This window comes from Bradyrhizobium sp. UFLA05-89 (assembly GCF_059803475.1).
In genome coordinates this window covers 1-57,182 of the sequence record NZ_JBANBA010000058.1, presented here as the reverse complement: position 1 = coordinate 57,182, position 57,182 = coordinate 1, and the positions used below count along the sequence as shown (strand labels likewise).

Sequence of the window (57,182 nt, the reverse complement as noted above, 5' to 3'; positions counted from 1 at the left end):
CCTCATCCTTGGTCTTGGCAGCTCGGCGATCGGCACGCTGGTTGAGCGTACGACGCGCTTCACGATGTTGCTGCATCTTCCCCGGCTTGCGGGGCATGGCGAAGCTCCGCGCATGAAGAATGGGCCTGCTCTCGCAGGACACGGAGCTGAAGCGGTGCGCGACGCGATTACGCGCACCATCATCAGCTTGCCCGAAGAGCTGCGTCGTTCGCTGACCTGGGATCAGGGAGCTGAAATGGCTCAGCACGATCGTCTTAAGATCGACGCGGGTGTCCAAATCTACTTCTGCGATCCGCAAAGCCCATGGCAGCGTGGCACCAACGAGAACACAAATGGGCTGCTGCGTCAGTACTTCCCGAAAGGCACCGACCTGAGCGTCCACAGCGCCGACGAGATCGCCGCCGTGGCCGCGGCCCTCAATGCTCGACCGAGAAAAACCCTGGGTTGGAAAACGCCGGCAGAGGCGCTTGACGAGTTACTATCGTGAGTGAACACAATCGGTGTTGCGACGACCGCTTGAATCCGCCCTGTATCCTGGATCGGGCGCGCCGCCTACACGCGCGTACATCGCCCCCCAATGCGGGATGCAAGGGGCACCTCGACGTCACCACAACTTCCGTTCACCAGAGAGCCCGTCCAACGCCCTGGGCCTCAATGATTGAACGACAGATGGCCAGCCCCATACCAATATCCTGGGCTTTGGTGAAGGCCTGAAGCAGGTATTCGAATCCAATCCTGGACCAGAATGTCGCACTCTGACCAGTATGCCAGTCGAGCGAGATCTAGCCGTGCTAATCAAGAGCTCCCGCGCTCTCTCCTTTGCTCCGCTCATTGCCCCGGCCGCGTTGATGATCAAATTGATAGCCACTTGTTGGAGACGAGCTCGATCCGCCAGACTGAGCGGCAAGGTTTCCGCAAGTTGCGTTTGCACCGCACGTTTTTGGGAAACTGATGGGGAAGTCCTTCTGTGCCCACGAGCTGCAAGCTACGCGCAGCACATCGAACCACTGATAGTCATGGAGATGACACCCGCGGTACCCAGGTCACGATCGATGATCGTTGGCGTGATCGGCAAGCCAACAGCTACATCATGGTCGGCGGTGCAGCCATGGCCGAACCGATCACGTTGGGGCCAAACTAAAGCTGCCGCCGCAATTGCGGCCGAAAGCGATGTGGCGCCTGCGGATCGAGGCTCTACTCGGCTGCCATCAGCAACTCATTTTGATCGCGTTGTAAAAGTTTCCCCTTCGGAGATCTTAGTTGCGCATTGGGCCAGGTCCAACCCAAGCTGCGTGATGCCCTTCTCTAGTTCGGATCGGAGCGAAGTTCGGAAGTCATCGTTGTAGGTCGCGATGCTGGTGCGGATTTCGGCTTTCCATTGATCGCCGCGATCCCATGCTTCCGCAAACGCGGCGGCGACATCAGCGTGCTGCCGGTTCGCAATCATTGCCTCGATGATCGATCTGGATTGAAGCCGATCTTTCGAACTCTTTGCGGTCGCATCGCGATCCTCCTTGCGGCGAGATCCGATGATGAGCTTATGGATGGCGTATCTTTCTGGCGACGAAATGAGAACCGGCACGCCCACACCATGCAGCAGGACCGCGCGGATGGGCTGGTGGATCAGGTAGTCAAGGAAACGGAGCGGAAGTGCCGCCGCCCCGCCCAACGCTTGCATCGGGACAGGCTTGCCCGCCTGATCATCGGACCATTGGTTCGGCGTCAAGAACTCCACCTTGGAGTTATCCCTCGATACGAACTGGGTGGAGACCCTTCCGTCGGCCTGGCTAGGAACCTCCGGGAAGGTCGTGTCAACCTGTCGAAGCACCTCTAGAATGGGAGGCATGGAGTCCTTGATGGCGACCGAGGTTTCCTGAAACTGTGCAAAGTCGGCGTCGCCGGTCTGCATCGCGGTCGCAACGAGCCGCCTGCCGAGCACGGCGGAGTAGCATTGGTAGGCAACTGTGCCGACAAGCACTCCCCTCATGCGGAAGAAGCCAGCCTTTCGCCAGCGCCTCCACCACTTGGCCAGTCATTGGTAAGGCGTGCGGCAGATAGGCCTCTCGCGTCAATGTGGAGACGAGACGGCGACGTCCCTTCGGGTCGGCCTTCAAATCCTTGAACGCCTCGACCCTCTTGGTGATTTCGGAATCGTCCACCGGACCAACATAGCGGCGGTCCTGGCCGCCGCCTTCGGGCTTGGGCGTGTCGAAGTACCAATATTTCTTGCCCTTGACCTCGACTGCCACGAACCGACCGTTCGAAGAGAAGTCGGAGGTGGAGCTATCGTCGAGGCTGCGCTGGACCAATTCGGAATAGAGCGTCTGGTATGTAATATCGAGACGTTGGCTTTGCGCCATGGCAGGCCCCCGTTATACTGTTTTCGCGGAAATAGTATAACCAATGGAATAAAGTAAGCCCGTTACATTAAAATCGCGAAATAACGTAATACACAATATATTCAATGACTTAGTTATCAAAGAGAGCTCGTACCAAGTCCGTCCGCGGAGAAGTGAACCGGTCTGACAACCAGTACTTCCTTTTAACACGAGCCAAGAGGAAGATTGGCGCGGCCTCGCCGGGATGAGCCTACGCCTGGAATCTCCAGTTCTAGGCAGCAGTTCGTCCAGACGATAAACCGGATGGGAATGCCGGATCCGAACGGCAGGGCGAGCGATGCACTTAACATGGCTGATGGAGTGTCCAACCCAGATGCGGGTTGGCGCTGGTCGCGTATGCGACAGCCTCGAGCGCCGTCTGTAGCTGTGCAAGCACGAACGCAAGAGCCAGCACCACCTGATTCGCGCCAAAGCGCAAGGCATTTTGCTTCTCTTTGCGCGTTCGCGGCGATCGCGCGCAACGAAACCGCGACGGCTTCGCTAAATCCCTTGAGACTTGGTCCGCGACAACGCTAGGTGAAAATGTGGAACGCCCGCCAAACCTCGTTGCCGGAACGTAGCTCGATTCGCTCCAACTGGCCCCCTGCAATTTATCCCGGCGGCAAGGTCGACCGAGCAAGGGCAGGATTGTTTTGGAAGCCGCACGGACGCTTGCGATCGGACTTTGCCGAGACTCTTTTTTCGCCCCCATCGCATCTCATGCAGCTGGTATTCCATCGGCATGTCGAGCGGGATCGGTATCGCCCGGCTCTATAGGCAGCGTGAACTGAAAGACGGCGCCACGAGCCTCTTTCGCGCTCGCCCACATCCGGCCTCCGTGGGCCTCGATGATTGAACGGCAGATGGCTAGGCCCATGCCCATACCCTGCGCTTTGGTGGTGTAGAAGGCCTCAAAGAGGTGCTCCACACTATTCGAACCCAATCCTGGACCAGAATCTCGCACGCTGACTAGTACGCCAGTTGAGTCAGATCTAGCTGTGCTAATCAACAGCTCCCGCGCTCCCTCCTTTGCTCCGCTCATCGCCTCGGCTGCGTTGATGATCAAATTGATAATCACTTGTTGGAGTTGAACTCGATCCGCCAGAATGAGCGGCAAGGCTTCCCCGAGTTGCGTTTGCACTGAGACACTATTCTTCATCACCTCTGCGCGAGTCATGGCTATAACTTCAAGCACCACATCATTGATCGCCAAAGAGGCCTTCTCTGGAGGCGACTTCCTGATGAGCGCGCGAATCCGTTCGATGATTTCTCCAGCTCGCGTACCATCTCTGATAATCAAACCGAATGTCTGCCGCACCCGCTCTAAGTTAGGCGGCTGAGCATTGAGCCAGTTTAGCCCGGCCCCGGCGTTGCTGATGACGCCCGCGATCGGCTGGTTGACTTCATGCGCAATCGAGGCGGTCAGTTGTCCCATTGTGGTGAGGCGATTGGCGTGTGCGAGATCGATTAGGGTCTCGCGATACCGCCGCTCGCTTTCGCGGGCTTCGGCTTCCGCCCGCTTGCGTTCGGTCAAGTCGACGACAAAAGCGACACCTTGTTGCTCGTTGAACGCGGCCGCCCCGATCAGCACCGGGACGCGAGTACCGTCCTTGCGGACGTACTCCTTTTCGTAAGCTTGGACAGCTCCTGTAAAATGGATCTCTGTCTGAGCGCGCGCAGTGCGCTCTTTCCAGTCTGGCGGAGTTAGATCGCTCCAGCGTATCCGGCCCGCGACGAGATCCTCTCGGTCGTAACCCACTATCTCGAGAAAGGCATGATTAGCCTCGAGGATGTCCCCCTCATGGCTGAAGAAAAAGATTCCGATAATGTTGGCGTCGACCAGGCGCCGGATTTTCGTTTCACGTTCCTGAACATCACGGTACAAACGGCTGTTTTCGAGCGCTATCGCAGCTTGCGAGGCAAGCAGCTTTAGCACCGAACTCCGGGCCCGCGCGAAGATGCCAGCCGCCAAGTTATTTTCGAGGTAGAGCATGCCGATGAGCTTGGCTTGAGTGATTAGCGGAAGGCACAGAACGGAGCGCGACCCGCGTGCGCGGATATAGGGGTCGTTAGCAAATGAAGATTGGACGGCGGCATTATCGAGAATGACATTTTCACCGGTGCGCATGACGTAATGGAGCACCGACTCTGGGAGAGCTGCCGCGGTCACTGCTTGCTCATGCATATGCACAAGAAGCAATTGACTGGCCGTTGTCGCCTCTGCTTCGATCCGCGGTTCATTGCCACGGAGCAAAATCAAAAGACCTCGCTCGGCACCGGCCTGCTCAATTGCGGTGCGCATGAGCTTATCAATGAGCCTTTGCAGGACAATCTCACCAGAAACCGCCTGCGAGACTTTGATCACCGTAGCAAGGTCGAGATGCTCAATCGGCGCCCCTATGCTTGTGCCGGACAAGGCTCGAGTTGCATCCTCCTCATTCAGATAGGGATACAACTCGCCAAGTTGACGCACTTTGCCATCCGCTCCCCAACGCAAATAGTTGAAGCGTGCATCTCTCAGATATGTCTTTGCGATCCTCTCATACCCACGCGCAGCATAAAACCGCCCCGCAAGTTCGCAGGCGATCGCTTCATGGTGAACAAAACCATTAACCGCTGCGGATTGTATGGAGAGTTCGTAGAGGCGCATTGCTTCTGCGTCACGATTGTCAATCCGTGCGATTTCGGCTGAAACCAAAGCAGCTCGGTGTTCAAAATTTTCAGGGCAATTCATCGCCCACGCCTGAAGGTGTTTGTGATGGGCGCTTATGATATCTCGATGCAGTTGTACTTCACTCGCGGCTGAACCGTCGCAATGGCAAGAGTGAGACAGCGCACCGTAGAAGTGGAATTCCGCTGTTGAGCCTTCTGTCGGTATGGTCCACATTTGAGGCTCTGCCTTTGACCTCGCATTGATTGCAGCGACATAGTCACCGGCTAGGAAACGCGCCTGGAGCTTACGGATCCAATAAATGGCACCAAGGGCGGGTGCCTGCGGTCCTTGCTCGAGCGAGCGCTCGATAGCCAATTCGTCAATTTCTTCGTCATCAAAGCAGCCGAATGTGCGCGTGAGGCCACGCATGGTGCGAACGAGTCCAAGCTGCAGATGTATAATGTCGGCTGCGAAGCGGAACTTCATCTTACGAGCGGCGGCGAGGTTTCTCTCTATTTCGCGCTGTATACCTTCCAGAGGATCGCCCTCGGCTATCATGCTTGAAGTCAAATGGGCCAGACTGTAGGCCTCATAAATGAGATCGCCGACTTCAGTGGCCGCCTTCAACGATCGCGATATCAAATCGCGACTGCCCCGGTGTTTGGTCCAAGGGATCACAGTCGATCCGACGGCTAGATAGACCGGAGCCTGAAAGCGGCTCAACCCGTGACGATCGACGAGATCGCAGGCGAGCAGACCAAATCGATAAGCCGCCTGATAATCGCCGAAGCGGCCACCTAAGACCCTGTTAAGCCAAGCGTAGTGTGCGCACGAAGCATCAGAGTTGCCGTAGTCGAGGCTAAGATTCACCGCTCGGCATATGACTAACGTGGACAGGTTGGCATCAGTAAATACCGCGGGAGGAAGGATCCGCGTCAAGACCGTTAAAATAGCAAGGCACGTCTCGTCTTTCATTAAAGGCAGATCTGCTATCCTTTCAATCTGGCCATCAGTGATCTTGGACCACATCAGCTGATATTCGGATAGAGCCTCCTCCTTCGTTGGACGTGGCGACCATTCAAGCCCGACGCCGCGCAGATAATCGAGACCCACCGCCACCGCGCGCTCGAGGTCGCCGCGCGTTAGATACAGATCGATTCGCAAGCAGGCTACACTGGCTTGTTCGACCGCATCCATACCACGCCTGGAAAGCGCGGATAGGCGCTCCTCCGCGGCATCCAGCTCGCCGGTCAGGAATTCGCATTCGGACCGGTTCAGCTCCAGTGCGAAGGTTAAGTCGCGTTGATTTAGCCACGAGTCTTTCGCGAGCAGCGCAATACCGGCGATCAGGTATGTGAGCGCAGATGCGTAAGCTGCGGACGCTTTGGCACGCTGGCCGGCGATCAGGTTGAATTCTGCGAGCTGCTCCCGCTCCTTACTGGAGGTTATTAGGGACAGACCTCGATTGAGCTGATTAACAATATTAAAGATAGCCGCGCGACGGCTCTCCGGAGATGTATGTGCCGCGAGCATCCGGCCAATCCGCAGATGAGCTGGAGCGCGCGATTCCTCCGGGACCAACGAGTAGGCCGCCTCCTGAATTCGATCGTGAATGAAGCTGTACGTGTCTGCGTGCCGCTCGACTAGATCCTGATGGATCGCCGGCCATAGAAGCGCGTGCACCCGCGCCTTGGAAGTCCCGAAAACAATTGAAAGTTCCGATGTTTCGGCGATGTTACCGAAACAGGCGAGTTGCTGTATCGCGTTCTGCGTTGCGGCTGGTAGGCGGGTGAGTTTCCCGACCATCAGGTCCACTACGTTATCGGTGTACCCCTTTTCGTGGATGCGTTCGAGATCCCAAGACCAGCGCGCCGCGTTGTGATCGAAGGTCAACAGCTCTTCTTCGGCAAGTGCAGAAATGAACTGAATGACAAAGAACGGATTGCCCACAGTCTTCTGGTGAACCAGCTGCGCGAGTGGTGCTGCGCGCTTCGGCTCGCAGCGAAATGCATCCGCGACCAGCTGCTCGACATGCCGGGGGGTGAGTGGCAGAAGCGTGATCTCTTCCACGTTCCTGCCCGCGCTGCTAATGCTATCGAGTTTGCGTTTCAGAGGATGGCTGGAATCAACCTCGTTACTCCGATACGCACCGATGAGCAGCAGTTGCAAATCGGCCTCTGTCAGGAGATGCTCGAGCATGTCAAGTGTTGCCGCATCGAACCACTGCAAATCGTCCAAGAAGATCACCAACGGATGGTGCTGGCGGGCGAAGACGCCGACAAACCGGCGAAATACCAGCTGGAATCGAGTTTGCGCTTGCTGGGGCGGAAGCTCCGGAACGGCAGGCTGTTCGCCGATGATCAGCCGTAGGTCGGGAATTAGGTCTGTCATCAGCCGTCCGTTCGGACCAAGCGCATCCAGGAGTGCGGTGCGCCAGATCGCGAGCTCAGCGTCACTTTTGCCGAGAAGAGGCCGGACAACACCCTGAAACGCCTGAACTAGCGTCGCGTAGGGAATGTCGCGCTTGAATTGATCAAATTTGCCGGACGCGAAGACCCCGCGCGAGGGCACTAAAGCTTTATGCAGCTCATGGACGACGGACGACTTGCCGATGCCGGAGTAGCCGGCGACAAGTACCAACCCTGGCGCGCCACTCTTGACGACTCGATCGAAAGCGGCGAGCAGCGCTTCGATCTCGGAGCCTCTCCCGTAGAGCTTCTCGGGGATCAGCAGGCGATCTGGTGTATCCTGTTCGCCTAGCTCAAATGGTTCGATACATCGGTAGCTTGACCATTCGACGAGACAGCGCCGAAGATCGTGCTCGAGGCCGGCGGCCGTCTGATAACGATCCTCCGCGGCCTTGGCCAGCAACCTCATCACTATCTGGGAGAGCTGCTCCGGGATGCTTTCGGATTTGTCGCTCGGTGCTATTGGTTTTCTCGCGATATGACAATGGAACCACTCCATTGGGTCTAACGCGGCGAACGGCAAGGCACCTGTGAGCATCTCGTAGAACGTGACGCCGAGTGAGTAGAGGTCACTGCGGGAATCGATCGAACGGTTCATTCGTCCCGTCTGTTCGGGCGCCATGTAGGGCAGTGTGCCCGCGATGAACTCGGGCGGTTCGCTCGCCTGCCGCTCGCGCGGGTGACGCGAAGCAAGACCAAAGCCGGTGAACCGGGCCTCTCCGTCTGGACAATTCACCAGAATATGCGCCGGCTTCACGTCTCTATGGACCAAGCCGCTCCGGTGAATACTACCGAGAGTTGCCGTAATGCTAACCGCCAGTCCCAGAAAGCAGTCCAACTCCAGAGGTGCGCCCAGCAAGTGAACCAGGGGTTCACCGGCCGGATCCTCCAGAACCAGAGTGGTTCGGCCACCGTCGCGGACTAGCTCCAGGGGCCGCACCGCCCATTTCCCCCCGAGCCGTTCCCCTAGTTCATATTCATGAGCCAGGCGGTCAAGCGCAGCACGCGGAGGATGCAATGTAGCCGGTCGCACAATTAGAACTGGTTGTCGGCCACCATCTGCGGTCCGACGCCATGCGCGGCAGAAGACGCAATCACCGTCTTCCCAGAGGACCGCCGAATCGTCATGTCTTTCCATGTCGAACTGAGGCGGCTTTTCCTGCGACATTCGACCGTCCGGTCGATGATATTACGCTCAGTTAGAACCTGCCATATATTACGCAACATGACAATTTCTGCTCGCTGACGAGCCTCTCGGATCTCCCTTTATCTGTAGCGATCCGAGGTGGGACGCTAATCCTGCACGGGAGGAAGCCGCCCTCAGAAACGCAAGGACGGTGCGCCATTCGCCCACTTCTCGCATTGGTTTGAGATACAACCATGAGGCGATTGCGGCCCGCAAGAATTCATCATCGCTTGCACCGCTCTCGCAAGGGACATGACTTGATGCACGATCCAAACGTGATCCGCTCGACGAGTGCCCAATGCCGCTTTCAAGGCGCCGCGAGTGCGACCGCGAGAGCTGAGCACGAACAACACGTGAATTCGGTCTTGATGCGGCGACACCACGAACGTTTCCCGGCAAGATGTCTGGAGGAGATACAAAGTGCGCGACGAAGCCGATTAGCCAATGTGCTAGATGCGTTGCACGTCCCGGATTGACAAAGGTCTGAGTGCTATCACGGCCGATCCGGCCGCATCCAGAGAGCCTTGAATTTACCCAAAAAGCATCCCGCTTCCTACATCCTCGCCGCTCTCAAGCGTTGAGGTCATCTTCCATTGAGAATGGAAATAGGGCAGAACCAAAAGCGGACAACCTGCCAACGGCGTGCGCACGGAACAATGGTTAGAGAGCTTGGATACTGACAAGACACCAACAGCGTCGACAGAACGCAACTCGCGCTCAGCCGACAGAAATCTGGGTTTTGATTTCGCTAAAGGCATCCTCATCATTCTGGTGATCGTGGGACACCTATTACAATATGTCGTCTACAGAGATAATCAGTATTGGTATTCACCATACTTCAAGTCGATCTACATGTTTCACATGCCCCTCTTCATGGCGATTAGCGGATATCTGTCCTCGGGCGCACTTTTGCGAAAATCGTTGACTCGCAGCGTCAAGGACCGCGCGGTGCAGTTACTGCTGCCTATGCTGTTCTGGTGCACGCTCATGGAAACGGTTAAGTTGGCCGCATTTTCGCCCGCGCCAAGCGTAGTAAACGGTGCGCTGGAATTCCCAAGGGAGTTCGCTGGCACATACTGGTTTATATGGGCAACGTTTGCTTCTTTTCTTCTCGTTGGACTTTTCATCGCTGCTAATCTGCGGTCGACATGGATGGTATCCGTATCTGCGGTCCTGATCGCACTCGCGCCGGTCACATTTTCGATATTCCCCTTGATCAGGTACACTTATCCGTTCTTTTGCCTCGGGTTCGTGCTCGCCAAGTCTTCTGACTGGCGGACGAGCGCCCTCTTACGTCACAAGTCCCTTTTGCTTCTCTTGCTCTTTGGTCTCGCTTGCGTGTGCTTCCTGGCTTGGGACAAGGAGACTTATGCCTATAGCAATCTAGTTCTGATTCACGATGCACAGTCGGCCAAACAAGTATCGCTTATGTTCGTTGGCTCTGCAGCAGCCTCAGCTGTCGCCGCGGAAGTGATCCTGCGATGCTGGAACTTTTGTGGTTCAAGTCGGATAGCTCGCTTTATCGCGGTAGACCTGGGTCAGAGCACCCTGCTACTTTATCTCCTTCAAGGAAGCGTCTTTCGTCTCATGGACCTGGTCCAGTTTGGAGAGCTCTGGGATCCATCGACCAGGATCGCGGTCGCGATTTCGCTTGGTGTGACCATTATTGTTATCGCGACAGGCATTCGCTGGATTGTGCAAGACTTTGGATTAATGTCGCGAATTGTTCTCGGAGCACCGCCACGCTCAGGTCTGCTGAAAACTCAATCTGTTTCTACTTAGCCCTGCAAAAACCAGAGGCGCTGATCGAGACGCGCGACAGAAACACTTGTCAAAAGCCATAGTGCCCAACCTACGCCGCCGATACAAAAGCACTTCGAGGGCGTAGCACCGCCGCCTCAACGAGGGGCATCAGAAATCCAAGCATCGCACGGTGCAGAGTCTCATGATCCCTCGGCTAAGTTATGATCGTTGGTGCTGGTTAGAGATTATCTTCTCATCCAGCGATTGCGGCGGTCTCAGTCCGCCGCTCAACTCCTCTCGATCTGAAGTCTGGCTTCTTAACAACGATCATGTCCTCGCACGAGAACGCTCGCGCCTGAGCCGTCCGTTCGGCAGCTCCCAGCGCAAAGCTCGACCAGACGCGGTCGAATTGTGTGCCGCAACGAGCCCGGCCGGTTGACTGCCGTGGACGTAATCCGCGATGGAGTCATTGTCGCACCGTTCTATCCATGAGGTGAATGCGCTCCATCATAACAATCTATTTTACCGAACCTGAGGAACACTGCTAGTCAACGCGGCGGTTGAGCTCGGGGATGGAGCAGGTCGTGAGGATTAATCGTCGGCTGTTGAGGGCAGTTCCTCCAGGTGGCCTCGTTCGCCACCTGCTCAACAGCAAGGCTTCAGAAGGGCCGTTCGAACGGTTATCGGCAGGTCTCGTCAAGCGGCATCCTCACGCGGGCTGCAGGCCAGCGCTGCGCAACAGAAGATCCGTGTGCCAGAACGATACATGAGGCAGCCATGACTATGACAACGTACGTGCCTAGAAAATCCAGGCCAGTTGAGGGCCTGAACCAAGCTTATCGGGAGATAGTGGTTTGTTTCTTTTCGCAGCTCCTTCGATATTTTGTCCTTCCTCTACGCGCTTTCGCCCACTCATCGCCCATTCAACTGAAAGCCGATACCGATCCAAATATCCCCACAGCACCGCCGCCTCGAGAACGTGCTGAGCACCTTCATCCCTGCAATTCGCGTATTCAATATCTTAAGCAGAGGATCGAGCTACAAATTGAAGAGGTTGCAGGGCTGATCTGCGAGGACGAGAGCGCACTCGAAGCGACCCGGCTCCTCGATGCACTTACAAACGAGCTCGTAGCAGCGAAGCTCGGCCTATGCCCGGAAATCGACGAACAAGCCGACAGTGCGGCCATCAAAGAGGGCGCGAGCCGTCTGGAGCAGCAGTACGGCAAGCTATACGAGCCACAACAGCTTCTGACACTGGGACGGCTTTTCGATGAAGCAGTCTTGGCATTACCCCCAAGCATGCGAACTCCTTCCAACCGAACAGAGATCGCAAGACTCATTTTAGGACGCACATCTTTTACTCGAGTCGAACTTGGACTTCTTGTTGAGTTGATTATCGCTCTCGTAGCTGCCGCATGATATAGCTGATGGCCGTGCCATCGCTATGAGATAGAGCACATGATTTTGCAAAAGAGACGTCGAGCTGCTTTCGCCTCAGCGTGGGGTGGCTCGACAAGACGACGTTTTAGTATAGCGGCGGCACCTGATCTCGCCGCCCAATCTCCAAGTTCACGCCAGAGCGGACTTCCTTCCCGGCGTCGCTGATACACTCATATAAGCCGCAGCATCATCCATGCCGGCTATCCGCCCCGGTGGGTAATGAACGACACATCGCTTGGCGACCTTTTGGCGCAACCGAACGCCGCCCGCAAATGCAGACTAGCAGATGCTTCCGCGGCTTCTAGGCACTCTATCGATCCGAACTAATGTGTTGCTTTGCTCGTAGTGGCTCAATTGCCAACGTTCAACCGGCCGCTCGAATTACGGCGAGGACAATGGCTACCCACGTCGCCACACAGAACAATAAGACAGCGCGCCATGCCCATACCCTGAATCGACGGCGCCAGTTGACCAGCTCCGAGACGGAACCGGTGAAGCAGCGGCCCCGCACGACCCCGACCATCTGGCTGTAGTCGTGAAATTCAAACTGCGAACGATTCTTGCGAATGTACTTGATCCGATCCTGAGGTGAGAAGCAGTAGGCCCATATATTTTCAGCCTCCTCCTGTTCGTTCTTAGACACGCCGCATTTGGCACCTACGGGATAGTCGCCTGGTATGATACCGTGCTCTATGCCGAGCGCGTAGGTGGAGAGCGAATGCAATTGCGATTGAAGCATGGTGGCTACCTTTAATGTTTCGCGCTCCGAACCTACAATGTGACGTTATGTGCATTTCAAGCTTTTCCTCAGGTCACCACCAAATCAAATTGGCTCCAACCGTGACCCATTGCTAAGCCTGCGCACATGACCTCCCAATCTTGCGGACGCGGAGGTGCGCTGACAGCAACTGTTCGGCTCGCCTCGCAAGCGCTGCCGCCTCTCATGCGACCGTCTCTGCTTAGTTCGTCGTTCTCGTTCACGGCGCGCGGGCGAACGTAGAACGGACCGTTTTCTGACCCACGCGTGGTGCCGTCTTGCGACTGAGCGGCCAACTCTTTCATGTCTCGCAACGTCTCCGGATCGCTTTGACCTCCGGCAATCGGCTGATGACATGGCGCCAGATGCGGGATGGTCGGTTGGCCCCGCATAGAGGCAATCGTCGAGCGGCAGCAGCGTGTGCAGCCCGGAAAGCGACGATGATCACCTCTTCCTTGACGAAAAGGACAGTCGACCTGGCTTCCCCGGGATCAGTCGAACGATCGGCGATCCCTCGCGCTGCGTCTTCTAGTTGGTAGAGCGCAGCATACAAGAATGTTGCGCGGCCTCGACCTGCCGCGGCCGTAATCCCGCTTCCAATCGCCAAAACTTAACTACGCGAGCGCGATCGGAAGCCGAGCCCAATACGCCATCGGAAACCTGCGTTGATGAGTAATAATCTCCAGATGTAACCTGACGTAGCGTTAGATTTGTGTTTTGCGTTGGCTCTGTTAAGCAGAAGGACGGGTGGATTTAGCTAAAGAAGTGACGATCGATGAACAAATTCTTGTTTGTGACTGCGACCGCCATAACGATTGCAGCGACGGAGCCGACTTTTGTCGCTGAGGCCGCAGGACCCGTCGACACCAATGCGCAGGTCGCCGATACGTTCGATCTTTGCAGCGCCAGCCCGGAGATGGAATGGCTCTGCCGAACCTTTTTTTGCTTGGTCGACCCGGAGTGCAGATAGAGTCGTAGAGTCCGTCTAATTAGCGGGTTCTGATTCCCTCGCGCCGAGCTGATTCGGCACGATGGACTTCGATGAAGGACTGTTCTGAACCCGCGACTTGTTTGATCGGTCACGCCCCATGTGGCGACAAGGAAAAACATGCGGGGTTAACTCCAGACGTCGCTGCAGGGCATCGATCTCTGCTGCGCGAACTGCTGGATTGCGGCTCGGGCACATTGAGATAAAGGGGCGCGCCGAGCACGACACTTGCTCTCAGTCAACATCGACGGAACTTCAATAGTTGCCCCATGCGTGCAACGAAGGCGCGTCGCGCAGGTACCAACCCTTAATCTTTGAGGACTAGCCGATTGTCCCAGCATCGGAACAACGCGATGGCAACAGCCGCTGCCACGAGCCGATCCCTTCAAAGAGATCGTTAACCTCACCTACCCTCGCGCCACAAGAAGGTGCGATCAGAACGACGCTTACCAGGATCGGCCACGATGCACTGTGATTTCGCGGGGTGAGCCGCGAAGTCGTCCCTCATTTTTTTCCTTTCGCCCTGCCTCTAGACATTGTCGCAAATGATACGCCTGCCGCTGCCATACGAATTCACACAATTTCATCAAGTAAGCCGCTCGGAAGGCTTGAATCGTACGTAGCGTCAAATTGTAAGGTCTCGAACAAGTGGCGGTGGTCTCCGGCGAGGCCGACGCTCGAAGTCGTTTAGGGATCGTCAATGTCCAGCCTGTCCAGGTCTCGCCGCACGACATCATCAGGATCCAGACACACATACAATGTCGTATCGTACTCATCGTCACAAACCGGATAGGTGTCCGGTATGCACCAATCCTACGCGCTACGCGCGTGCCCGACACAGAACATTGTGATGGCCATGAACGACGTGCAGCTAACTGGCGTCCCGAGCCGAGTTTAGCACGTGTCTGTCATCTGCCATTTTCGGATGCGTTCGAACTCACCTTGCAGTGACGGCGACCGCACCGATGGCCAACACCATCGATCCGACTTCCACCTTCAAATGGGTCTCTTGCCGGGAACGTCGCTAATCTGAGCCTTTGGCTTCCTTTGTTGAGTGTCGTGCACGACACTCAACACGGCACAACTCACCATCAAAGAGGAATATCGTGAACCCAATGCAGCGTCCCCTACCTGATCGGGCCTATCGAGCAGGTTGCCATCGCATGGCTTTCATTGTTTTTGCGGCTTTGAATTCTCTAACCTTTGAATGCGCAATCGCCGGAGATCGACAAGCGACGGCGGATGAGCAGAAGGCTTGCACCCCGGACGTGTTTCGGCTGTGCAGCAGTGCCATCCCGGATGTCGAGGCTATCACTTCTTGTCTTCGAACCAAGTTCACCAGCTTGAGTGACCAGTGTCGCTACGTGATCTCAGTGCATGAAAGTGCAAAAGCAAAATCAGGCTCGAAATGACTTCAGCTCATACCTTTGATGGTTCCGCTCGGCGTTTCCAGCCTCCAAAGGACAGTCGCCGGGATTTTCACCTTCATGTGACTGGTACGGACAGCTGCTCGTAGACCCAACAGCTCTCGAACGTCGTGATTCCCCCCCCTCTTTGGACGAATACGCGGATGCAGATCCTGCCCTTCAATACAGTTCTCATCGCCAATAGGGGCGAGATAGCTGTGCGCATCATCAAGACGTTGCGCAAGTTAGGGCTACGATCAGCTATCGTCTACCACGACGTCGATGCGGGCACGCCGGCCGTTTCTATGGCGGACGCAGCGATTGTCATCGAGGGTCGCTCACCGAGCGCCGCCTATCTTGATGCCGAGCAAATCATCGCTTGCGCCGTCAGATCAGGTGCCGGCGCCTTGCATCCCGGCTATGGCTTTCTATCGGAGAGCGCTGACTTCGCGAGAGCCGTTGCCAGGGCAGGCATTGCCTTCGTCGGGCCCACTTCCGAAAGCATCGATCTAATGGGTGATAAAATCCGGGGCCGCAGATTAGTTCAGCAAAGTGGATTTCCCGTCGCGCCTTCAGCCGTCGAAGAAGGCGATCCAGAGACCTTCCTTTCTAGAGCGCGAGCCCTTGGCCTCCCTTTGCTGATCAAACCGTCAGCGGGCGGCGGCGGCAAGGGTATGCGGATTGTGCGCAATCTCGAAATTCTCGACGACGCGATTGCTCAAACACGCCGGGAGGGGCAGCGGTACTTCGGGGACGGCCGGCTTTACGTCGAACGCTATGCTGAACGCCCGCGCCACATCGAAGTGCAGGTGCTAGCCGATTCCTTCGGAAACGTGGTCCACCTCTTCGAAAGAGAGTGCTCGGTGCAACGCCGTTTCCAGAAGATCATTGAGGAGACGCCCTCACCTGCCTTGTCGCCGGAGCTGCGGAAACGGGTCTGCGAAATGGCAGTCGGCATCGCTCGTAGCGCCAACTATCGAAATGCGGGAACTGTCGAGTTCATCTTTGATGGAAGTGAATTCTACTTCCTTGAGATGAACACCAGGCTTCAGGTTGAGCATCCCGTAACCGAGATGGTCACCGGCATCGACATTGTTGCCGAACAGCTTCATATCGCTGCGGGTCACAAGCTCCGCTTTTCGCAGTCCGATATCGTCTCAAAGGGTCACGCGATTGAGGCCAGAATATATGCTGAATCTCCTGAACGAGACTACGCTCCGACGACCGGCAAGATACTCAAGCTGGAGTACCCAGAGACTGCGGGCGTACGAATTGACAGCGGAATCGTTCAAGGTCAGACAATTACGACAGCATTCGATCCCTTGCTCGCAAAGGTCGTCGTACATTCGCACACGCGCCGCGAAGCCGCATCAACGTCCCAACGCGTAATGCGCGAGTTGGTCCTTCTTGGCTGCGAGACAAACGTCGATTTCCTTTCGCGTCTGCTCGTGGACGAGGCGTTTTTGACTGGACAGATCCATACCGGGTATCTCGATGACAATCCGCAAGTCGCAGTTGGCCAATGTGCGAGCGATCTACCCGCCGTCCTAGCAGCCGCCGCGCTCCTGACCAGGGCCGTTCGTGATTCGGCAGATGCCGTACCCACGCTCCACGCGGAGCTCGGCAAGTGGAGAAACTGACGTGAGGCACTCTTTTGCGCTTGATGTTGAGACTTATGAATTGTGGCTCTCACCTGGCCAACACGGCTATCGTCTTCACCTGGATGACGAGGTCATTGCACCGGTGACGTTCTTGCATCAACTCGACGGCAGCGGTCTTCTTGTCATTCCGAGCGACACCATCCCGGTCAAATTCGCAATCGGCGGTGATACGCTTTACCTGCATATCCGCGGTAGGACGCACATCGTACAATATCGCGATCAATTGCGAGCGCTCGCTTCGTCACACGCGCAGGCGGATGATCTTGTAGCCCGCGCACCGATGCCGGGCGTCGTGGTTGCGACCGAGGTTTCATCTGGTGATGTCGTTTCCGCAGGCGCTAGGCTGATGTTGGCCGAGAGTATGAAGTTAGAATTTGTCGTACGCTCCCCGCGGAACGGTGTGGTCGAGCGCATACACTTTAAAGTCGGCGAAAGCTTCGAGCGAGACTCCGCGCTGGTTACGTTTTCCGAGGAAGGACGCTGATATGCAGCGGATCGTTTCTCGCGCGGCCACCCGATCACAAGAATTCCGCCTCAACGAGCTCCATAACCGACGGCTTGCGGCCGAATTGAAGGAACGCCAACGTTCCGCTCGCTTCGACCGACCGGCACGAGACCTTTCGCGTCTGCGGCAGCAAAACAAGCTATTTGTTCGAGATCGGATCGAGGCGTTGCTCGATCCCGAAACTCCGTTTCTCGAGCTTTCGACGCTCGCTGGCAACAAGGCCTATGATGGCGAGGTGCCGTGCGCCGCGCAGGTCGTCGGCGTCGGCATAGTCGCGGGTCGCGAGGTCATTGTTCATGCAGATGATTCCAGTGTAAAGGGCGGCGCTTGGTATCCACTATCCGTGAAAAAGATCGTACGGGCACTAGATATCGCAATTGAGAACCGCCTCATGGTGGTCCATCTTTGCGACTGCGCCGGCGGGTTCTTGCCTCTGCAAGCGGAGTTCTTCGCAGACCGCTATCACGCAGGTCGAATCCTGCGTAACCAAGCAATTCTCTCTAAGATGGGAGTGCCGCAAGTTGCCATCGTCATGGGGCACTGTACCGCGGGAGGGGCCTATGTTCCGGCGCTCAGCGATTACAACATCATCGTGCAGGGGACTGGAGCCATCTTCCTCGGCGGGCCTCCGGTCGTAAAGGCAGCCACCGGAGAGGTGGTATCTGCCGAAGAGCTTGGTGGCGCTCACATGCATTCGAGCGTCTCAGGAACAGGTGACTACGCCGCGACTTCCGAGATGCATGCGATTGCTCTTGCCCGGGACATTGTTGCTCGCCTGACGCGTCCGACGAAAGAAGCCATTGATCGATCCGCTCCGGAGCCTCCGGTCTACGATGCGTCCGAGCTATACGGCATTCTTCCAAAAGATCCTCGCGTTCAGTTCGACATTCGGGAGATCATCGCGCGCTTGGTGGATGGCAGCCGATTCCATGAGTACCAGCCGAACTATGGCCAATCCCTGGTATGCGGCTTTGCGCGCCTCCACGGGTATCAGATCGGCATTATCGCGAACAATGGTGTGCTGCAGAATCACAGCGTGATGAAGGGCGCTCACTTCATCCAACTCTGCGACAAGAACCGGACGCCCCTGCTCTTTCTGCAGAATACCACCGGCTTTATGGTTGGACGGGAGTACGAACATGGCGGCATCACCAAAGATGGCGCCAACCTCATCATGGCCGTTTCTGGAGCGTCGGTGCCCAAGCTTACAGTGATCTGCAACGGCTCCCACGGAGCGGGAACATACGCCATGGCTGGTCGCGCATTCGATCCACGCTTTATGTTTACCTGGCCACAATCGCAGATTTCGGCCATGGGGGCCGAGCAGGCAGCGGGCGTACTCACCCACGTCAAGGCAAGGCAATTGGCTCGTGAAGGTGGGCGTTTGTCCGATCAGGAACTGGCGGCCATTCGAGAACCAATCATGACGGATTATCGGGAGCGATCGAGCGCCTACTACGCAACTTCCGAGCTTTGGGATGATGGCATTCTTGATCCCGTAGATACCCGAAACGCACTCTCAATCGCCTTGAGCGCCTCGCTTAATGCTCCAATCGAAGCACCGCACTACGGCGTTTTCAGAATGTAGCGTAGCGGTCGCGTCGGCTCGAAGAGCGATTGCGGCGAACGATTGAGTGCATCCTCGCTTGAATAGATGAGCACAGAGCAAGAATGAAACATGCCAAGAGCCACCAATGCAGTGCCCGAATTGTAACGCCAATGACCTAACCGCATTTCACGACCCCTGGAGCGGCCGACCGGTGCTCGCCTGCAATGCCTGCGGTGACTATGTTGAGGACGATTTCACCCATCGCCAGAGAGCGTACGCGATTATCGCGGATATCGTGGCGTCAAACTTGATCGGTGAGCACCAGGGTGGTGCGCAGGGCGTTGCAAGCGAGATTCTGGCTGCGCTCGAGAATGCTGGCCTGAGGATCGCTCGCGCCTGAAGTATAATAGGAGCCCCCCATGAACGATGCGACTTTCTACCCGCGCACAGGAGATCGTCCGCCCGAGCCGCGGTCATTCGACCGCGGAGCGAGCCGCTCCCTCTTCGCGGTCGTCGGCACCATCGCGCTCAGGAACGCCTGAATGCCAACACTTTGGATTCGGAGGTGGATAGGCTGCGCGCTACTCGTCCTTGCCATCATCGTCTGCCTTTTCGGGCTTAATAGGCTGGACATGACCGGCAATTTGGAAGGCGGGAGTTCGTCCCCCCTCTCGGTTCAGTCAGACGCTCCAGATTTGGATTCACCTCCGCCTGGAGCCGGGGCTCCGCCCTGCGCGCACCGGAAAGCGCTATGCATGGACACTCCATAGCCCACAACCTCCGCCTCAAGCTTATTCGAGACCCATGAAACGAGATAATCAATCTGCCTCTTCAGATATCTTAGGAACCAACATGCAAGTTGTCCCTGTCATGCTCCACATCACGATGGAGGAACGTCATTCTAACTTCGCAAGCTCTGAATCCGCTGTCCTCGAGAGGTCAGCGTGATGATGCCCAGTTCCAATCAGCCCTCGATGACTGTCGGTTTGCCGAGTATCGACGGCCTGTCGAGGACGCGGTGCCTATCATCGCTCACTGCAAACCGCGCGTACGAACCACGACGGTGCGCCGACGGCTTATCGCCCACTGCCGTTTCATCGGCTCATCGCCGCCATCATCCTCGTGCGGCCCTGGCGCTAGGAGACTCCCCGACACTCGTGTCGTTGACGTCTTAAGACATCGCGCGATCTCTTGTCTCTGCCATGTTCGGCTCCAGAGCATCGCAAGACACATACAGCCGCACTTTGCGGTTCTCCCGGTTAAACAAATATCTTGAGGTAAAAGACTTCCATGGCAAAGCCAGTTGTGATTGTGGTCGGCGCGGACAAGGGCGGCGTCGGCAAAACGACCGTATCCCGGACTCTTCTGGACTATTTCAGCGCGAACAATGTGCAGACCCGCGCATTTGACACCGAGTCGCCCCGCGGAACGCTAAAGCGCTTTCATCCTGCGATCACTGAAATTGTGGATATGACAAGGACCGCAGACCAGATGAAGATATTCGACACGCTAAACGCGGGCCTCTCCGTCAGCGTGATCGACGTCCGCGCAGGACTGATGTCCCCAGCACTAGCATCGCTTCGCGACATAGGCTTTTTGGACGCCGCGCGATCGGGCCAAATCACCTTTGCCGTTTTCCACGTATTGGGATCGTCTATCGCCTCGCTGGACGAGATCGCCGAGACGAGCAATTTCATGGCCGGCGCAAAATACTTCCTGGTCAAGAACTTCATCAATGACACCCAATTCTTTCAGTGGGACCAGTCGACCTACAATTCCTATTTCCACCGCATCAAAGACGCCACCGACCTGACAATCCCGAAACTCAACGAGATGGCCTATGAACAGGTCGAGGTCGCTTCCGTCCCGTTCGTCAATTTTGTCGCAAACAAGGGGCCGCACGATGACGCCGCTAACTATTCCTTCGTGCTGCGCGGATACGTCCGGCATTGGCTCGCCAATGTGTGGAGCGAGTATGACCGCATCAACCTAACGGACCTCGCCGGCGCCAAATCGGTGACCCGCGCGGGAGAAAGATAGTCGTCGAGGACTTATGCAGCGCTGGATGCGCAGTTTTGGTAACGCCGGTCTATATCATCTGCTCTGCGAGCCCGCAGGTCGGCAAGACGCTGATCGCGCGGCTCTTGAGCGAGTTCTTGCTGCTGAAGAACGGTACGGTGCTCTCCTTCGACCTCAACTTGAAGGAGCCGTCGTTGCTTGACTACCTTCCTTCCATCACTGAGACAGCAGATGTCATGGACACCTATGGCAAGATGCAGCTAATTGACCGACTAATCATCAACGATAGCGTGGCCAAGGTGATAGACCTTGGCTTCCACGCCTTCGACGAATTCTTCAAGGTGTGCAGCGAAATCGACTTCTTACGCGAGGCGATACTGCACAACGTCGTGCCAATCGTCTTGTTCGTACCTGACATCGACCGTGTCTCATCGCGAGCCTATGAGATGCTACGCTGGCAAGTTCCGCGGCATATTCTGATCACCGTGCATAACGAATTCGTTGTTCGCGGCGAGTTGTTCGAGGCCATGAAGCGCGGCCGCACGCTCCGGCTCGCGGCGCTGCCGGTGTTTCTAAATGCCTTTATCTGCCGATTAAGTTTGTCGTTCACCGGCTATCTGCGCCAAGAAAAGGATTCCTCGACTGAACTGCATCAGTGGATTCGGCGAAACTACACCATCTTTCGTGATCTCGAATCGAGTCTGCTGCCCCGGCGCTCGTTGTGAGCCGTGATCCACGACGAACACAGGACATACGAGTCGATCGGCTTCCATAACTATGTAACGGCCACTGAGTGCCGAACACGATCTGGTTCCGAGCCCACCGCCCTGCCACAGCCTGGGCTGTACGAGATCCGGGCAGATTCTTCTTTGCAGCCGGTCTCGCGTGACACTCTTTCCCGTTCAGCTAAACCGGACCCAGAAACGTGACGCACGATCGCAACCTTCAAATGAACGCTGACAAGTCAGGTTCAGAAAACGCAGCATGAGCCTTGTGAGAGCCCAACGACCGAGGATGAAGGATGGTGGATCTCTGTACACTGATTGAGCGCAACGCAGCGTTCGCTCCTGACAAACCCGCAATCCATTTCGAGGGCGATACCTTAACTTACGGCGACCTTAATAGACGTATTGATCGGGCTGCGCGGGCCCTGAAACACGGGCTCGGCGTCAACAGAGGCGATCGCGTTGCCGTCCTTAGCCTAAACCGCCCTGATTACCTCGTTCTCCTCTACGCTTGCGCGCGGCTCGGGGCGATTTTAGTACCCTTGAATTGGCGGCTCGCGGCTACTGAGCAGCTTTTCATTTTGTCCGACGTTGGCGCTAAGGTTCTGGTCATTGAGCGGGCTTTTGAAGTACTTCTGTCGATTCTAGCAGAGGCACTGCCCGAGGTCGCGACAGTGGGCCTCGACTTTGCGCCTTCCGGCACTCGCGCGTGGGAGGACCTGTTGGATCAGACACGGCGGGACAGCTATTACCCTTGCGCGGACCTGACCGACCCGCTTCTGATCGTCTACACCTCGGGAACCACAGGCCGGCCGAAGGGAGCGGTGCTGCGCCAGGAAGCTTTGTTGTGGAACGGCGTGATGAGCCAGCATATGCACGCACTCACATCGGACGATCATGTACTGACCGTATTACCGCTATTCCACGTCGGCGGGCTGAACATTCAGACGACGCCCGCATTACAGCTTGGCGCAACCGTCACCATCCATTCGCGGTTTACGACTGACGCCACCTTTGCTGCACTCAAGCATGATCGACCAACTTTGACCGTCCTGGTGCCTGCGATCATTCAGGCCTTGACCGACGACCCTAGGTGGTCGACGATCGATTTGTCGTCGCTGAAAGCGGTCTCGGTAGGCTCAACGACAGTGCCGCAGCACCTGGTCGATCGCTTGGTTGCGTGCCGGCTGCCTGTTCTTCAAGTTTACGGTTCCACGGAAACGAGCCCCATTGCGGTTTATACGAGGCTCGGCGGTGACCTTTCACGGGAGGGGTCGACCGGCCTACCCGGACTATGCTGCGAAGCGATGGTCACGGATGACGGCGGCAACGAATTGCCCGCGGGGACTCCGGGTGAGATCGCGGTGCGCGGCCCCAATGTTTTTCGCGAGTATTGGGGCAATCAACCAGCCACGTGCGAGGCGATGCATGACGGCTGGTATCGTACTGGCGACATCGCCCGTCGCGATGCCGACGGCTATTTTTGGGTTCATGACCGCAAGAAGAACCTGATCATTTCCGGCGGGGAAAACATCTATCCGGCGGAGATCGAACGTGTACTTTTAGAGCACGCTGATGTTGCTGGAGGCACTCGTAATGCATATGCAATTGCATCTGGCGCGTTTCAAAGTGCCACGCGAGATCATTTTCACGGAAGAATTGCCGCGAACGGTACTAGGCAAGATTCAGCATAGTGTGCTCAGAAAACTCGATTCTCAATCAGGCGAGTAAGACTTCAGCAATTAACGATCGGATTCTCAGTCGCTTGCAACGGTTCCTGTCCCACCGTACCTATGCACTTCTCCCACCGTACCTATGCACTTCGCTCGCGCGTGCAGCAAGAAGCTCATCCAACTCTCACGTGATGGTGTCGATTAAACGGAAATACCGGTCTAGTGCTCAACAGGACCTCCGAGATCGTTTTGCGTGGTATTCATCCGGCGTAGCTCGTCTCCCAACCGTCGAGGCAGTTTCGAGGCTAGCGAATTGAAACGAACAATCGGTGGAGGATTGGACACCTCCTTAGGTGTACACCGCCGCCTATTCATCGCAATCATCGTTGCTAAACGACTATCCTCGTTTGGAGCAAAAATGCCAACATCCCGCCGGTTTCTTCCGTCCACCGCAAGGCTCGCAGCTTTTGACGCCGCGGCCAGAACAGGCAGCGTGACCCTAGCAGCTCGCGAGCTCAGCCTCACCCAGAGCGCGGTCAGCCGGCACATCAAGAGCTTGGAGGAGCAGCTCGAGATCGCACTTTTTGCGCGCGTGGGCCACACGATCCGCCTGACCGTTGCCGGCGAGGCCTATGCGCGCGATGTTCGCGAAGCGCTGGGGAAGATCAATACTGCCTCCTTCAACGTTTGCGCCAAGGACGATACGCTCGATCGCAACGACGATCTTGCTAAGCTTCAGCACGCGCAGGTCGGCACCGCGACGTCCTAAATTCCTGGCACAGAAATCCAGACGTGACGATCACTTTCGCGACGCGCCTTAACGCACGTCCGGTTTCGGCGATGGAGAAGATCGGCGAGAGAGGCTTTCGGATCGATCTCACCGAGACACACCGTCATGAATGGCGTCTCCATGACAGGGAGACCCTTCAGCGCCAGCGAACCGCCTGGCCTTTCTTTCGAGCGAAGAATGTCATCAACCTCTGGCGGGCTAGATCTCAAAGCCGTACTTTTTCAACACTTGACCGGTCTGGCGCGGCCAAGCCGAGCAGACGAGCCGCCCTTGACTGGCGGCACTGCCCATTTTTGGGGGCGCGGCAAACCCGCAAAGTCCTAGAATTCTGCCTCAATGCGTGGGCAATCGCGGCTACGCGCGGCGTAGCGAGCACAGACTTAAGGGAGCTGGTTTCCGCTCGGGGCCATTTCGAATCTGCCAACGAAACATCATTAAGCTCACGGACCAGCAGCCGGCGGTAACGACCGTTCTCGCCGACTTTTCCGGACGAAAGTTGACGCACTTGCGAAAGATGTCAGCTGTTGCCGATTTTTCGCTTCAGCGACCGCGCGAAGACGCCACACTTGCCCTCTATGTGAGCGGCCGACTCTGCTCGCCGATTTAGAGAGCAGACTCCACATCAGACAGCGGGAGCATCGATGCCTGGTCAGAACGTCATTTGTTTCGATACGGCTCGTAAGATGCGGCGCTCGAAGACACTGCAGCTCGAGCGACTTTCAGGTGAGTACCGGCGATCCGTCGTTCTTGTGACCAGGATGGATCAAGTTGGATTGTCCGACTTTTCCAAAGACGAACTCCAGTCATTTCGTTCGGCTTCCGCAATCCTAGGCGGACCCGTGAGCTGAAATTGAGACACGCACTCGGTCGCAGCGCCCTCCTCGCGCGGCCCCACGCACACAGCAAGAACTGAAAGATCCACGTGAGTCAGATTATTCCGCCGAAACGGTGGACCACGCTCCGGCACTCCTTGTCGGCCCCTCAGCTGTCTTCCGATTCCGCCCTAGTATTCTGCGCAAGGGAGTTGCGGACATTGTATGGCCGTTACTCGCGATTCTTAGACCGCATCTCTCTCGGCCGACGGCAGCGCTGGCTGCTTCTCGAGCCCTTTTCCGAAACTCTGACTCTGATTTTTGGCGGACTGATCCTGTTGTTGGCGCTTGCGGTTCCCACCATTCGCGCTCCCCTGCAAGAGGATTGGCTGAAGGCTTGCAACGTCGCGGCGTGCCTGTTTGATCAGTTCGGCGATCCGATTGGTGGCAGGCCGGTTGACCGTGGTGTTTCGACCCCGCTTGAGGATTTTCCCGATGCTCTGATCAAGGTCACGCTCGCAACCGAGGACCGCCACTTCTACGAACATTTCGGCATCGATTTCCCCGGTGATCTCCACGCTCTCCTGGCAAGAACACAGAACGATCACCAGGATGACTCCTCGATCACCCAGCAACTCGCCCGGACTCTGCTTTCGAACACCGAGCGTGGCATCGGACTCAAGATCAATGAAGTATTTCTTGCCGTCTGGCTCGAATGGCATCTGACCAAAGATGAAATCCTGAGACTTTACCTGAACAGTGTCAATATGGGCGGCGACTCCCTCGGCGTCGATGGCGCCGCGCGATTTTATTTCAATAAACCGGCCAGCGATGTGACGCTCGCGGAAGCTGCTATGCTGGTCGGCCTGATCAAGGCGCCGACAGATTATGCCCCTCACATCGACCTGACCACAGCGCGTGCTCGCGCCAAGGTGGTCCTGGACAACCTGGTCGAAGCCGGGTTTATGACTGAAGACCAAGTGCTGAGAGCACGGTCCGATGCAGCCAGAGTAGTCGTACGAGGTATGAAGACTTCACCGAATTAACACAGCTTTCCCACCGTTGCTCAGGTATTTGACATCATGCGTCGCCACTGGCCGTCATCTGGCGTTCCATGGCAAGACTCCATTCGAGCTTGCGTGCTCGGCGAGCCATTTCGTCGGATCTCATTGCGGAGTGAGCGTCTCTTGACATTCGGTCTCTCCATTTTTGCGCTGCCGGCTAGTGCCGACTTCTACACGGCGCTTAAACGCTGTCATGCAGCGCCCCCCTTCTTTTATTAAGAGGATGCCGACACTTTTACTTCTGTGAACTGTCGCCGAAAATATGCCGATGATCCAAGGCGCTTCAGAATTTGTCGGCAACACCTTCCGATAGCGAATCACAGCCGGACTGGAATGCGTTATTCCACAATGGCCATTTCAACGGGGAAACGCCGATGTCGTACTCAACTGTCCCACACGGACCGAAATCACGGGTTGGTGCGATTCTGCGTGCCACAAGCGGAAACTTTCTCGAGCAGTTCGACTTCTTCCTGTTCGGTTTCTATGCCAGCGCCATTGCGAAGGCATTCTTCCCATCGGATGATGAAACCGCTTCGCTGCTTAACACCTTTGGTGTGTTCTGGCTGGGCGCTTTAATGCGCCCGATCGGCGCTATCGTGCTGGGCGCTTATATTGATCGGATCGGCCGTCGCCAGGGTCTCATCGTCACGCTCTCCATCATGGCGATCGGCACGGTGGTCATCGCATTCTGTCCGACCTATGCGACCATCGGTATTGCCGCTCCCGTAATCGTGCTGCTTGGACGCCTCCTACAGGGTTTTTCCGCTGGCGTAGAAGTCGGTGGCGTTTCGGTCTACCTATCGGAGATATCGACTCCGAATAATCGCGGCTTTTACACCTCACTCCAGTCCTCAAGCCAGCAGGTCGCGATTTTCGTCGCAGCGATCCTCGGCTACATCCTTAGCTGGATGATGCCACCTGATACCGTTCTTGTCTGGGGTTGGCGCATTCCTTTCTTTGTCGGCTGCTTCATCATTCCGCTGATCTTCTTCCTGCGCCGAACGCTCGAAGAAACGCCGGACTTTTTGGCCATGAAGAGACACCCCACTGCTCGCGAGGTCTTTGCCTCGGCCGTCGCAAACGCGCGTATCGTCGTCCTTGGCATGATGATTGCGATCCTCACGACCACAACGTTTTACTTCGTTACCGTTTACACACCAACATTCGGCAAGAACGTGCTAAAACTCTCTTCACAGGAAGTGCTGTTGGTTACCACCCTCGTCGCTGTGACCAACTTCATTTGGAATCCGGTTGGCGGCGCTGTATCCGACCGGATCGGCCGCAAACCTGTTCTCCTGACCATAGCCATCCTGGCATTACTAACCACCTATCCAGCCCTACATTGGCTGGTGAACGAGCCGAACTTCGGCAAGATGCTTGCGGTGGAAATGATGTTCTCATTTTACTTCGGCATCTATAGCGGCGCCATGCTGGGGTGCTTAGTGGAGATCGTGCCGGCGCACGTGCGCACCACATGCTTCTCGTTGGCCTTTTCACTGGCGGCCGCGCTGTTTGGTACCTTTACGCCGTTCGCCTCGACTTGGCTGATAGACCAGACAGGTGATCGAGCTTCGCCCGGCTTCTGGCTAATGTTAGCAGCCGTGCTCGGCATCATCGCAACACTCACCGCCTACCCAGGCACCCCTCAAGCCGTCGAGAGTGGCAAAGCTGTCGCAGCCTGAGCGCGCCAATCGTGAGCTAGATCTCGAAGTGGTCGAACAAAGTCGCAGCTCGGGGGCTTGCGCTGGGCGCGGCTCCGCTATCGTCGCCGGCCAGCTCCCCGTGAACCGATGGCGTTCGCTTATCGGCGATCCACCTATGCTAGCGCGCGCTGGCCGCTCGGGTGGCCAGCTGAGCCAGCGATCCGCTCTCTCGGCACAAGAGTTAGCTTGTAGCCTAGAGCGTCCGCCGCCTTGCTCAGTTCATCGAGCGTTGGATTGCGGGCCACGGGAAACGTTTCGTAGATCGCTTCGCGGCTTAGTCCTGCCTTGCGGGCGAATTTCGAAACTCCCCGAGCCTTGGCTAATCTCAGATAGCTGCAGCAATGAACGAAGGCTCTTCGTTCTCAAGCGCTGCTTCCAGATAGGCGGCCTGCTGATCCGCCGCTAGTCCTGAACGTCGAACTTGGTTGCCTTAGGGCGCATATCAAACCTGCTTCACCCTTTGCTTGGCTCGTGGACCTCCTAGATGCACAGGTCTAACGTATTCGCCTATCGATGAGCGATGCCAGCGGCCGTCCGCGTCGGGATAATTGAACCAACAATTGTCCTCAAATCTACTAGGATACCGAACCAGGGAAGTCTGAAGGAGTTTTGCACAGCGGCGGTCATCATCGCTTCAACAAACGCCTGTATAGACCCGACAGCAATCGACATGCGTTCTACGAGCTGAATGGCGACTGGGTAGGCTCCGCCCCGCTTAAGCGCCAGCTTTTCGACCTACCATTTCTGACCAGCGGCGAGTCGTTGCTGAAAAGGATATTTTTGTTGGAGTCTCTATCCATGGATCATGCTTCCCCTAAGCAGGAGCAAACGTTTGAAACTCTGGTACGCGTGGCTTTTGAGAAGTCATGGCGTTTCGTAGAGAAAGATCCATTCCTGACCCATAATGCGGAGGCGCTGCTGCGCGCTCGGCTGCGAGTCCACCTGGAACGCTCATTGAGAACAGGTGAGAAGAACGTACTTCATCTGGCCAACAACGCCATTGGGAATCTACGTACCGAACTGGGACGGCGGCCGGGATTATAGTCTCGCCTTCAGTGGAGGGCCCCCGCGCGGTTCCATGAGCGACCGATCCCTACACTTCGGACTGTCTCATCCCGATCAACGACGCGCAACTTTCCAGTATAACACTTCAACGGTTTCAGCTGGGCGATTTAGTCCTCCGAGAGGAGGCTCTTCATCAAGCCCCGGCCATGACGGCACGGAAGCTTTATGTCGCTCTCGGCCGAGCAAATAGCAAAACTTTCCCCCGCCGCGACCAAACACCTGTGTGGCTGTTCTGGACGTGTCGCGCACTCCCATGTGGGGCTCAGCCTAACTCCTTTGCCGTTGCCCTAATCATCTCAAGAAGCCAGATCAAGCCTGTGTCATTCGATCTGTACCTGTGCCACTGCACGGATAGCTGCATGGGCGGAAGCTGGAACGGAAGCTCGACGATCCTGATCGGTAGCCGGCCAACTACCTCTTTTGCGAGGCGCCGGTGCGTCGTCGCAATGCGATTGGTACCAGCGACCAGCCCGGGCATCGCACTGAAGCTATAGGTGGTCACGTCTATCCGGCGTTGTACGCCGCGCCCCGTCCCAAGAGACGTTTCGAATGACCGATCGTCTTCGGCGCCTCGAATCACAACATGGGCCGCCGCCAAGAATTCTTTCCTGGAAAGTTTGCCGATCGCGTAGCGTCCCTTGTTCCAAGCGACGGCGCAGAAATCGTCTTGCAGGACTATTTCCGACGGGTGACGCTTCGAGCAGAACTCATTCGGAATGATGATTAGATCGACCGCTCCCTGTTCGAGCAGCCGCTCCGGCGCGGCGACCTCGCTCACAAGGTTGAACTTCACGTCTGGTGCGATTCGTTCGCAACGCCGAAGTAAGGCTGGTCCGATCGTCGCGAGAGTATACTCGGAAGCCAGGATGGTGAAGCAGCGTTCCGACTGCGAAGGGTCAAAACGCGAGCTTGTCGCGACCGTTCCTTCGATCCGAACAAGCAGATCTCTCACTGATTCCTTGAGCGATTCGGCTCGTGGTGTGAGCTCCATCTTGCGGCCAACTTTGGCTAGAAGTTCGTCCTCAAAGTAATCACGCAGACGCTGGAGCGCGCTGCTCATGGCGGATTGAGTCATGTTCATTCGTGCCGCGGCCGCGCTCACATTGCGTAAGTGAAGCAGGTGATCGAGCGCGACGAGAAGATTAAGGTCAAGCTTGTTGTTGAAACGCATCTATTCCTTCCTGCACAGCCAGTTAGCTCTATCAACGTAAAAAATTTCCACAATGGATTTCTAAAATGGTGGACAAGACGCTTGGCGGTGGTCGAGGACAATTCGTTGACTTCCAAATGGTCGAACAATTTCCGCACAGCGGCCGGACACGCGTGCCAAAAATCTTAACGGGCGCGAGAGTGGCGCTCGAGCCACGATGACGGCACCAACGCATTGCATCGCAAAGTGAGTCGCCGAGACCGTTGGCAGTCTCATTGCGTGAAACAGACACGGCCTGGAGACACGAACAATGAAAATCGTCGGATTGGACAGTCTCATCTTCGGCGTCGACGACGTAGCAGGCGCTGCCCGGTTTCTCACAGACTACGGACTGACGCCGATGCAAGGCTCAGAACGCGGTGGTCGCTTTGTGGCCATTGACGGCACGTCCGTGGTGATTGCTACGAGAGCGATTCGCGGTTGTCCTCGCCGCCGAGCCTCGGTTGCCGACTCCGAAAGACGGTATGGGCGTGGCCAATATGGCAACGCTAGACGCAATTGCCACAGAATTGCGCCGCGACCGCGATGTTCACTATGAATCGATCGACGATGCAGATTTTGCGATCGGCTTTCAGGTTTCGGTCAGACGGGAATTCGTACTTCAGGGCGAATTCTCGAACGCTTCGGGGACGTACATATTCCGGCCGATCAATAGCCTTGGCGTTTGCCACCAGCCTCTGTTATCCGCCCGCGAACGCTGTCCCACGTCGCATACTTCCTACCCGACGACCTGAAAGCGGAAGCATTTTACGAAAATCGGCTTGCTTTCCGCTGCACCGACCGCTTTACCGGCACCGGCCCGTTTCTGCAGCCGGGTGGCAGCCTCGACCATCACACGCATTTCCTCCTCGCAGCGCCCCCGCACATGCAGGGGCTGAAACACTTCGCTTTTCACTTCGGCGGCCCAACCGAGGTGACCACCAATGGTTATCGTTTTGCGGAGAAGGGATACCAGGCTTTCTGGGGTCCCGGCCGCCCCATCCTGGGTCGAACTGGTTCTGGTACTTCAACAGTCCATTCGCATGTCATATCGGGATGGACGCGGACATGGATCGACACGACGCGAACTGGATGCCTCGCGAGACGGTGATATCTGCCGATCCCTCGCAGGTCTTCCTCCTAGAGATTTCGAAGAACTGGTCTCCGAGCTCCGGGCATGGCGAGGACGCTTGATGGCAGAGGTCGACAAAATCGCACAGCGGGATCTCGCCTGACAAACGACGCGCCCGGATTCAATCCGTTTCAAGCTGGAGGAAACCCGTCCTTCGTGCTCCCCTCTAAGGAAACGATTATGCTCAGTGCGCCCGGTGCCCTCGGATCAATAGCGAAGCGATGATGGACGCCTGATCATGTCATCGATTCTCATTGACTCCTTATTGGACGCGCACGCCTCCATCGATTGGCCGCAAGCTCGCGGTCTGACAGCATAGACCAAGTCCAAACCGCTCACAGGCGCTTAATTTCGATGCTATATTTTCTCAGCGCATAGCCGATTTGGCGCGGCGTTAGTCCGAGGAGGCGTGCCGCCTTTGCCTGCACCCAACCGGATTTTTCCATTGCAGCAATGAGGCGCTCGCGATCCGTCAGCTTCGCACCACCCACGAGCGCCCCGTCGGCCGGCGCCATCTCAACAGGTGGAGTGAGGACCGCAGCCGACGCAGTTATGTCAGGGGTTGGCATAGCTGGTCTCGCCGATAGCTCGCCGGTCGCTGCGGCCCGCCGCTTCGTTTCATCCAATCCGCTCTTCCACAGCAGCGCGGAAAGGCACTGACCGTGACAGCAAGCAAAATCGCTCCTGACAATGAACGGCCCTGGTGCCAGAGTTGCAGTCCGCTGCACGCAGTTTTCGAGTTCACGCACATTGCCCGGAAACCCGCAATTCATCAGCACGTCCATGGCACTCGGATCGAAAGTTAACGTTCGACTGTTCTCGCTGTTAAAGCTTTTGAGAAACTCAGTGGCGAGCAACGGAATGTCGCTGCGCCTTTCGCGCAACGCCGGCAGCAGCAATGGAACCACGCTAATGCGATAATAAAGATCGGCCCGAAACTCGTTTTTTGCCACCGCCCCTTCCAGGTCCTTGTTGGTTGCGGCAATCACGCGAACATCAACTTTCATGGTGTGGCCGCTGCCGACCCGCTCGAACTCTTGCTCCTGAAGAACCCGCAACAGCTTTGCCTGGAAGGAGCCTGAGATTTCGCCAATCTCGTCCAGAAACAGCGTGCCCTTGTCGGCGAGCTCAAAGCGCCCTTTGCGTGAATTAAGAGCGCCGGTGAAGGCTCCCTTCTCATGACCGAACAATTCGGATTCCAGCACTGTCTCCGGCAGCGCTGCGCAGTTCATCTTGATGAACGGCCGCTTGGCACGCGGGGATAGCTCGTGAATAGCTTTGGCCACTAGCTCCTTGCCAGTGCCCGATTCACCTCGCAACAGAACCGTGGCATTCGATTTGGCTACCACCGCGATCTTGTCAAGCAGCCCGCGCAGCGCCGGACTGGTACCTATAATACCATCGATGTGAACTCTCTTACGCTCTCGCGCCGGCTGCTTAAATTCAAGGAGCTCCTTCTGCCAGCGAGAGCTCTCCGCCATGAGGCGCTTGCGGTCGCGCGCCACCAAACGATGGAGCTTCACCGCCTGTCCAATGAGGTTGGCGATCATGGTGAGTAACCGGACATCGCAATCCGGCGGGAACATCGAACCGATGTCCGGCACACGCTCGATGGATAGGGTCCCGACTACTTTTCCGTCGACGCTGATGGGAACTCCGATGAACGATAACCGTACGTGGTCGGACGCGCCGAGCACGTCCATATCAGCTACGCTGAACGCTGGATGCGTGGCAACGTCGTCAGCGACAAACGGGATACCCGTTGCCACAATCTCCTCGATCGCCTTTTGCGGCAGGCGCATCCGGTAGCGCTCATCGCTTCCTTCGCTCCAGCCAGCGCCGACCGCAATCTCCGGCACGTCATCGTCTGCCAGGAGAGAGACGACGCCATGCCGCATCTGCAGAGAGGATTGTAGCAAATCGATCACACTTGCCAGCGCGACTTCGAGCCGCGAAGGACTGGCGAGCATGTTCGATATTTCGAACAGTCCTCTGAGCGCGATTTCGTTCAATGGCAGGACCACCGAATGGTTCGCACCGTCGCCGGGGTCATGCCATTCGGTTTCGCTAGCAATATGAACCGCGACAACCCCGACGTCGCCCTTCCGCGCCGTGTTTTCACTTAGTTCGCACTTCGAAGCATTGTCTTGCATCTCACTCTCGATCTCGCGCGCACTCTGATTGCGCCAGGAGATAACACTTTTTCATGGCACGAGTATAAATGATACACCTTCATTGATTCACACTCCTTCACAAAATCGCGCAAGAACTCCATTGGAAAAAGACCGGCGTAGATCTACCGACAATCAGCTGCGATCTTTCGTATGTGTGCAGATTCCGTCACATATGTTCTACGTCATCGCACGAGGTCGAGCGTGACATTCGAGCCCAAAATGCGCTTTTCGTTCTCCCATTGCGTTTCGGCTATTGGCAGTAGGTGTCTCCACCCATTGCAATCAAGCGAGCCACAGTGCCGCCTGCGGGCAATTGCGTGCTGGCAGATACATCGCACTGCTTAGAAGCGACATTTGTGAGTCAGAGGATTGAACGGCCACCAGGCCAACAGGCACCGCCGCTGACAAACATTAATCGGGCCTTCTCCGACTGACGTTGTCGATGATGCAGCAGCGTGCCATCCGGCGCCTTGGGCGAGACGGTCATACCTGGGCAATGCAGCAAGCGCATGTGGCAACACTCATCAAGTTCGGTCATGCGGCGCGGTGGCCGTCTGCGACAGCCAACTCGACTCGCCATCATTGTCCGGCGCCGCTTCCTACGGATATAGATCGCCATCGACGGCTTGCCATGCGCAAGGTGGTGTGCCACCCCGAAAAGCGCCTTCTAGCCCTGTGGCCGATGCCGCGGCTCCCCGTCAGCACCAGCATGTTCCATCTTCCCTCCTGCAGTAGGTTACTGCGGCGTAAAACGGACCTCGACGTCCATTTACGATATGCAACACCGGATCGCATCGTCGGCTGCCGCGTCGAGAACTAAACCCGCCGCTCATTCCGTTGTCCTTGGCGCGGTCACTCACGCGCACGTCGGTGCAGGATTTGGGCCAGCGCAACGCGAAGGGGGGCGACACGATTGCGACGCAGTGTCGCGCTTAACTTAGTGGGTTAAAGCAATAGCGCGTTCGCTTCTGACAGCTGCGCGCGACGTCGCTTTGTCACTTATTGATCTCCAGTAGCCATCCTGATGGACACGCGCTCGACTGACCTCGTTTTCCCTCAAGTTCAACCAGGACAATAGTGTCCTCTTTGTCGGAAACGCTTCAGCGCCGGGAGTTTCTCATTTGCCCGCCGAACCGACAAAGACGACAGCCGCTGGCGCGCCTATTTTGGCTCGATGGCCTTCGATGCGTAGGAGACAAACCGTCCGGTCTCGTCGTCGCGTCGTGAGAGCTCCGGGCTGCGACTGCCGGCCCTCCCATCGACCATCCCTCTCGGGTAGGCTTTTGGCTACTGCGGCGGCGCGATCCTCACCACGGCAGCCAATCGGACGTCGTGAGCCTCACATGTCAGGTTCATCGGCTCAGTGGTCCTACTTGACAGGTTTGGTCCGACGGTGGCGTTTGTTTCGGCGCAATGCTGTGGTCTCGAGTAAACCTACCAACTTCCAAGACCCTGCCCAATCACCGACACGCCTGTTAGTCGACCCGAATACGATGTTGTCCCATGCTTAATGGACGCTTGGTCTAGCTGATGCTCTGCGGGAATCGCTTTGTCAGCACACGGGCCTCGGCAGGCCCGGACGAGCCCGCCAGCGGCCTCAATCGGTTAAGGCTCATCTTACCCGGAAGATTGTCGGCATCACTAGGCGAGGTGCATTTTGAAAGAGCTCTGCCAATACATTTAGCGACGAAACAACACGGTACATGCAAACCGGCTTTATGATCCGCGAGTGCGGATTATGCAGGTTACGCGACGACCTGATGTTCGCGCGACTCATCGGTTATGATCAAGCGACCGGGGTCATTCAACTCGAACTCAATGATGCGTGGCACCACAAGGCGCGCATAGCGCGTAAAGGCACTGGTCGGCGGAAAGCGAATTACGGTATCGCATCGAGCGAGGAGGTACATCTCCGTGAGAGCAGAAAACCCGCCCTCCGCTCCCAGTTCTGCACTGTGTAATGGTCCTGCTTGATCCGCCTGGAAGCGCTTTGAAATGGTAAAGAGGTCTGGAAACGCGGCCGACACCTTCTCCAGCACCTTCGGGCTATCCGTACATAAAAACACCTTGACTGGACTTGTGTGGAGAAACGCCTTCGCTCTTTGAATGGCAGCGCATACCTGCCGCAAGGCAAGCTCCGGATCGGCCCAGTACGGTGTATGCCCCATGATATTTTCGCCATTGCCGTGTCGAACATGGACACCTACTACGCTTTGACCTTCAAAGTGCTCCTGATGGGTCGCGTCAATCCGTGCTTGAATTTCAGGCCGCAGTTTGATGGCCCGAAATATTTCTCGCTCTGCGTCTTGATCACACCCCCACATCAAACAGGCATCACACACCACAGTATTCGCCTGAGTGTCATCTTGGGCGTCGAAGAGCTGCCTCAGCTCATCCCGCTCTCGAAAAATTTGTTCATCAGGCCGGTAAATGCAATCGATGGACGGCCGATTCCACCAAGTCGGAAAAAACGGCCCCGGGAGTGAGAGTTGATTGACTTGGTCATCGCAAATCACGCGCACGCCGGCGATGTCTTGAATCGGTTGGAAGAACACCCCAAAGGCGTTGGTGAAGGGTTCATCGAGATAACACGAGCCGCGCCAATCGATGACCAGTGTACGCCCTGTCCGCTTCGCGTACTGCCAGGCGGCCGCCAACGACCAGAGGCAATCCCCAAAACCGGTACGTCGCCGAGAAACAACGAACCTTTCCTTCTTAGACCCGTCAACCGGCATTTTATTTTCCTTGCCACGACATACCTGAAGGCTCAGGGAGAAGCACAACTGTACGAGATGTCTCGCCTGAGGCTGTCATCCGGTAAATGGCGCCGCCAAATCGCCTCGTAGAACCTTCTCGGCGAGCTGGCCATGCGATGCAGGGCGCTCGTTCTTCGGTGAACACCCTCCTTCTGGACCCACTCGAACTCATATTGAGAGAGATCTGAGTAGCCATAATCATCGATCGGGCCTTTATGCTGGCTCCGCCATCTGATCGCAGTCACCCTTTACACGAGTAGCGCGTGAGGGAGGATGCAGGCGAACACGGCGCTGCTCCCACAGGCTCCGCAGTTCCTTGACGAGAGCTTCGCGCCCGGCCTGATCCAATGCCATCGCGTTGAAGACGTCGAGGAGGACGGCTTGGCCTTTGACCCGCATCAGCAGATTGTACACATTATCTGAAATCCGGACACCATAATCGCCCGAAAACGCCGCGCGGATCTCGCATACCGTCTCCTGCCGATCTCGTGCTGTGTGTGCCCGGACCCGATGGAGGGACGCATAAGGCGGCAATGAGACAGCGAGCGAAGTCCAATCGTCCAGGGTAACGGAGCGCTTTTTGACAAGGAACGGGCCAATGACAAGAGCATCGAGCTCGGTCGTCAGGAATGTTGTGACGGCGTCTGCAACCGAATCCACAATCGGCTCGGCATTGTTGTTAAACGACGTATTGAGCAGAACTGGGACACCCGTTCGCTTTTTGAACTCGTCGATAAGCTCCCAGTAGGCTGGATTCGACTTGCGCGACACTGTTTGCAACCGCGCCGTACCATCAACATGCGTAATAGCGCCGAGCAAACCTCGCTTGGACTCCTGCACGCCAACCACGAAATTCATGAAGGGAAACTCGCGCTTCCCGGCCGGGAGGTCGAAATATTCGTGTGCATCTTCCTCCAACACAGAGGGCGCGAACGGTCGATAGCCTTCGCGCTTCTTGACCATCGCGTTTATGCGATCCTTATTCGTTGCAGGTCGAGGGTCGGCAAGAATGCTTCGGTTACCGAGGGCACGCGGCCCGAATTCCGACCGCCCCTGCACCCAGCCAATAACTGCGCCGTTTGCCATCCAGTCGGCGGCCCTGCCCGCAACATCATTGCTATGTTCAATCTCGAGATGTCCGGCCCATGCATTCAGCTCCTGCTCCATGGCGCGGTCCGCTCCGAGATCGGGTCCCCAATAGACCTCCTGGAGCCGCTCTCGCGGCGCGGGCTGGCCTACCTCGCAAGACATCATGAGTGCAGCACCTAATGCGCAACCAGCGTCGTGTGCCGCGGGCTGCACAAATATATCTTCGAACAGCTCTGAATACAGCAACTTACCGTTCATGGTGCAGTTGTGGGCCACCCCTCCGGCCAAGCACAGGCGCTTCATGCCGGTCGCTTCTCGATAATGCCGAAGCATGTGAAACACTATTCGCTCCAGCGCTTCCTGCAAGGAAGCACTCACATCTCGATGCTGCTGCGTGAATGGCATTCCCTTTCGACGCACTTGGATACTGCGGAACAACGTCGGTCCTATGCGATCCAGGTTGACACGGTAGCCGCCGTTGTCGGTGAGTTCATAGAACTGCTCGAAGAGCTTGCGATATGGAGCAGGATCTCCGTAGGGAGCAAGTCCCATGACCTTGTATTCGTCGAACAGGCCATATCCGAGATACCGGATCGTCTCGAGATAAAACAATCCCAAGGAGTTGCTCTCCGGGAAGCTCTCGAGTTGCCTAACTTCGGTTCCAGACCCGATGGCCACGAGACCGGAGAGAAACTCACCGCCGCCATCGATTGCAAGGACCAGACTTTGCTCAAATCCGGACATTGCAAACGCACTGACTGCATGCGCCCGGTGGTGACTTACGAATGAGACGCGCGACGGATCAATGTCCGTGCCGAACTCCTGCGCCAGCATCGTCCGGAGCAAGAGCCTGGCATCCATCGGAATAGCGTTGGACGGCTGCGAAATAAACAGGCGCTCGAGCATGGCGTTGCAGTAAGCTTCGGTCGCATAGAACGCAATGCGATCGACATCGCTCAGTTGAATACCGGCAACGTCGAGACAGTACTGGATCGATTGGCTTGGAAACTTGTTAGAGTGCTTGACCCGATTGAGACGCTCCTCTTCGACGGCTGCTATCACACGACCGTCGCGCACGAGAACGGCAGCGCCATCGTGAAGAAATGTGCTTGGAAGCTCGGGTCGGCATTCAAACACCTTGTCTAGTCCGCCGCTCACTCCGAGACACAGCATCTTACTCTCCGTTTATTGTGAGAATACTCGATTTGTTACCCGCCTCACGATCGTTCGTCGCTGTATGCAGAAGCACGACGTCATCAGCCCGAGTGTCCTTTGCGATTTTCACGTGCTCCACACCATGGCGCGCGCGTTCGTCAACTTTACCACTGCGGCCTCTCAGCGCATGAGGCGCCTCAGAAGCAGTGCAACCGACAACAAGAACGGCACAACCGCATAGATACAGAGTGCGCCAATATGAACCCCGACGCCGCCGACTGGCCGCCCAAGCATCGCCGGGCGAATGAGCTCAATCGAATGCTTCAGGGGCAGCAGGCTGGCTGCGAACTGGAAGGCGGCGGGCAACTGGTCGATCGGAAACACTGCCCCGCAGAGAAACACCATCGGTGTAAGGATGAGCGTCTGGTAAAATACGAAATAGTCGTAACTTGGCGCTAGTGATACGACGACCATCGCCAAGCTCGCGAAGACGAAACCAGTAAGAGCAATTGCGGGCAGCGCATAAAGCATGGATGGCCATGCCGCATAACCAAGGCCAGCAGCAACGATCGTAATTCCTGTACCCGCCAGCACGGCTTTGCTGGCTGCCCATGCTACTTCACCGAGCAGAATATCGCCAAGTGTAAGCTGTGTGCACAGCATTGCCTCCCAGGTCCGTTGAGTGTGCATACGGGCAAACGTTGCGTAAATCGTTTCGAAGCTCGCGGACGTCATCGCGCTGGTCGCAACCATGCCCCCCACCAGAAAGTCGATATAGGACGTCCCGTTGACGCGACCGACGATTAGCCCGAGACCAAAGCCAAGACCAAGTAGGTTCGTCAACGGATCGGCGAGATTGCCGAGTAGCGAGGCAAGCGCAACCTTCCTCCAGGCCAAATAGTTGCGACGCCATACCGAGACCCAATTAAATGCGTTGGAGGGCATGGCCGCGCCATAAGTCATTCTCATCATATCTCTATCTCGCGTCCGGTCAGCCGCAAGAACACATCTTCGAGATTTGGCGGACGCTCCAAAAGGCGTAAACCCGCAGCTCCCCGTAACTGCTTCCGCACTTTCTCCAGATCCGGTGCATAGCAAAAGATGGTCTCGCCGCTTAGTTCAATACGCTGTGCGTAAGGCCTGATCAGCTCAATCGATTCGTGCGGATTACCGCCATAGATCTCCATGACATTGCAGCCAATCTGGTCGATGATCAGCGCCTGCGGCTCGCCTTCGGCGATCTTGCGTCCTTCCTCAAGCACGCAGAGCCTGTCGCACAGCCGCTCGGCCTCTTCCATAAAATGGGTCGTCAGCAGGATCGTCTTGCCGCGCGAAAGTAGCGCACGCAGCCGTTCCCAGATCAGATGGCGCGCGTGTGGATCAAGACCGGTCGTTGGTTCGTCCATAATAAGCAGATGCGGGTCGTTGATCAGAGCTCGTGCCAGAACCAGCCGGCGCTTCATGCCGCCGGATAGCTCAGCAACCCGCGCATCCGCCTTGCTTTCGAGGCGCGCAAATTCGAGCAGTGACGGGATGACCGCCTCTATTTCACGTGCGCTCATGCCGAAATAGCGCCCGAAAACCAGCAAGTTCTCGCGTACCGTGAACTCGTTCTCAAGGTTGTCGAACTGCGGGACCACGCCTACGCCCGCGCGTGCCAAACGCGCGTGTGTCGGCACCTGCTTGCCGAGCACCCTAATCTGGCCAGAGTCCGGAGGCGCCATGCCAAGTATCATGCGCACGATGGTGCTTTTGCCCGCGCCATTCGGTCCAAGTAGTCCGAAGCACTCTCCCGCCGCCACAGTAAACGACAGCCCGTTGACAACGGGTTTGCCACGATATGATTTGCTTACAGCGGCAAGGTCGATCGCTACGCTCGACATGCGTTCATCTCAGCTTGTCAAAAGCAGTTCGGGCGACGGCACCTTGGCTTCGAGCGTTTTGGTCCAGAGCAAACCGTCGCACCAGATGTGTTCGATGCGCCCCCATTCGCAGGCAGCTGTGACGTCGGGGAAGAAGCCTCGTCCATGGTGGTTGGCGCTAGTATTGCAGAGCAACGGAAGGCCAGTGAGCTTCTCATATTCAATGAGAAGTTCAGCAACCTTATGCTGGGATGTTCTACCAATGGTCTGCAATCGTGCAGATCCGTCAAGATGCACAACGGCTGGGATTCTCTCTCGCCACTCTGGCCGTGTCTGATGATCGAAGAGCATGTAAGGATCGGGCGACCCAGGATCGAAAATATCCGCCGCTCGGTCCTCCAAACATATCGGCGCAACCGGACGGAAGTGTTCGCGAAATTTGATGTCGTTGAGATAGTCCTTCATTCCGGGCGATGTTGCGGCGGCAAGAATGCTTCTGCCACCCAAGGCACGCGGCCCGAGTTCGGCGCGACCAGCAAGGAACACTACGGGTTTATTACTTGCAAGGAGAGCGGCAAGCTCACTTATGCTGCAGGGCGCGGCTTCCCATTCTGCTGATCCATCACCAGCTGCGAGGGCCGGGCCACCATAGACCGACCACTCCAACGGCACGAAACCCTTGTCCGCGACCAACGCCGAACAAGCGGCCCCGATAGCCGAGCCACTGTCATTCGGAAACGGCGGTACCCATACCGCATCGAACAGGCCGGTTTCACGTAACGCACTGTTCCATTTGATATTAAGACCACAACCGCCGGCGATGCAAAGATTGCGCGGCCCGGGAACGTTCGAATGCCGCAGCAAAGCAAGGCCCATCTCCCGCACGAGCAGACGCTCAAGAAAAACGTGAAATGACGCAAGTATATCTTCGTGTCGCTTGGCCTCCAATCGAAGTGCGCTTTCGTCGAAGAAGTCGTGCGTCGCGGCAAGTGACGCTTCGGCGTCATTTATATTCGCTCGGTAGCGCTGGGCAGACTCCGTGTCCGCCGCAAAGTGCTTCTCGTAGATCTCCCTAAATACTGTCACAACGTCTTCATCAGGCGTCCCCAGACCGATGTAGGCCATCAGTTTGCCCGCAACGCCAAGGTCCCAGTTGGTCCGGCTCACCTGCCGGTAGGGCCCAAAGTGATGGCCCGCGACGGCATAGGCATGCCCTATCATCGGGAACAGGCACTCGAGGAAGCGGCCGCCACCGGGTTTTACATAATAAAGTCGCGGAAAGATGCAGCCGTCCCACACGAGGCAGAAAGCGGGCTCTCCCGCTTTCGCAAACGGGCTTGTGCAGTATGCAGAGGCAATATGGCCCGTGACGTGTGCATAGCTCCTATAGGAGAAGCTATTGCCGTCGAGCACAAGCCCGTTCCCCTCATGTGAAGAGAGGATTCCTTCGGGGCGTTCAACATACGGCGCACCTTTGAGAGTGAGAAGCTCCGATCCGCTCAGGACCTGGAATTGTGATTCGATTTCCCCGTCCCAGCCGTCGATGACGAACTGGTCAACATCGCGGGGATGAAGGCCGTATTCCGCCAATGTGAGAACAACCGTATCGAGATTCTCGATGGCTGAGTACCGTCGATTGTTGTCGCGTTTTTCATGCTCGATGCAAAAGACCAGACGTCCATCCTCCACAAGGGCGATGGACCCGTCGTGCGTCAACTTGATGCCACAGATGCGCATGGTGCCTCAATGCTAAGGTCGGTTGTTGAATGAAACGGAAGACCCGATCGAATTTCGAAAGCAAGCAAGCAAGCAGTCTTCGTTGGCCGAATCGCCTCGACATTGCACCCGTTCGACCTCGACCAATGTTTCGTTCAGCATTGCGATGATCGTCTCGGCACCAGCCGCATGTCCCCAGCCACGGCAGGTGTCATCACGCGCTGATCCGAAAACCAGATGCCCATCCGGCGCAAGCATTCGCACCAAATTGCCAATGGCCGTACGCATCTCGGCAACATCGCGGAGGTAGTAGAGCACTTCCGCCACCACGATCAAATCGAACTGGTCTGTTCTCGAGAACCGTTGAATGTCAGAGACTATCCATGTGATGTGCGACCATCGCTTCGTCCGTTGACTCGCCCGGCCAATCGCTCGCGGCACGACGTCGACGACTGTAAGTCGTTCGCAGTGTGGCGCCAGCTTTTCCGTGAATGCGCCCGCCGCGCAGCCGACCTCGAGCCCATTTGCGATGAAGCCGTTTGAAAGCGAAAGCCGCAGCATGTGCGTGTGACGCTCTCGCTCGAACGGATTGCCGTCCAGCCGCCATGGATCATCGGCAGCCAATTCTCGCTCTAACGATTGGTAACCGTTTTCCTGGTTCATGAGCTGTCCACTCCTCAGTCCGTATCACTCGCCACTGCAAGTGCAGTCGTGTCACCGCTCGACGGACGGCGCGAAGCATCCCACTTGCGAACTGGCACAGCGAGTCCCGAAGGTCGGGTGACGTCTGGTTGGGGCTCGTGGTTTTCTTTTAGCGCTTGGTCTCCGCCAGACCCGAGAGCCTTGACTGATTTGCGTGAGAGCCAATCGCTGTTGCTTAGCGTACACAACGCATATGCTTTGACCGGAAGTAGCAGAAAGATATTGATGGGCGTGTGCAGGGAAAACGCAAGAAATCGCAGTTGACGCGCGCGCAAGGCTGCTACCCCGCATCGTACCATGGTCATCGATGCGATCATCAAACATGTCCACCACGGCACTGTTGCCGTGAGCGCGAGCTGCGCGATGCCTGTAACAACCGAAAGAGCCAGAAGAAGCGGGCCGATGTTTTGCCCGATAACATCTAACGTCAGGTATCGATCGAGACCGGGCAAAAGGCGCAGCCCAAGCAGCGTGTCTCGGAAAGTGCTCCTGGCCCAGCGGAGCTGTTGTCGCAGATACGGACCTAACTTATCTGGAACGACTGTCGCGGCGTAGGCGTCGGGAACGTACTCGGTTCGAAATCCTGCCTTCAGCATGAGAATCGTGAGATGGCGATCCTCGCCGAAGTCGCTCGGCTTTCCTCGAAAGAACTGCGCCTCGTACTGATCCAGTAGCAAATCGAGGGCGGATCGTCGATACATGGCACATGGTCCGCAGCAGCACATGACCGCACCGAAACGAGCTTGAGCTGCGCGCTCCTCATTGCACGCCAACCAGTACTCCATGTCGATCAGCCTGGCTAGCCAGGTGTCGCTGCGGTTGCTCGCGGTCAGCTGCCCCATGGCTGCACCGATACCAGTATCCTGCATTCTCAATGCAAGCTTCCTGACTACATCGCTCGCAAGTATCGTGTCCGAATCGACGTTAAGCACCAAATCTCCGGATGAGCGCCGGATCGCGGCAATCTGTGCTTTGCGTTTTCCGACGTTCTTCCGCAGGAGAATAAAGTTGAACCTCGGATCGTAGGCATAGGCATGGTGGACGGGTGCGACGTCCTCCCGGTTTCCAGAGCCGTCATCAACCACATAGACGCGCAGCTGCCCGACGTAGTCTTGGCTTGCAATGGACTCTAAGCAGGCCGACAGCGTACCCGGATCCTCGTTGAAGCATGGTACGATCACATCCACACTCGGCATAGATTCGGGGTGGACTGCATCTGATGTCGCCGAAGACGCTGGTGTCGGCGAGGCATGGAACGCCTGCACGGTCTTGTAGACCGCGGAGAGCAACGCATAAGACGAGACGACTACAGTGCTGGTTGTGGCAAGCAGGTTCATGGGACGCCGATTTGTTCAGTGAAGTTGGGGAAGCGGGCAGATCGCGAAACCGCGATCACGCAGGGCTGGAATAAGTTGGGAAAGTGCCTTCAGCGTCTGGTCGCGCAGACCTGAATGAATGCACCGCCTCAGCTCATCGGGCGGACATCCGTCGTGCAGAAGCACAATCGCACCAGGGCGGACAGATGCTAACACTGCGCCAACGATCGCATCGACGCCCGGGCATGACCAGTCGCGTGGGTCCACTGACCAGTGGAGAGCCGCCAGTCCGGCCTTCGCTGACTTGGCCAGCACCTCTTCGGTCCAAATGCCATACGGTGCACGCACGTGTCGCACCACGGCTTGGGGACACACGCTCATGATGGCCCTACTCGCCGTCAGTATTTCATATTGCACTTCGTCTGGTTCGCATTTGGACAGATCCGGATGTGTCATCGTGTGGTTTGCTACCTCATGCCCCTCAGCGACCATCCTTCGGATTAGCTTTGGCTCATTCGCGGCGTACGTGCCAAGGACACAGAACGTCGCCGGCGCGCGGTATTCCGCCAGCACATCGAGAATACCCGGCGTGCAAAATGGATTAGGCCCGTCGTCAAACGTCAAATAGACGCTGTGGCGGACGGCATCCTTGGCCCGCTTGCTGTGCGCTTCGAAGGAACCACTTGCGTCTTTCACAGCTCTGGCCCATTACGCTCGATGAATGTACCGGTGGGCCACTCGCTCATCGCCCGCGCTATAGGGAAAACGACGAGCAACGCGTCGTCGACGCGGGTTGGCGGCAAGTTGGCATAAATATCCGGAAGGGTAGACCGCACGCGAATGCCCGGAACAATCGTCGCCAAGCCTGGGCGGCCGAGTAGCCTGTAGATATGCTCTTTGAGTTCATGTCGAACCGTGCCGAACCCAAAGGGAACGCCGAGCTCCCGCAGCACCGGATACATTACGCGCATCGAATGAGAGATGCCGAGCCCCTCGAGATCCGGGCGTACCGCGTACAATCCAAGTTCGGCCACCAACAGATCGATTTCGCCGACCTTGATGAACCGCCGCAGCGCGCCGATATGAGCGGCCACGCCGCGACCATCGTAGCCAATCACACGGAGTTCAGGTCTCGCGCCGGCCCAGCTTCGATTGCCTTCAAACGGTTGCGCGTTAAACGCCCCGGTCGGACCGTAAGCATTTCGAAAGAACTCAGAGATTGCGACGTGGTCGGCAAGTTGTAAGTCATTTTCCCAGCACGTCCTCCATTGGAGCTGAGGGCGCATGAAAGACTCTCCTGCTTCTTGCTGCGTTGCTGAGGCACGCATCAGGCGGGCAACGAACGGCCTGGCGGTGCTCGTTCGATGGTGTCGCCAGCGAATGGATTTGATGTTGACTTGTTGACGGCGTTTGGGTTCGACCGCGCGGGCGGCAGGACTTTTTGGATATTCCGGATTTTGTGGGGGCCGTCGCTAACCGTCGCCGTCGTGTCCGGGCTGGTCGCAATCGGCTCAGTTAGAGGTCGTGCCCCGCCTACTATCTTGCATTCTAGTTTTCGTTCATTGCCCCCGAACGCCCATTCTCCGCGACAGCTCTGTGCAGCACTCACGCTATCGGAGCACCAGGCATTTACCCAGTCATATCGAGGTAGACGCCTTCCATTGAAGCGTATGTAGCGACTATACGATGGTTTAAACCGCGCTCCTGACGGCATTGTTGAGCGGCATGCAGTTGCTAAGGGAGACGACGCTATTGTAGAAACTCCCTGGCACGGGCGAAGAAACCGCAACTCCGCTGCACACGACGTCACGCTCCTCTCACCGCACAGACAATATGCCGATCGCGCGGTTGGAAAGCGGAATACGACGATGTTAGCCGCGGCCTCATTTGCCTCGTCCAATATCTGGCACTGACCTTGATGCACGCAACGACTTTGGTGCCGCTCATTTGTTTTCTTGCGAGTATGAGGGCTCGCCGCCCGTGTGATCGGCGATCGATCGCACAAGCGGTTAAGACTGGAATCGATGCAATCTTTTCGGATGTGACAACGCCATGACGGACGTCCAGCTAAGGTGTTGCGCGCAACCGCGGACGAAGCGCCATCACCAATATTTGCGATCTGCGGTGCCACGCTCTGCTTCTCCGAAACGTACGCTAATGCACAGGAACTGGAGATTTCCTAACCGGCGCTGTGCTAACTGGTACAATCGATTGTTTGGATGAGAAGCATCTACACTGCGGATAGGTGACTATGCGTTTTCGAGGACTGGATCTGAATCTGCTCGTGGCGCTCGATGCGCTGATGACCGAGCGAAACCTCACGGCGGCAGCTCGCAGCATCAACTTGAGCCAGCCGGCCATGAGCGCGGCAGTTGGACGCCTGCGCACATATTTCAAAGACGAGCTCTTTACGATGAAGGGCCGCGAACTTATTCCAACTCCACGTGCGGAAGCTCTCGCCGCCCCAACGCGCGAGGCTCTGCTTCACATCCAATTCTCCATTACGTCCAGGGATACATTCAAGCCGAGTGAATCCGACCGGCGCTTTAGGATCTGCCTGTCGGACTTTGCTACGATCGTGTGGTTCCGAAATGTCGTGAAGCGTGTTTCGCGAGATGCGCCCGGCGTCAGATTCGAATTGATGCCTCACGCGGACCCATTCGATCATCCTCTCCAACGCGCCGAAATCGACTTTCTCATCGTGCCCGAGCTATACATGTCGGACGCACACCCTAAAGCTACCCTTTTTGACGAGACCCTCGTGTGCGTCGGCTGCCGCTCGAACAAGCAGCTATCGGGGGCACTCACATTCGATAAGTACATGTCAATGGGCCATGTTGCGGTCAAGTTCGGGCGCTCTCGCGTGCCCGCTGTAGACGAATGGTTTATGCAAGAGCACGGCCTCAAGAGACGCGTTGAGGTCGTTGTTCAGAGCTTTAGCTTGGTCCCTCCCATGCTGCTTGGCACCAACCGAATAGCGACGATGCCCCTCACGCTTGTGAAGTATTTCGCAAAGATGATGCCGCTACGCATCACTAAACTCCCACTACCGCTTCCAAGCTTCACCGAAGCCGTCCAATGGCCTTCCCTTCACAATACTGATCCAGCAAGCATATGGATGCGCGAGGTATTGTTGCAGGAGGCAGCGCGTTTGGTTCCTCCGCACGCCGATCCTAAGACACGCCGAGGACATCTCGCGGACCCGCCCTTCGCTAGCTAGAGATACAGCTTTGGATGCGCCGGAACGACAACCGCGGATCGTAAGCCGTTAGGCGAAGAGATGCCGATTGATGACGCTTACAAGTCAACACGGCATCTCTTCGCTAGTCTTTTCAAGGCCATTTTTCTTTGACACAACAACGCGCCGTTGATTGCTGACGCCAGATCTGGCTTTCGTCGCTATTCCCTCAGATGAACCTGGCCACTGGTTGATCGCCTCGTGTCCTTTTGGCAATTTTGTTTGCCATTCGCAGATCGCCTCCTCGGCCATCCGCAAGACTCGATTGGGCACACGATTGGTCCGATAAGACGCGAACTAGCTAATATTCAAGTCGCTGGTTCGGCCACCCGTATCCAGCTCACTCGACCCTCTCAATCGTGTTGTCGTGCCAACGATTAACTATGAAACCGGGAAACGCATTGTCGCCTTTAGGATCAAACCGCACTTGGCCGACTACGGTCTCAATCTCTTGCGAGCGAAGCGCTTTTGCCACGCGCAGAGCGTTGAAGGAGCCAGCGCGCTTCACTGCTTGCGCCCACGCCTGCACGGCGGCATAGGCGTAAAGTGTGTAGCCTTCCGCGGACCGCTGTGATGCTCTCAATCTGGCTACGACGTCGGCGGCCGCCGCGTTTTGGGTGGCGTCTGGCATGAATGTGAAGAGAGTGCCGTTTGCAGCATCGCTCGCAATCGCCCAGAATTCGCCGGTCATCAGCGGATCGTTAGCCATGACAGTGAGACGCGCCTGTGCGTCTGCGGCTTGCCGCACAATCAAGCCAATCTCCGTGTAGTAGCCACCACCGATATAGACGATTTCGATTCGTTCCCTCTTCATCCTTGATACCAGCGCCGTGTAATCCTTTTCGCCGGCCATGTAGCTTTGCCGCATGACAATCTGCAGTCCCGCGTCGTGAAGACGAGACGCAACGATATCTGCTATGCCCTTGCCAGCGGTGCTCTTGTCATCGAGGATGGCGATCTTGCTCTTGGAATAATGCCGCAGGATATAGTCGGCGGCGACCACGCCTTGCTGGTCGTCACGGCCGCAGATCCGAAAAATCGTCCTGAGGCCTCGTTCGGTCAGCTGAGGATTGGTTGATCCGGGCGAAATCTGAATAATTCCCGCTTCAGCGTAAACGTCGGAGGCGGGAATTGAGGAAGAGGAACAATAGTGGCCAACGACCAGCCTGACCTGGTCGGCCGCCAGCCGATTGGCTACTGCGACGGCCTGCTTCGGATCGCAGGCGTCGTCAGCAACAGTCAATTTGACCTTGAGTTCGGGAAGCAATCCGGAGGCGTTCAAGTCATCCACGGCCGTGCTAGCGCCGTAGCGCATCTGAGCACCGACCGCAGCATTGTTTCCCGTCATAGGTCCAGCCACTGCAACGTAAACATCGTCAGCGGACGCGGCCGAGACCAACACGGAAGCCAAGACCGCTGCACCGGCGACTAGATTCATGCGAAACACTGCCATTTGACGCCCCTGACGTTGGTTGCTTTTGCGCCAAGACTCGCTCCCGCTCTCTTACCTTGGTCGCGGTTATTGATGCTCGTATCCGAAACTCGCGTTGTCTGACCGTTCGTCCACGTAATTCAATAGTTCGTCCACGCCTACTATCGATCCGCGTCATCGGGCGCGCGTGCCCGCCGGCGCGTTTGACCGCAGCTCTCGCGCGACATTGCATCAAGGCGGGCAGGTAGTTCTTCCACACTTACATCCGATTCCGTGTTCTTGGTGATGTTGCGCAGCCGATCGCGCAACTTGGTTGCCCGCGCGACCTGAATCTCAGCTCGCTCCAGTTGTTCGCTCAACAGGTCGGGAAGCGAAGTTCTTCCCTCCATCGCTTTCCGTATCTCATGAAGAGAGAACCCGAGCTCGCGAAGCGCCAGAATGTGATAAACCCTTCTAACGCTTTCACAGTCGTAAATCCGGTGACCACCATCCGTACGCTGCGAGGCGGCGAGCAATCCCGTATGCTCATAGTGACGTAGGGTGCGCACCGTCACGCCGGTCGCCTCCGCAAGTTCGCCGATGCGTCGCCAACGACGCCTGAATGGTGTAGGTCTGGTCATGTTGCTCAGTTTACGAACCTACAACCTAACGTCACGTGAGGTTCAAGGGGTTTTGGCGCCTCGCAGAGCTTGTCGCCTACTTTTCGATCGCAATATCGAACTTCGCCTTCCGAGGACCGCCTCAGCAGGCGGACATGACATGCAGAATGCACGCCACCACGCTGCGGTGCAGACGTCGAATGACGCCGTCATCGATCTATCCAAAGAATAATTGAACCTTTGCTCGGCTAAGCCACAGACGCAATGGCCACCATCAGCCTCTTTAGGAGGATCAGTTCGGCCTCACCGGCAGCCGTACGTCCAAGCACAAGCTTAGCGATCTCCGTTCGATTGATGGGAGTTCGCATACTTGCCGGCAGCGCCGCCACCGCCTCATCAAATATCTTTCCTAAGGTGGAAAGGTCTTCCGGATCGAAAACACCACCTCGTACCTGCAACACTTGCACCGTCTCTCCTTTCAAACATAACGCCAGCGGGTCGGCTCCTTGCAAGGGCGTTTGGCTGCGTTAGGGCAAAAAGAAGACCGACCTGCGGCGCGCGACCAAACGCAGGTCGATCTGTCGCTCGATGCAACATGAAAGCGCACTGGCGCGACGAAGGCGTGCAAACGCAATATCGACTGGATTTTGAGACTCGATCTACATGGCGGAGTGATCCATCGCCCCAGCGCAGCATCGGCATCACTCGTGGGCGAAGAGATTGCGCAATCGTTCATCGCGCAACCTCATTTTTTCAAAACCTTCGCGGACATTTTGATTTTGCTCGCCCCGAATCGCCTTGCTCTTGATGAACGAGCCGAAGATTGAGCAGTTATCGAGCACCTGACGCGCCAAGGCATGCAATGCATTTCGGGCGCCTGAAACACAAGGCGGTATACAGCGGAATTTTCTCGATCTATCAATCAAGTCAGGGGACGTACCGCCTTTTCCAGCACGGGCACAAGCGCGTGCCGATTGTTCGATCGGATCCGTCCATTGCTTGTCTTTAGAACGAGACGGTGCGCAGAGAGACGGTGCGCGGAAGTTTGGTCACCGGATCCGATCTGGTTTCCCGATTGCATTCAAACAGAATGCTGCTACTAGCGGATCGCCCGCAGTCTTGGGCGGCACCAGCATAGCATCACGGTGCGACACTTCGGCATCGTGCAACGAGTCGAGCGGCTCACGGGCCTCTCCGCAAATCGCAAGAGCATGATCAATATGTAGGGCAACTCGTTCAGAACAGAAAACCGCTCTCAACGAGCAGAACAAGAATAAAGTTTTTCGATCTGACGGAGCCTGCCGTCGCGGATCGACCGGTGCACGGGTCTCTGGCGCGGGCCTGCGGATCCCTCTCGAATGAATTGATTGACTAGAGTCTATTCAGTTTTGGAATTCACATGGAGCTTCGGACACTACGCACTTTCGTGGAGGTCGTACGGCAAGGCGGGTTTTCCAAGGCCGGCAAAGTCGTATTCGCGACCCAGTCGACCGTTAGCAAGGCGGTCAGGCAGCTTGAGGACGAGATTGGCGTGCCGCTGCTTGATCGGATCGGCCACCGCAGCAAGCTTACTGCTGCCGGCGAAATTGTTTATCGCCGTGCGATCAGGCTACTGATGGAACGGGACGATCTGATTTCCGAACTCGGCGATTTGCGCGGTCTAAAATGCGGCATTCTCAAGCTCGGTCTTCCACCGGTGGGTAGCGGCACTCTGTTCGCAAAGCTATTTGCGATCTACCGCGAACGCTATCCAGGCATCGATATCCGGCTCGTGGAGTACGGAAGTGAGCGGCTCGAGGAGGTTTTGCTATCAGGCGAGATCGAACTTGCGGCCTCGCTTCTACCCGTGTCGGAAGGCTTTGAATGGCAGGACGTCAAACGCGAGCCGCTCACTGTTTTGCTACCCGTTGACCACAAGCTTTCGCGGTGCCGATCTCTCGATCTTCCGGCATTGCGAGAGTTACCGCTCATCCTCTTCGAAGCTGGATTTGCATTGAACCGCGTGATTTTGGACGCCTGTCAACGGCACGGCTTCGAGCCGCGTGTCGTCGCGCGTAGCAGCCAGATTGATTTCATCGTCGAGCTTGCTGCGACGGGCATGGGGGCCGCCTTTCTGCCACGGATGATCGCAGAGCAACGCAAGCATCTTTCGATCGCTCGGGTGCCGCTCGAAGAAGCCGATACTGACTGGCACATTGCAATGATTTGGCGCCGCGGCGCCTATCTGTCACATGCCGCGAGGGCTTGGCTCGATCTGGTGGCTTGCACGCGCGGCGACGATCATTCCGGCAGCGACTGAATTGCAGTCGAACAATTCATTTCCGGCCATATCGCGCCCCGACGTAGACACGTCTGCGAGACGTTCGCGCTTCGCTAAGCTCCGGACGAAATATGCGCCATGGCACAGACTGTCGCAGATCAGTTCGCCAACACTCTTGCTGAGGTGGGAATAACGCGCATCTATGGAATTGTCGGAGATAGCCTGAATGGCCTCACCGATGCAATCCGCCGACAGGGACGCATCGAATGGATACACCTCCGGCACGAGGAAGTCGCTGCTTTCGCGGCCGGTGCCGAGGCACATCTGACGGGAGCGAGCTCGCGGTCTGTGCCGGAAGCTGGGGGCCGGGCACTCTACATCTCATCAACGGCCTGTTTGATTGTCATCGTTCGTGCGTGCCAGTGCTCGCGATCGCCGCACACATTCCGTCGGCCGAGATTGGTGCCTCGTATTTCCAGGAAAGCCACCGGGAGATCATCTTTAGAGAATGTAGCCACTATTGTGAGCTGGTTTCTGAGGCCAATCAGATGCCACGCATCCTTGAGGCAGCCATCCGCGTGGCTATAGGAAGGAACGGCGTTTCCGTTGTTATCATTCCTGGTGACGTCTCACTTCGTCCTGCGCTCGATGCGCCACGGCCCAAGCCCGCTAGTTTGCGGCCTCCACAGCCGGTGGTCTTGCCGACGACCGCCGAGCTCGATGGCCTGGCTGCAATGTTGAACAGAACTCAGCGAGTGACCGTTCTTTCGGTTCCGGCTGTGCCGGTGCCCATGAACAACTGCTGGCTCTTGGCGAGCGGCTGAAGTCACCGATCGTGCATGCTTTGCGCGGCAAGCGCCTTGAAGATCCCTCAGAGGTAGAGGATGGCATCGACGCAGCGCTCGCGCATGACGGACCAGCTTTAATCGATGCCGTTGTCAATCGGACCGAGCTCGCCGTGCCGCCTTCCGTGACGATGGAGATCGCCAACGGCTTTTCTCTGCACATGCTCAAGGCGATCATGAATGGCCGGAGCGACGAAGTCATTGATCTTGCCAGGACCAACCTCTGGCGCTGAGCCAAGGAAAGCCCTGTAGCGCGCATTGCGCGTACCGGGCTGAACCAGCGTCAGTAGCCTGAAGATGACGCCGTTGCGACATCGGCTTGAGATCAAAACACCAGGGCTAACTGACCAGTTGGCATCGACTGTCGACTTCGATCACTTTCGGGCACGCGATACTATCGACTGCAACGTCGCAGGCGACGTTCAGCGCATTGTGCATGTCCGCGATCAATTCGTTGGAACTCTCCAGGCCCGCGTGGATGCGAATAAGCGGTCCTGCGAACGGAAGCGCGGCTTCCGCTCGCTTTGGTGGCTCGACAAGCAACGCGAGGCTCTCGTACCCGCCCCAGGATAGACCAATTCCAAAGAGGCGCAGGCTACCGAAGAGAACCGAAAGTTGCGGCCGCGACATTGGTTTTAGAATAATCCCAAAGAGTCCACTGGCGCCCAGAAAATCCCTCTTCCAAATGGTATGGCCGGGATCGTTGGGAAGGGCGGGGTGCAACACTCTGTCGACAGCTGGATGCGTCTGCAGGCTTTGCGCGAGAATGAGGCCATTTTCCCAATGCCGATTCATGCGCAGACCTAGAGTACGCAATCCCCTCAGTCCCAGATAGATGTCATCCGGCCCGCCAATTTCGCCGAAATGCTGCGCAGTTGACTTCAGTGTGGGCCATGCCGCTTCATTCGCAGTGGCTACGCCAAGGAACGCATCGGAATGGCCAACGATGTACTTCGTCGCAGCCTGGATTGAAATGTCGACCCCATGATCAAATGGTCTGAAATAGAGAGGTGTTGCCCACGTATTGTCCATGATCACAAGCGCGTCCGATTGATGTGCAACCGCTGCGAGTGCCGGCACATCTTGAACCTCGAAGGTCATGGACGATGGCGATTCCAGATAGATGGCCCGTGTATTCGCGTTGATCTTTGCTGCCAGTTCTGACGGCTCCGTTGGACAGAAATACCGTGCCTTGATCTGCAGCGCCGCAAGAACGTTGTCCGCGAAGGCTCTAACAGGCGCGTAAACGCCGTCGCTGATTAGAACATCATCGCCCGCCTTCAAACACGCAAGCAGCGAGTGAGTGCAAGCAGACTGCCCGGATGGAAAGAGAATCGACCGAAATCCGCCTTCTAGTTTGCAAACTGCGGCCTCAAGCGCGCGAGACAGGGGCGAGCCGAAGCGACCGTAGCTAGGATGGTCTTTGTTCCGATCGTCCCAATCCTCCAAGGTTTCCGAAACAATGGTAGAGCCGCGATAGATCGGCACATTGACCATCCCGGCGTGTTCTTCCGGCGCACGACCGAGGTGACAAAGTAGAGTTTCCGTGTCTCGTACGCTGTTGTCGTCGTTCAGATCCTTCATGACAAGTTCTCTTCCGTCGCATTCCGCCCTGGTCGTGGCATGTCGTCGCACCGGAGTCACCAGCCCTGCGTCAGCTGCATTGCAGGTGCAACAACAATGCCAATCTTGGGCAATTCTACTGCGACTGCATGTCGGTGACGTCTCTTGAGCGATGAATGAAGATCCAATACGACTCTGAGCTATTCCGTTCGCGCAATTGAGTGGATCACTTTTTCTTTGACCAGATTATTTGTGGCTTGGCGGTTTCGTCCGCCCTTACCGCGTTCGAGTCACGTTGTAGCGAGTGAGACACATTGTCCGAAGACCATCGAACCCCCTTGAACCGAACGTAAGGTCAAGTTGTACACTACCAGAATTGGTAGGGCATCGGGGCCTTCGATGACGTTCGAACGAGGATTGTGAATGTCTCAAACGCAGTTGTTGGCGCCGCGCCAGTCCGCCATCCGCTTCGATCACTTTGGAGGAGCCCGGGAGCATCTGTGTGTGTTTGCAGGAAAGCGGCCACGCTATCACGGCCCCCATGGGGCGGACATGCTTGAGGTCCGCCGTTGCCGACCAGCAGACACTGCTCTGTATGAATTCACCGCCGACAGCCTCCATCGACAAATCGATGCGGTACTCCAGTCCCGTCATAGGCCTCCGCTGGGGTTGAAAAGCAATCCAAGTTGCGCATTTTCCTTCGCTTGACACGCGGAAGCGCACAAGCCGACCGGATCGCCCCCTCGCAAAACACGATCGGGTCCACACAAGTTGCAGTTTTGATGTACACTTCATGCAACTGTTAGGATCTCCATCTAAATTCGGATGAAGCCCTGGGCCGTCTGACTGTGAAGAGGCAAGTCGGCCTGTTGGTGCGCAAGCACGTGAGCCAAGCACCAGAGTGTCACTCAAATCGGACAATCGCCATGCTCAGAACCCATGCTTTTCGACGGAGCGACCACATGTCAGACGCAAGGCTGCTAAGCGCACTCTCGTGCCTTTCACACGTGGCAAAACAGCTAGACGTTCCGCCGCCCGCGCCCGCCGCGCTTGACGCAAATTGCGTCAAACTCAACATGAACGAGAACCCATTCCCATTACCGGAAATCATCAAGCAAAGCGCGATTGCGGCCCTTGAGCAGCATTATTTGTATCCGGAAGATGATAACGCCGGCTTGAGAGAAGCGGCTGCCTGTGCCTACGGTCTCTCTGCCGATCAGGTGATTGCTGGGAACGGATCGTCCGAACTTCTCGGTCTCATCTACAAAGCTTTCCTCGCTCCAGGCGACACCGTCGCGATGATATCGCCGGGGTTTTCGTTCAACCGAAAGCTCGCCATGTTGCACGAAGCTCAATTTCTGGAGATCGGGTGGGGTAAGGCCCATTCCCTACCGACGCACCAACTGCTTTTCGGTCCAGCCAGAGACGCCAAGTTCATCGTGCTAGCCAATCCCAACAACCCGACGGGAACATTCGTTCCGATCGGCGATATCGAAAGGTTCGTAGCGCAATCGGACCGACTAATCGTCCTTGACGAAGCGTATGTCGATTTTGCGCCTGATAACGGGCTACGGCTCGTTAACCGCTATTCAAATGTTCTGCTGCTGAGAACTTTCTCGAAAAGTTATGCCACCGCTGGCCTTCGCATCGGCTTCGGCTTCGGTCACCCCGAGCTCGTTGGCAGGCTTCGTGCCATGCAGAACCTCTTCAACATGAATGTAATTGGTCATGCGGTCGGCGCGAGCATCATTGCACATCGATCCACATTCGAGGACAACCATCGACAAATCGTCCTTGAAAGAGAGCGAACGACAATTGAGCTATCAAAACTTGGGTTCACTATACTGCCTTCCCAAGCCAATTTCGTGCTAGCCCGCGTGCCTGAAGGACACGATGGGACCTGGTGGCAGGCCGCGTTGCGGAGGCAGAACGTGCTTGTTGCCTTCTTCCCCGAGAACGGTCTCGAGAATTTCGTACGCATTACAATCGGCACGGAACGGCAAATGGATACGCTTTTCTCGGCCGTCAGTGACATTTCGAGATCGTCACTCTGAAGCCAAGCCGACAGCTCTCCCGCTGCAATTCTCGAGGTGGCCAAGTGAATAATACCTTTTCCTCAACACTGGCGTTCGGCATCTTCGATCATCTGGACGCGGATGGCCGTGATCTCGCCCAACAATATGCAGATCGCCTTCTGCTCGCCGAGGCATGCGATCGCCTGGGGTTCTATGCTTATCATCTAGCTGAGCACCACTGTACTCCACATGGCAGAAGCCCCTCGCCGAATCTGTTCTTGTCTAGCGTCGCACAACGCACAACCCATCTTCGCTTCGGGCCGATGGTCATGCTGCTTAGCCTTCATCATCCGCTGCGAGCATTTGAAGAGGTCTGTATGCTGGACCACTTGAGCGGCGGCCGGCTAGAGCTTGGCATCGGACGCGGCTCCCTGCCGGTTGAATTGGGATATTTCGGGGTCAGTGCAGATGCGGCGCCAGCGCGTTATGCAGAAGCCAGCGAAATTCTTGTTAAAGCCATGCGAGGTGGCCCCCTCTCCTATGAAGGCAGCCATTTCCAGTTGGACGACGTTCCACTGATGTTAACGCCTCATCAGCGGCCACACCCGCCGACATGGATCGCCGTAAATCAACCAGGCTCGGCAAGCTGGGCTGCTGAGATCGGCGCGAATATCGCCAGCGTTGGACCTGCATCATCCGTTCGAAGGGTAACTGACGCATATCGCTCGCATCGAGAGCAACACTCGGACCCGAATGGTCAGTCTCCGTTCCTTGGCTTGCTTCGAATGGTCGTGGCTGGAAATTCGGAAGCAGACGCTTATTCACTCGCAGAGCCTGCTTACGATCGGTGGCTCGACAGCTTCAAGTTCCTTTATGATCGAAATGACATCCCAACTCCATCAAACCTGCCCTTGACCTTCGATGCAGCAATCGAGAGTGAGTTGTGCGTTGTGGGCACGGCCGCTTCGGTACGACAAACGCTCCTTAATCATCTGGAAGAGGCGGGTGCCAACTATCTTCTCTGCCAGCTCGCATTTGGTGACCTTCCCCTAGATGCTTCATTGAACACTGCAACCGTCATTCGGTCTGAAGTCGTTGCGGGCGTGGCCAAACGTGAGGCCCGTCGTCGGTCGATGGAGATCGAATAGTTGCAGGCGTATCTTTTGAGGTTAGCGCTGGGTCATGACGTTAATCTATTCATTGCGCCGCGCTTCACACCTTTGTCTTGGTGTGATTTTCGGCGGCGCCGCTGCCGACGAGGCGGCCCGTCATGTACTCCTCGCGCATGGCCGATGCGATGTCATCAGCGCGCCGCCTTCGAATGGCGGCGGCCGGTAGCTGCCGCCACAAGACAGAGGGCAAGTTCAGAGCGCCGAACTCGCCACCGAGCGCAGACGTTCCTACACCCTTCCCTTAGCGATACGCGCTCGTGGTGATTTCTTGCTGAGAGCTAGGTCGACGAGGCACCGAACAGCCTCTAGTGGTTCATCACAGTGATTTTGACGTTTTGATACCGAGCCATTCGAGGATGGGCAAGTTTTCGGGTGGCAGGAG

Annotated in this window: 43 protein-coding genes and 3 pseudogenes; 24 read left to right on the top strand and 22 right to left on the bottom strand. The window is 56.7% G+C overall.

Translation table 11 applies throughout. The features are described 5' to 3' along the window. On the top strand, nucleotides 1–487 hold a 487-nt coding region (locus SO139_RS26610; RefSeq protein WP_498540921.1), incomplete at its 5' end, for an IS30 family transposase. 729 nt (nucleotides 488–1,216) lie between these two features. Here the strand turns inward: SO139_RS26610 and SO139_RS26605 are convergent. Both SO139_RS26605 and SO139_RS26600 read right to left on the bottom strand, forming a co-directional pair. Next, nucleotides 1,217–1,978: a GSU2403 family nucleotidyltransferase fold protein gene (locus tag SO139_RS26605; protein ID WP_498540920.1), complete on the bottom strand. Its 762-nt coding sequence runs from the start codon at nucleotides 1,976–1,978 to the stop codon at nucleotides 1,217–1,219. A 1,118-nt stretch (nucleotides 1,979–3,096) separates the two neighbouring features. After that, entirely contained in the window at nucleotides 3,097–8,667 is a 5,571-nt protein-coding gene (locus tag SO139_RS26600; protein ID WP_498540919.1) for a trifunctional serine/threonine-protein kinase/ATP-binding protein/sensor histidine kinase, read from the bottom strand. A gap of 687 nt (nucleotides 8,668–9,354) precedes the next feature. Between SO139_RS26600 and nolL the strand changes: the two genes are divergently transcribed. Then, nucleotides 9,355–10,467: a nodulation factor fucose acetyltransferase NolL gene (gene nolL, locus SO139_RS26595; protein ID WP_498540918.1), complete on the top strand. Its 1,113-nt coding sequence runs from the start codon at nucleotides 9,355–9,357 to the stop codon at nucleotides 10,465–10,467. 738 nt (nucleotides 10,468–11,205) lie between these two features. Next, nucleotides 11,206–11,847, top strand: a complete 642-nt coding sequence (locus tag SO139_RS26590) for a hypothetical protein (RefSeq protein ID WP_498540917.1) — start codon at nucleotides 11,206–11,208, stop codon at nucleotides 11,845–11,847. Between the two features lie 385 nt (nucleotides 11,848–12,232). On the opposite strand, the gene SO139_RS26585 is transcribed toward SO139_RS26590, so the two are convergent. Both SO139_RS26585 and SO139_RS26580 read right to left on the bottom strand, forming a co-directional pair. After that, complete coding sequence (locus SO139_RS26585; RefSeq protein ID WP_498540916.1) at nucleotides 12,233–12,607, bottom strand: hypothetical protein; 375 nt, start codon at nucleotides 12,605–12,607, stop codon at nucleotides 12,233–12,235. Between the two features lie 380 nt (nucleotides 12,608–12,987). Further along, a pseudogene (locus SO139_RS26580) lies at nucleotides 12,988–13,136 on the bottom strand (IS481 family transposase); the annotation flags it as partial. Nucleotides 13,137–13,400: 264 nt separating this feature from the next. Between SO139_RS26580 and SO139_RS26575 the strand changes: the two are divergent. From SO139_RS26575 to SO139_RS26515, 13 genes and pseudogenes are all read left to right on the top strand, one after another. Then, nucleotides 13,401–13,595, top strand: coding sequence for a hypothetical protein (locus SO139_RS26575; protein WP_449382961.1), 195 nt, complete (start codon nucleotides 13,401–13,403; stop codon nucleotides 13,593–13,595). A gap of 1,181 nt (nucleotides 13,596–14,776) precedes the next feature. Next, nucleotides 14,777–15,025, top strand: a complete 249-nt coding sequence (locus tag SO139_RS26570; RefSeq protein ID WP_449382960.1) for a hypothetical protein — start codon at nucleotides 14,777–14,779, stop codon at nucleotides 15,023–15,025. Between the two features lie 158 nt (nucleotides 15,026–15,183). Next, the gene (locus SO139_RS26565; RefSeq protein WP_498540915.1) at nucleotides 15,184–16,659 is read left to right on the top strand and encodes an acetyl-CoA carboxylase biotin carboxylase subunit; all 1,476 of its coding nucleotides are present in this window, start codon (nucleotides 15,184–15,186) and stop codon (nucleotides 16,657–16,659) included. Between the two features lies 1 nt (nucleotide 16,660). Further along, nucleotides 16,661–17,164: an acyl-CoA carboxylase biotin carboxyl carrier protein subunit gene (locus SO139_RS26560; RefSeq protein ID WP_498540914.1), complete on the top strand. Its 504-nt coding sequence runs from the start codon at nucleotides 16,661–16,663 to the stop codon at nucleotides 17,162–17,164. A 1-nt stretch (nucleotide 17,165) separates the two neighbouring features. After that, a complete protein-coding gene (locus tag SO139_RS26555) occupies nucleotides 17,166–18,773 on the top strand; it encodes an acyl-CoA carboxylase subunit beta (RefSeq protein WP_498540913.1) in 1,608 nt (535 codons plus the stop codon). A 106-nt stretch (nucleotides 18,774–18,879) separates the two neighbouring features. Then, nucleotides 18,880–19,134, top strand: coding sequence for a hypothetical protein (locus SO139_RS26550; RefSeq protein WP_498540912.1), 255 nt, complete (start codon nucleotides 18,880–18,882; stop codon nucleotides 19,132–19,134). Nucleotides 19,135–19,153: 19 nt separating this feature from the next. Beyond that, nucleotides 19,154–19,276: a hypothetical protein gene (locus tag SO139_RS26545; RefSeq protein ID WP_449382955.1), complete on the top strand. Its 123-nt coding sequence runs from the start codon at nucleotides 19,154–19,156 to the stop codon at nucleotides 19,274–19,276. Nucleotides 19,277–20,024: 748 nt separating this feature from the next. Further along, nucleotides 20,025–20,774: a P-loop NTPase family protein gene (locus tag SO139_RS26540; RefSeq protein ID WP_498540911.1), complete on the top strand. Its 750-nt coding sequence runs from the start codon at nucleotides 20,025–20,027 to the stop codon at nucleotides 20,772–20,774. A 35-nt stretch (nucleotides 20,775–20,809) separates the two neighbouring features. Continuing rightward, on the top strand, nucleotides 20,810–21,478 hold the full coding sequence (locus tag SO139_RS26535) for a hypothetical protein (RefSeq protein ID WP_498540910.1): 669 nt from the start codon (nucleotides 20,810–20,812) through the stop codon (nucleotides 21,476–21,478). 299 nt (nucleotides 21,479–21,777) lie between these two features. After that, nucleotides 21,778–23,209, top strand: a pseudogene (locus tag SO139_RS26530) (class I adenylate-forming enzyme family protein). 435 nt (nucleotides 23,210–23,644) lie between these two features. Next, complete coding sequence (locus SO139_RS26525; RefSeq protein WP_498540909.1) at nucleotides 23,645–23,920, top strand: LysR family transcriptional regulator; 276 nt, start codon at nucleotides 23,645–23,647, stop codon at nucleotides 23,918–23,920. A gap of 1,054 nt (nucleotides 23,921–24,974) precedes the next feature. Further along, nucleotides 24,975–25,799 (top strand): transglycosylase domain-containing protein, encoded by an 825-nt coding sequence (locus SO139_RS26520; protein WP_498540908.1) that lies wholly within the window; start codon nucleotides 24,975–24,977, stop codon nucleotides 25,797–25,799. Between the two features lie 392 nt (nucleotides 25,800–26,191). Then, nucleotides 26,192–27,499 (top strand): MFS transporter, encoded by a 1,308-nt coding sequence (locus SO139_RS26515; protein ID WP_498540907.1) that lies wholly within the window; start codon nucleotides 26,192–26,194, stop codon nucleotides 27,497–27,499. Between the two features lie 134 nt (nucleotides 27,500–27,633). Here the strand turns inward: SO139_RS26515 and SO139_RS26510 are convergent, their stop codons facing one another. After that, nucleotides 27,634–27,849 carry a helix-turn-helix domain-containing transcriptional regulator gene (locus tag SO139_RS26510; RefSeq protein WP_498540923.1) on the bottom strand — a complete coding sequence of 72 codons (216 nt, stop codon included), beginning with the start codon at nucleotides 27,847–27,849 and terminating at the stop codon, nucleotides 27,634–27,636. Nucleotides 27,850–28,129: 280 nt separating this feature from the next. Between SO139_RS26510 and SO139_RS26505 the strand changes: the two genes are divergently transcribed. Beyond that, the gene (locus SO139_RS26505) at nucleotides 28,130–28,564 is read left to right on the top strand and encodes a hypothetical protein (RefSeq protein WP_498540906.1); all 435 of its coding nucleotides are present in this window, start codon (nucleotides 28,130–28,132) and stop codon (nucleotides 28,562–28,564) included. A gap of 283 nt (nucleotides 28,565–28,847) precedes the next feature. Here SO139_RS26505 and SO139_RS26500 read toward each other — a convergent pair whose 3' ends face one another. After that, nucleotides 28,848–29,756 carry a LysR family transcriptional regulator gene (locus tag SO139_RS26500; RefSeq protein WP_498540905.1) on the bottom strand — a complete coding sequence of 303 codons (909 nt, stop codon included), beginning with the start codon at nucleotides 29,754–29,756 and terminating at the stop codon, nucleotides 28,848–28,850. A gap of 703 nt (nucleotides 29,757–30,459) precedes the next feature. Between SO139_RS26500 and SO139_RS26495 the strand changes: the two genes are divergently transcribed. Beyond that, nucleotides 30,460–30,885 (top strand): VOC family protein, encoded by a 426-nt coding sequence (locus tag SO139_RS26495; RefSeq protein ID WP_498540904.1) that lies wholly within the window; start codon nucleotides 30,460–30,462, stop codon nucleotides 30,883–30,885. A gap of 356 nt (nucleotides 30,886–31,241) precedes the next feature. Here SO139_RS26495 and nifA read toward each other — a convergent pair whose 3' ends face one another. From nifA to SO139_RS26445, 10 genes are all read right to left on the bottom strand, one after another. Beyond that, nucleotides 31,242–33,059 carry a nif-specific transcriptional activator NifA gene (nifA, locus tag SO139_RS26490; RefSeq protein WP_498540903.1) on the bottom strand — a complete coding sequence of 606 codons (1,818 nt, stop codon included), beginning with the start codon at nucleotides 33,057–33,059 and terminating at the stop codon, nucleotides 31,242–31,244. 1,766 nt (nucleotides 33,060–34,825) lie between these two features. After that, nucleotides 34,826–35,815 carry a nodulation protein NodZ gene (locus SO139_RS26485; protein ID WP_498540902.1) on the bottom strand — a complete coding sequence of 330 codons (990 nt, stop codon included), beginning with the start codon at nucleotides 35,813–35,815 and terminating at the stop codon, nucleotides 34,826–34,828. 234 nt (nucleotides 35,816–36,049) lie between these two features. Further along, on the bottom strand, nucleotides 36,050–38,098 hold the full coding sequence (locus tag SO139_RS26480) for a carbamoyltransferase family protein (protein WP_498540901.1): 2,049 nt from the start codon (nucleotides 38,096–38,098) through the stop codon (nucleotides 36,050–36,052). Nucleotides 38,099–38,260: 162 nt separating this feature from the next. Further along, nucleotides 38,261–39,049, bottom strand: a complete 789-nt coding sequence (locus tag SO139_RS26475) for an ABC transporter permease (RefSeq protein WP_498540922.1) — start codon at nucleotides 39,047–39,049, stop codon at nucleotides 38,261–38,263. Continuing rightward, on the bottom strand, nucleotides 39,049–39,963 hold the full coding sequence (gene nodI / locus SO139_RS26470) for a nodulation factor ABC transporter ATP-binding protein NodI (protein WP_498540900.1): 915 nt from the start codon (nucleotides 39,961–39,963) through the stop codon (nucleotides 39,049–39,051). The genes SO139_RS26475 and nodI overlap by 1 nt, the downstream gene beginning before the upstream one ends. 9 nt (nucleotides 39,964–39,972) lie before the next feature. Further along, complete coding sequence (gene nodU, locus SO139_RS26465; protein ID WP_498540899.1) at nucleotides 39,973–41,679, bottom strand: nodulation protein NodU; 1,707 nt, start codon at nucleotides 41,677–41,679, stop codon at nucleotides 39,973–39,975. Between the two features lie 12 nt (nucleotides 41,680–41,691). Beyond that, nucleotides 41,692–42,321 carry a nodulation methyltransferase NodS gene (gene nodS / locus SO139_RS26460; RefSeq protein ID WP_498540898.1) on the bottom strand — a complete coding sequence of 210 codons (630 nt, stop codon included), beginning with the start codon at nucleotides 42,319–42,321 and terminating at the stop codon, nucleotides 41,692–41,694. 14 nt (nucleotides 42,322–42,335) lie between these two features. After that, the gene (gene nodC, locus SO139_RS26455) at nucleotides 42,336–43,697 is read right to left on the bottom strand and encodes a chitooligosaccharide synthase NodC (protein ID WP_498540897.1); all 1,362 of its coding nucleotides are present in this window, start codon (nucleotides 43,695–43,697) and stop codon (nucleotides 42,336–42,338) included. Between the two features lie 15 nt (nucleotides 43,698–43,712). Further along, nucleotides 43,713–44,372 carry a chitooligosaccharide deacetylase NodB gene (gene nodB / locus SO139_RS26450; RefSeq protein ID WP_498540896.1) on the bottom strand — a complete coding sequence of 220 codons (660 nt, stop codon included), beginning with the start codon at nucleotides 44,370–44,372 and terminating at the stop codon, nucleotides 43,713–43,715. Next, nucleotides 44,369–44,962 carry a NodA family N-acyltransferase gene (locus SO139_RS26445; RefSeq protein ID WP_498540895.1) on the bottom strand — a complete coding sequence of 198 codons (594 nt, stop codon included), beginning with the start codon at nucleotides 44,960–44,962 and terminating at the stop codon, nucleotides 44,369–44,371. Before SO139_RS26445 ends, nodB begins: the two co-directional genes overlap by 4 nt. A gap of 965 nt (nucleotides 44,963–45,927) precedes the next feature. On the opposite strand from SO139_RS26445, the gene SO139_RS26440 reads away from it, so the two are divergent. Next, a complete protein-coding gene (locus SO139_RS26440) occupies nucleotides 45,928–46,896 on the top strand; it encodes a LysR family transcriptional regulator (RefSeq protein ID WP_498540894.1) in 969 nt (322 codons plus the stop codon). 84 nt (nucleotides 46,897–46,980) lie between these two features. On the opposite strand, the gene SO139_RS26435 is transcribed toward SO139_RS26440, so the two are convergent. From SO139_RS26435 to SO139_RS26415, 5 genes are all read right to left on the bottom strand, one after another. Beyond that, nucleotides 46,981–47,166, bottom strand: a complete 186-nt coding sequence (locus tag SO139_RS26435) for a hypothetical protein (protein WP_498540893.1) — start codon at nucleotides 47,164–47,166, stop codon at nucleotides 46,981–46,983. 88 nt (nucleotides 47,167–47,254) lie between these two features. After that, complete coding sequence (locus SO139_RS26430) at nucleotides 47,255–48,367, bottom strand: branched-chain amino acid ABC transporter substrate-binding protein (protein WP_498540892.1); 1,113 nt, start codon at nucleotides 48,365–48,367, stop codon at nucleotides 47,255–47,257. A 140-nt stretch (nucleotides 48,368–48,507) separates the two neighbouring features. Then, nucleotides 48,508–48,966: a MerR family transcriptional regulator gene (locus SO139_RS26425; RefSeq protein ID WP_449384370.1), complete on the bottom strand. Its 459-nt coding sequence runs from the start codon at nucleotides 48,964–48,966 to the stop codon at nucleotides 48,508–48,510. A 227-nt stretch (nucleotides 48,967–49,193) separates the two neighbouring features. Next, entirely contained in the window at nucleotides 49,194–49,412 is a 219-nt protein-coding gene (locus SO139_RS26420) for a hypothetical protein (RefSeq protein ID WP_449384369.1), read from the bottom strand. Between the two features lie 234 nt (nucleotides 49,413–49,646). Next, nucleotides 49,647–49,799, bottom strand: coding sequence for a hypothetical protein (locus tag SO139_RS26415; RefSeq protein ID WP_498540891.1), 153 nt, complete (start codon nucleotides 49,797–49,799; stop codon nucleotides 49,647–49,649). Between the two features lie 545 nt (nucleotides 49,800–50,344). Between SO139_RS26415 and SO139_RS26410 the strand changes: the two genes are divergently transcribed. The 3 genes and pseudogenes from SO139_RS26410 (at nucleotide 50,345) to SO139_RS26400 (ending at nucleotide 52,283) form a co-directional block, all read left to right on the top strand. Then, on the top strand, nucleotides 50,345–51,244 hold the full coding sequence (locus SO139_RS26410) for a LysR family transcriptional regulator (protein ID WP_498540890.1): 900 nt from the start codon (nucleotides 50,345–50,347) through the stop codon (nucleotides 51,242–51,244). 99 nt (nucleotides 51,245–51,343) lie between these two features. Further along, nucleotides 51,344–52,061 (top strand): annotated as a pseudogene (locus SO139_RS26405) (thiamine pyrophosphate-binding protein); the annotation flags it as partial. Next, nucleotides 52,050–52,283: a hypothetical protein gene (locus SO139_RS26400; protein ID WP_498540924.1), complete on the top strand. Its 234-nt coding sequence runs from the start codon at nucleotides 52,050–52,052 to the stop codon at nucleotides 52,281–52,283. The pseudogene SO139_RS26405 and the gene SO139_RS26400, both read left to right, overlap by 12 nt. A gap of 106 nt (nucleotides 52,284–52,389) precedes the next feature. Here SO139_RS26400 and metC read toward each other — a convergent pair whose 3' ends face one another. Next, nucleotides 52,390–53,634, bottom strand: coding sequence for a cystathionine beta-lyase (metC, locus tag SO139_RS26395; RefSeq protein ID WP_498540889.1), 1,245 nt, complete (start codon nucleotides 53,632–53,634; stop codon nucleotides 52,390–52,392). A gap of 941 nt (nucleotides 53,635–54,575) precedes the next feature. Here metC and SO139_RS26390 point away from each other — a divergent pair. Next, complete coding sequence (locus SO139_RS26390; protein WP_498540888.1) at nucleotides 54,576–55,667, top strand: pyridoxal phosphate-dependent aminotransferase; 1,092 nt, start codon at nucleotides 54,576–54,578, stop codon at nucleotides 55,665–55,667. Between the two features lie 44 nt (nucleotides 55,668–55,711). Next, nucleotides 55,712–56,776 carry an LLM class flavin-dependent oxidoreductase gene (locus tag SO139_RS26385; protein WP_449380766.1) on the top strand — a complete coding sequence of 355 codons (1,065 nt, stop codon included), beginning with the start codon at nucleotides 55,712–55,714 and terminating at the stop codon, nucleotides 56,774–56,776. Nucleotides 56,777–57,182: the final 406 nt, after the last annotated feature.

Excerpts from the sequence above, each read along its gene's own strand:
- nifA (WP_498540903.1), bottom strand. The coding sequence starts at position 33,059 with ATGCAAGACAATGCTTCGAAGTGCGAACTAAGTGAAAACACGGCGCGG.
- nodI (WP_498540900.1), bottom strand. The coding sequence starts at position 39,963 with ATGTCGAGCGTAGCGATCGACCTTGCCGCTGTAAGCAAATCATATCGT.
- SO139_RS26550 (WP_498540912.1), top strand. The coding sequence starts at position 18,880 with ATGCAGTGCCCGAATTGTAACGCCAATGACCTAACCGCATTTCACGAC.
- SO139_RS26480 (WP_498540901.1), bottom strand. The coding sequence starts at position 38,098 with ATGCTGTGTCTCGGAGTGAGCGGCGGACTAGACAAGGTGTTTGAATGC.
- nodU (WP_498540899.1), bottom strand. The coding sequence starts at position 41,679 with ATGCGCATCTGTGGCATCAAGTTGACGCACGACGGGTCCATCGCCCTT.
- SO139_RS26555 (WP_498540913.1), top strand. The coding sequence starts at position 17,166 with ATGCAGCGGATCGTTTCTCGCGCGGCCACCCGATCACAAGAATTCCGC.
- SO139_RS26425 (WP_449384370.1), bottom strand. The coding sequence starts at position 48,966 with ATGACCAGACCTACACCATTCAGGCGTCGTTGGCGACGCATCGGCGAA.
- metC (WP_498540889.1), bottom strand. The coding sequence starts at position 53,634 with ATGAAGGATCTGAACGACGACAACAGCGTACGAGACACGGAAACTCTA.
- SO139_RS26485 (WP_498540902.1), bottom strand. The coding sequence starts at position 35,815 with ATGCCGGTTGACGGGTCTAAGAAGGAAAGGTTCGTTGTTTCTCGGCGA.
- SO139_RS26590 (WP_498540917.1), top strand. The coding sequence starts at position 11,206 with ATGACTATGACAACGTACGTGCCTAGAAAATCCAGGCCAGTTGAGGGC.
- SO139_RS26445 (WP_498540895.1), bottom strand. The coding sequence starts at position 44,962 with ATGCGCCCTCAGCTCCAATGGAGGACGTGCTGGGAAAATGACTTACAA.
- SO139_RS26600 (WP_498540919.1), bottom strand. The coding sequence starts at position 8,667 with ATGTCGCAGGAAAAGCCGCCTCAGTTCGACATGGAAAGACATGACGAT.
- SO139_RS26500 (WP_498540905.1), bottom strand. The coding sequence starts at position 29,756 with ATGCGTTTCAACAACAAGCTTGACCTTAATCTTCTCGTCGCGCTCGAT.
- SO139_RS26575 (WP_449382961.1), top strand. The coding sequence starts at position 13,401 with ATGAACAAATTCTTGTTTGTGACTGCGACCGCCATAACGATTGCAGCG.
- SO139_RS26515 (WP_498540907.1), top strand. The coding sequence starts at position 26,192 with ATGTCGTACTCAACTGTCCCACACGGACCGAAATCACGGGTTGGTGCG.
- SO139_RS26475 (WP_498540922.1), bottom strand. The coding sequence starts at position 39,049 with ATGAGAATGACTTATGGCGCGGCCATGCCCTCCAACGCATTTAATTGG.
- SO139_RS26570 (WP_449382960.1), top strand. The coding sequence starts at position 14,777 with ATGGCTTTCATTGTTTTTGCGGCTTTGAATTCTCTAACCTTTGAATGC.
- SO139_RS26435 (WP_498540893.1), bottom strand. The coding sequence starts at position 47,166 with ATGGCCGAGGAGGCGATCTGCGAATGGCAAACAAAATTGCCAAAAGGA.
- SO139_RS26540 (WP_498540911.1), top strand. The coding sequence starts at position 20,025 with ATGGCAAAGCCAGTTGTGATTGTGGTCGGCGCGGACAAGGGCGGCGTC.
- nodC (WP_498540897.1), bottom strand. The coding sequence starts at position 43,697 with ATGAACCTGCTTGCCACAACCAGCACTGTAGTCGTCTCGTCTTATGCG.
- SO139_RS26565 (WP_498540915.1), top strand. The coding sequence starts at position 15,184 with ATGCAGATCCTGCCCTTCAATACAGTTCTCATCGCCAATAGGGGCGAG.
- SO139_RS26585 (WP_498540916.1), bottom strand. The coding sequence starts at position 12,607 with ATGCTTCAATCGCAATTGCATTCGCTCTCCACCTACGCGCTCGGCATA.
- SO139_RS26545 (WP_449382955.1), top strand. The coding sequence starts at position 19,154 with ATGAACGATGCGACTTTCTACCCGCGCACAGGAGATCGTCCGCCCGAG.
- SO139_RS26440 (WP_498540894.1), top strand. The coding sequence starts at position 45,928 with ATGCGTTTTCGAGGACTGGATCTGAATCTGCTCGTGGCGCTCGATGCG.
- nodS (WP_498540898.1), bottom strand. The coding sequence starts at position 42,321 with ATGAACCAGGAAAACGGTTACCAATCGTTAGAGCGAGAATTGGCTGCC.
- SO139_RS26390 (WP_498540888.1), top strand. The coding sequence starts at position 54,576 with ATGTCAGACGCAAGGCTGCTAAGCGCACTCTCGTGCCTTTCACACGTG.
- SO139_RS26410 (WP_498540890.1), top strand. The coding sequence starts at position 50,345 with ATGGAGCTTCGGACACTACGCACTTTCGTGGAGGTCGTACGGCAAGGC.
- SO139_RS26430 (WP_498540892.1), bottom strand. The coding sequence starts at position 48,367 with ATGGCAGTGTTTCGCATGAATCTAGTCGCCGGTGCAGCGGTCTTGGCT.